Below are 54392 nucleotides of genomic sequence, written 5' to 3' on the forward strand. Positions count from 1 at the left end.
TGACCGAACATCCCGATATCAACTTCGGCGTGACCCTCATTCCCGGTGTCGACGGCAAGCCTTCGTCCTTTGCCGGCGGCGACAATTTCGTCATCACCAAGGGCACGAAGAAGATCGATGCGGTGAAGGAGTTCCTCGAATACGTCTATTCGATGGACGGCCAGAAGATCATGGCGAAATATGGCAGCCTGCCGACGCGCGGTGATATCGCCGACAAGGTGCTGGAGGGTCTCGACCCGCGCATGCAGGTTGGCCTGAAGGCGATCGCCGTCGCCAAGACGCCCTATACGCTGCAGTTCAACGATCTGATCAACAGCGCCAACGGGCCTTGGGCAAGCTTCACCAACGCCGCGATCTTCGGCGAGGACGTCGACGGCGCGTTTTCGAGCGCCCAGTCGGAAATGCAATCGATCATCGATAGCGGCCAATAACTCTCCCTCGGCCGCGGCCGGGGAGCGGTGGCAGCTTCCCGGCCAATTTCAATTGACAGATGCGGAGCGTTTGATGACCGGTTTCGGTTCGGAGATCCTGTTGCCTCGACGCAGACGACGGCGCAAATCGAACTGGCGCGGCCTCGTCTACATCGCGCCTGCTATGGCGCTGGTCATCGTCTTCTTCATCATGCCGGTTCTCTTCACTGGATGGATGAGCCTTCACAACTGGCCGCTGATGGGGGCGTCGCGCTGGATCGGCTTCAACAATTACGTTCGCATGGCCAACGACAGCCGCTTCATGACGGCGCTGAATTTCACGGCCTATTATACGGTGATCGTCACTGTCGCGATCTTCGCGATCGCCTTTCCGCTGGCGATCTTCGTCGAAAAGGAACGGCAGTTCGTCAGCGCCTACCGCACGATCATCTTCCTGCCCGTCGTGGTCGGCCTTGCCACGGCCTCGCTGCTTTGGGTCTGGCTTGCCAATGTCGATAGCGGCTTCATCGGTCCCGCCTTGAAGGCGCTCGGTCTTCTGGAAAAGAGCCCCAATCTTCTCGCGACCTTCGACACCGCCTTTCTGACGATCGTGGTGATGGTCGTCTGGAAGATCGCGGGCTTCACCATGATCATTCTTCTAACCGGGCTCCAGGCCATTCCGTCCGAGCTGACGGAGGCCGCCCGCATCGACGGCGCCGGCCGCTGGCAGCGGTTCAGGCATCTGACCTTGCCGCTGATGCGCAGGACGATCGCGCTGGCGCTGATCGTCTCCGTCACCGGTTCGATCCTCGCCTTCGACCAGTTCTACATCATGACCGCAGGCGGACCGCAGAACAAGATGATCTCGGTGGTCTACTACATCTTCAATCAGTCCTTCGTGTCGTTCAATCTCGGTTATGGCGCAGCACTCTCGATCGTGCTTCTCGCCATCCTGGTGGCGATCAGCATCGTGCAGCTCTGGCTGCTTCGCGTCGGGGAGGAGCGTCCATGACCACCTCAAAAGAGCGCCGCACGCGCAAGGCGATCCGGACGAAATCGGTCTATCACCTGACCGGCATCGCCATATCGATCTTCTTTCTCGCCCCTTTCGCGATCACGCTCTTGTCGTCCTTCCGACATGGCACGGAGGCCAGCCTGCCGCCCTTGCCGCCGTGGCCGACCTCCGGCGTCAGCATCGATTCCTATGCGCTGCTCGATACGTTCGGCGCCGGCATATGGCGGCACATGATCAATTCGCTGTTCGTTTCGGTCGCCACCGTGGTGCTCACCGTCGCCGTCAGCCTGCTCGCCGGCTACGGCTTCTCGCGCTACCGGTTCCCGATGAAGAATGCGCTCTTCGTGTTGATCATCGCGACGCTGATGATCCCGTTCCAATCGATCTTGACGCCGCTCTTCATCATCCTGGCAAAGCTCGGCCTCAACAATTCGCTGCTTGGGCTGACGCTCGTCTATGTGACGCTGCAACTGCCCTTCTCGGTCTTCATGATGCGCAACGCCTTCGACGCCGTGCCGAAGGAGATCGAAGAGGCGGCGCGCATCGACGGCGCGCGCGACCTCAGGCTCTTGGTCCGGGTTCTTCTGCCGCTGGTGCTTCCCGGTGTGGCGACGGTCGCGATCTTTGCTTTCCTCAACGCCTGGAACGAGTTTCTCGCGGCGCTCGTGCTGCTCTCCAGCAATGAGAAATACACCCTGCCGGTGCTGATGACGGCGGTTCGCGCCGGACGGCTCGGCGCCATCAACTGGGGAGCGGTCCAAGCCGGTGTCGTCGTCATGACGATCCCCTGCCTGATCGTCTTCCTGCTTTTGCAACGCTACTACATGCGCGGGCTGATGGCCGGCGCGGTGAAATGATTTGAGAGAAAGTGGAGCCATGACCAAAGCAAGCAACGATCGCCAGTTTCGTCCCGTCGCCGTTCCCGATGTCGAGCTCGGCGGCTTCTGGGGCAAATGGCAGGACGCCGTCTGCAATTCCACCGCCGAGACCCTGCTCGACCGCTGCGTCGAGGCCGGCATGCTCAAGGCGATCGATGTCAGCCAGCCGAGCCCCGGGGTCGTCATTCCCATTCAGCCTTGGGGCGGGACGACGCAGATGTTCTGGGATTCCGACCTCGGCAAGTCGATCGAGACCATCGCCTATTCGCTTTATCGCCGACCGAACCCGAAGCTCGAGGCGCGCGCCGACGAAATCATCGACATGTATGAGAAACTGCAGGACGAGGACGGTTATCTGAACGCCTGGTTCCAGCGCGTCGAACCGAACCGCCGCTGGACCAATCTGCGCGACCATCATGAGCTCTATTGCGCCGGCCATCTCATGGAAGCCGCGGTCGCCTATTACCAGGCGACCGGCAAACGCAAGCTGCTCGACATCATGTGCCGCTATGCCGATTACATGATCAAGATTTTTGGCCACGGCGAAGGCCAGATATCAGGCTATTGCGGCCATGAGGAAGTCGAGCTGGCACTGGTTAAGCTCGCCCGCGTGACCGGCGAGAAGAAATATCTCGACCTGTCGAAATATTTCATCGACGAACGCGGCACCGAGCCGCATTTCTTCACCGCCGAGGCAAGCCGCGACGGCCGCAATGTCTCCGAATACCACCAGAAGACCTATGAATATGCGCAGGCGCACCAGCCGGTGCGTGCGCAGACGAAGGTCGTCGGCCATGCGGTGCGCGCCATGTACCTCTATTCGGGCATGGCCGACATCGCCACCGAATACAAGGACGACAGCCTGACGGCGGCGCTGGAAACGCTCTGGGACGATCTGACCACCAAGCAGATGTACATTACCGGCGGCATCGGCCCGGCAGCCTCCAACGAAGGCTTCACCGACTATTACGACCTGCCCAATGCCACCGCCTATGCCGAGACCTGCGCTTCGGTCGGCCTGGTGTTCTGGGCAAGCCGAATGCTCGGCCGCGGTCCGGATCGGCGCTATGCCGATATCATGGAGCAGGCGCTTTACAACGGCGCGCTGCCGGGGCTTTCGACCGACGGCAAGACGTTCTTCTATGACAATCCGCTCGAAAGTGCCGGCAAGCACCACCGCTGGAAGTGGCACCATTGCCCCTGCTGCCCGCCCAACATTGCCCGGCTGGTGACCTCGATCGGCTCCTATATGTACGCCGTTGCCGACAACGAGATCGCCGTGCATCTCTATGGCGAGAGCACCGCGCGGCTGAAGCTTGCCAACGGCGCCAACGTGGAGCTCGAGCAGGTGACCAACTACCCGTGGGAGGGCGCGGTCGCCTTTACCACCCGGCTGGAGAGGCCGGCGCGCTTCGCGCTGTCGCTGCGCATCCCGGACTGGGCGGAGGGCGCCACCCTCAGCATCAACGGAACGATGCTCGATCTCAACGCCAATATGCAGGACGGATATATCAGGATCGATCGTGAATGGGCCGACGGCGATCGTGTCGCCCTCTACCTGCCGCTTTCGCTTCGCCCGCAATATGCCAATCCGAAGGTGCGTCAGGATGCCGGCCGGGTCGCATTGATGCGCGGCCCGCTCGTCTATTGCGTCGAAACCACAGACAATGGCGAAGACCTCAACGCCATCGTCCTGCCCCGCGAGCTTCCGGCCGCCGAAACCGTGGTGCTGAAGGATCTCAACGATGCCGTCGCCCTCGATCTCCAGGTAGAGCGCGAGGAAACATCGAATTGGGGAACGCCGCTCTACCGCAAAGCGCCGGCCGAAAGGCAGGTCGCCACCGCGCGTTTCGTGCCCTATCATCTTTGGGACAACCGCGCGCCCGGAGAGATGCTCGTCTGGGTCCAGTCGGACAAATAGGCCGTTTGGGGATGACGAAGGATATGGGTAACAAGAGCGTCGTGCTCCAGGACGTGCGAAAAAGCTATGGCAGTCTGCAGGTGGTTCACGGCATCGACCTGACGATCGCCGAGGGCGAATTCGTCGTCTTCGTCGGGCCGTCCGGCTGCGGAAAATCGACGCTTCTTCGCATGATCGCCGGCTTGGAAGACGTGACCGACGGGGAGGTCGAAATCAAGGGACGTGTTGTCACCGATCTCGATCCATCCGAGCGCGGCATCGCCATGGTCTTCCAGTCCTACGCGCTCTATCCGCATATGAGCGTGCGGGAGAATCTGGCCTTCGGCTTGAAGATGGCGCGCACGCAAGCCGCCGAGATAGAGACGCGTGTCAAGGCCGCGTCCGCGATCCTGAAGATCGATCATCTTCTCGACCGGCGGCCGGGACAGCTTTCCGGCGGTCAGCGGCAGCGCGTGGCGATCGGCCGTGCGATCGTGCGCAAGCCCGATGTCTTCCTGTTCGACGAACCGCTGTCCAATCTCGATGCGGAACTGCGCGTTTCGATGCGCATCGAGATCGCCCGCCTTCACCGCGAACTCGGCAACACGATGATCTATGTCACGCACGACCAGACCGAGGCGATGACGCTCGCCGACAAGATCGTCGTGCTGCGTGACGGCCGTGTCGAACAGGCCGGGACGCCCCGGGAAATCTACGAAAATCCCTCGAATACCTTCGTCGCGGGCTTCATCGGCTCGCCTCGAATGAACCTTTTGAACGCCCGCTGGGGTGAGGGCGGTCTGGTCGAAGTCGCAGGCCGGCGCATCGGCAGCGGCTTGCCGCCGGCAGACAGGCCGGTTGGCGCCGCGGTGACGCTCGGCCTGCGGCCGGAGCATCTGAAGGTGGCATCCGACCTTTCGGGCAGCCTGACGGCCAGGGTCGATTTTTCGGAGTATCTCGGCGGAACGCAATATCTCTATTGCCAGCTTGCCGATGGCCAGTCGCTCACCGTCGAGCATCGGTCACCGGTCAGCATCGCGGCGGGTGAGCAGGTGAGCCTGCTGTTCGAACCGTCGGATTGCAGATTGTTCGACGAGGGCGGCAACCGGTTGCGGTAATGGCGGCCGCCAGGGATAAGCGGGCGGCCTCTCGGCGAACGGCCCGTGGGCATTTCACACGGCGATCGCCGGTGTCATGAGCTCCGCCGCTCTCTGCCGGGCCTGCCTGTCGGCGGCGAAGACATCGTCCATGCCGGCAGCCGGCGGCAGGCCGGCGAGATCGTCCATGACCCTCTCGGTGATCTCGGCCATGGCAAGGAAGGGCAGCCGCCCCTCGATGAAGGCTTCAAGCGCCACTTCCTTGGCGCCGTTCAGCACCGCACCCTGAACGCCGCCGCGCGTCATCGCCAGGCGCGCCAGCCGCAACGCGGGAAACCGCACCTCATCCGGCGCCTCGAAATCCAGCCTGGCGAGCTTGGCGAAATCCAGCCGCTCGATCGGCAGGTTCGGCCGGCGCGGAAAGGACAGGGCATAACCGATGGCGGTGCGCATATCCGGTGCGCCGAGCTGCGCCAGCACCGACCCGTCCGTATAGCCGACCATGGAATGGATGATCGATTGCGGATGGAGGATGACTTCGATCTGTTCGGGCCTGAGACCGAAAAGGTGCCGGGCTTCGATCATCTCCAGCGCCTTGTTGAACATCGAGGCGCTGTCGATCGAGATCTTCAACCCCATCGACCAGTTCGGGTGGGCGCGCGCGCTTTCCACCGTCACATCGGCCATCTGCCGCAGCGAGGCGGTGCGGAAGGGACCACCCGACGCCGTCAGGATGACGCGCTCGACGGCGTGGCGCTGGGTTTCCTCCAGCACCTGGAAGATGGCATTGTGCTCGCTGTCGACAGGAAGCAGCCTGCCGCCGCCCTGGCGAACGGCTGCGATAAAGAGATCGCCCGCCGATACCAGGCATTCCTTGTTGGCAAGGGCGATATCGGCGCCGCGGCGCGCAGCCGCAAGCGTCGGCGCCAGGCCTGCGGTGCCGACGATTGCCGCCATCACCCAGTCGGCTTCGCGCTCAGCCGCTTCCATCAGGCCGGATCTTCCCGAGGCGACGGCGATGCCGCTGCCGGAAAGTTCGCTTTTCAGTGATTCGTAGTGCCGGTCGTTCGCCGTTACCGCCAGCCGCGCGCCGGATGATTTCGCCTGCCGGGCCAGCAATTCTATATTGCCGTTGCCGGTCAGCACGGAGATTTCGAAATTCTCCCGTCCGCCCAGGTGCTCGACGACATTGAGTGTATTCTGGCCGATCGAACCCGTCGAACCGAAGATGCTGAGGCGCCGCGGCGCGCTTTTGCCGGTCATCATGTGAAATTTCGCGAAAATTTCTCTCGTAGGCTCAGGCTCTACTAGGGTTTGGAAGGGGCGGCAAGTGTGCGGTGCAGCAGATTTCAGCCCGTAAGGGGTTTACAGAGCCGCAGGTAGATGTGATCCTTCTAACATTGCTGGCGGAATCGCGATTCCGCTGCGGCCGGTCACGGTCGCATGGCAATTCGGGGCGCTGCGGCGTCCATCGAAGAACTGGCACGCGTGCCGCCGGCCTTTTCGGCCAACATTAAATCGAGGATGAAACCGGGATGGACGGCTTGCCGTGATCCCCCATCGCGTTCGGCTGCGAGCGCTTCATGTCCGCTGTTGGGTCGGTTTCGGCACGGCGGCCCTGTGTTAGGTCAAAACGTTCTTAACTTGATGACGACATTCAAAATAGCATGCATTCTTTTCGCCATCCTGCTCTCGCTCACCGTTGCAGCGAGAGCTGATGATCTGGTGATCTGGTCGCCGGCCAAGCTTTCGGACCGGTCCTACAAGGCGACCTTGGGTTTTCGCCTGCCGGCGGAATGGGAAACGAGCGCCGGCGCCGACATAGCCCTTGCCTCGACCAAAGGCGGGGCGCCGCTGCCCGATTCCGAACAGGCAATGCTCTGGGGCAGGATCGTAAAGACGGCCGTCACGCCAGCGGGCCAATCGCAGCAGGGCGCGAAGGTCAGTGTCGATACGCTGCGCGGCAGCGGTGCGCTGACGCTGAGCCGCTCGCGCAGCTGGATCCTGTCCGATTCGCTCGATATGCAATCGAGCCGTTCCATCAGCGTTCAATTTGATGCGGTCGATATCAGGCAGGCCTCGGTGACGGCATCGCAGGCGCTGAAACTGATCCATCCCTGGACGGGAACGTCGCTTTCGGCGGGCACAGGCGTCAGCAATGCCAGCGGCGACTTCTCGAGCACGGTGGCGGTCAACCAGGCCATCCTGCCGAACCTCAATCTCGATGCCTCGGTGAGCAACCCGTTTTCGGGAGGTGAGACCGGCAGCATCAATCTCCGCTATCGCGTGCAGTGGTAGCGGCGCTGAAACCAACTCCGTCGAACGGCGTTTGCTAAGCAGGTTTCACGGAGGAATGGATCATGGTTTTCAAGGAGCAGACATTTCACGGGCTCGAGCCCGAGATGGAAGCGGAAATCGCCAATCGTGCATCTGTTGAGGCGGATGTCGCCAATGCGCTGGCGATTGCCGGCGGGATCGATGCGTCTGATGTCGAGGTGACGATGGAAAACGACCACATCGTGCTCACCGGCACTGTCGGCACGGTCGGCGAGATCGAACGGGCAACCGTGGTCGCCAAGGCGGTCGAGGGCGTGCATTCGGTGCAGAACCGAATCCTGCTTGGCGGCCCGCTTGGTGGATTGTCACTTGACGGCACGCATTAAACCGAAAGCTCGCTCCGGGGCCAAACATCCCGGACGAGGACTATCTCCACGTCGTCACCGGTAGGGCCGCGCTCAGCTGGTCAACCGGCGAAGCGTTCGACGAGGAAGGACGAGCCGGCCAGACGATCCGTCTTCTGCATGGCGCCCGACCCCTGCGGCTGGTAGGCGATGGCCAGCAGCACGGCGCTGACGGCGACATAGGCGATGGCCAAAAGAATCATCTTGATACGCATGATGAACACTCCCGTTTCGCAATAAACGCGGCTGATATTGCGAAAGTTCCTCATCTGCGAGATCGAGGCGAGATCAGATGAAAAGCCCGGCTGGGAAGATCAGCCGGGCTTTCCTGCAGGAACTTGCCTTATCGGCAGATTCGGGTTTCCTTGACGACCGTGTGGCCGTGACGGCGGATTTTTTCCGTCTTGGTGAAGCAATCCTGGGAGACGTGGCGCGGCCTCATGTGATGGCGGTAATAGGGCCGTTCCGCATCGCGGTAAGTGGGACGCGCGTCGTCCGTGGTGATGGTTACACTTGCCGCCTGGGACGGCATTGCGGAAAAGATAGATGCTGCGGCGAGCGTGCAGGCAAGGATAATCTGTTTCATGACAAGTCTCTCTTTCTGAGTTGGTCATTCTGGGTTGGTCAGGGCATCAACTCGCCGGAAGCGCCGTCGGTTCAATCACATAGCGTTACCGATTGTGTCGAAGGCAGAAACCTTTACGGCCGCTGATCGTTAGCGCAGGGGACAGCCGGAGGCATCGATCATGGGTCCGATTGCAAGAATCATCGCTATTGTCGCCGGGCTTGCCGGCGGCACGGTGTTTTCGCAGGCGCCGGAATTTGCGCAGCAATACCGCCAGCGGATCGGCGGAGCGATCGACGAATTGCGCGTCATCGTCGAGGATTTCAATGCCCAGGCGGCCGAACACCATCTCGATCGCCAGCAAGCGCTGAACGCCTATGCGCAATCGTCCGATGATTTCCTGCGCGACCGCGGCGTCTCGATGCGCAGCACGATCACGCGCTACGAAACGCTGCTGTCGCAGCAGCTCCACCTCGGTACCGCCGCACCCGTCGCCAAGCCCTTCGTGCTGCTGGGCAATGCCGATGACGTCGTCTTCGCCAATACCTGGCGTGATTTCGTGCCCGGCGTGCCGGTCAGTTTTGCCGGGCTTGTCTGGGGCGCGATCGGTTTTATCGGTGGCTGGATCGTGGCGGCGCTGCTGGGATTAGGCGCGCGGCAGGCGGTGAGGACGCGGCGGGTCCATCGTGAGGTGCGGTAACCAACGACGGCGAAGCGGCTTGGCGCGAGCTTGTCTCGAGGAGGAAATTAAGAATTTTGCGAGCGGGCTGGGCTTTGCGCTCGAATTCCCCCGCCAAACGTCGGCGGGGGATCGTTGATATCGATCGGAACAGGTTCGTCCAATTGCCGGCTTGATGATCGGGCCGGAGAACCTTGTTACGCGGAAGCGGCCGCTTCCTTGGCGACGCCGCCGGACAGCAAGCGCCAGATACCGAACGCCACCACGCCCATGGCAAGGAAGATCAAAAAGATCAGGAAGTTGTAGTAGATCATCGCCGCCAGCGCGACGAGCGCAAGCCCAAGGGCAATGGCCGGGACAACGGGATAGCCCCATGCCTTGAACGGTCGGGCAAGCTCCGGCTCGGTCCGACGAAGTTTGAACAGCGATGCCATGGAGACGATGTACATGATGATCGCGCCAAACACCGACATCGTGACGATATTGGCAGTCAGCGGCAAGCCGCCGATCTGGATCAGGTTGTCGGAGAAGATCGCCGCAATGCCGACAACGCCGCCTGCGAGGATAGCAAGGTAGGGCGTGCGGAATTTCGGATGGATCTTGGCGAGAACTTCCGGCAGGTAGCCGGCGCGACCCAGCGCGAAAATCTGCCTGGAATAGCCCATGATGATGCCATGGAACGATGCGATCAGGCCGAACAGGCCGATCCAGACGAGCATGTGCAGCCAGCCGGAGGATTCGCCGACGACAGCCTTCATCGCTTGCGGCAACGGATCGTTGATGTTGGACAGCATACGCCAGTCGCCAACGCCTCCCGCGAAGATCATCGTGCCGAAAGCAAGGAATACGAGGGTGAGAATCCCTGCGATATAGGCGATCGGCACGGTGCGGGTGGGGTTCTTGGTTTCCTCGGCAGCCATGGCCGCGCCTTCGATCGCCAGGAAGAACCAGATGGCGAACGGAATGGCGGCAAAGATGCCTCCAATGGCACCGACCGAGAATTCAGGAGCGCCAGCCCAGCCATTGGCCGCAAAGTTGGCGACGGAGAAGCCGGGCAGAACGACGCCCATAAACACCAGGAGTTCGATAATGGCGAGGATGGTAATGAAGAGCTCGAATGTCGCGGCGATGGTGACGCCGACGATATTGAGCGCCATGAAGATGATATAGGCGCCGACGGCCGCAAGTTTCGGATCGAGCCCCGGGAACTGCACATTGAGATAGGCGCCGATCGCAAGCGCGATGGCCGGAGGGGCGAAGACGAATTCCACCAGTGTTGCAAAACCCGCAACGAAGCCGCCGAGCGGGCCGAAGGCCCTGAGCGCATAGGCAAACGGCCCACCGGCATGCGGAATAGCCGTCGTCAACTCCGTGAAGGAGAAAATGAAGGTGGTGTACATGACGGCGATCAGAATCGTGGTGATCAAGAAGCCGAGTGTACCGGCCGCCGCCCAGCCATAGCTCCAGCCGAAATATTCGCCGGAGATGACGAGGCCGACTGCAAGTCCCCATAAGTGCAGCCCGGTCAGGCTCTTGGCGAGCGTCGGTTGAGAATTTGACATGATTGTTCCCCTGTTTTGTAGATTGAACTTTATGCTTCTTGGTGTGGCAGCGCTTCTATGGCGCCTTCGGCATTTTCCTTGAGATCGACACCGGTCAGTTGCAGTCGCAGCGCCTCCCGGACGATCCAAACGATCTTGTCGGCCGCGACCTCGTAGCTGAGCCCGTCGGCATGGATATTGGAAATACAGTTGCGCTCGCTGTCACGCCGTCCCGATTGCGGTCGGAACGTGATGTAGGCGCCGAGGCTATCAGGCACGCTTAGTCCCGGCCTCTCGCCGATCAGCACGATGGCAACTTCCGCGCCAAACGCCGCCGCTGCCTCATCGCCAAATGCCACCCGGGCCTGCTCGCCCAATATCACCGGGGCGACGCTGAAGGCCCCGAGACGCTTCATGCATGCGTTAAACAGCGGCACCGCGTGGTGCTCGACCGCCGAGGCCGAAAGTCCGTCGGCAATGATGAAGGCGATCTCATAACGATCGCCTGGGCTCGGGAGATCGGCTGCGTTGGTCTGACGGCCGAGATCCGGGCGTGCCAGATAGATCGTCCGGTCTTTGGCGCGAGACCGAATCCGGATCGTCGGCACGGGAGCAAGCTGCTTGGCAAGGGCGACAAAATCCACTTGCCCATGCACGGCATCCCGCGCCCGGGCATGGGCAAGCTGGAAGTCGAGAATTGCCGATGTCGGCAAGGCGTCGCCTGCTCTTCCAAGCCCAATGCGGGCGCGTGTGGCGTTGCGGAACCGCGCAAACGGATCTCGTTCGAAGGGAGTCATGCGGATGCCCTGTAGCTCAAGAGATTGCGGGAGAAGGCGCCCGAGGCGCTGGCAGGCGCAAGACGACCCGTGTGATCAAGCATGCCCATGCGATGAAGCCAGGCTTCGAACTCCGGAGCCGGCGGACGATTGAACTGGTGCCTGAGGCCGACAATATCGTGGTAGGAAAGGCTCTGATAATTGAGCATGACGTCGTCGGCGCCGGGCACGGCGATCAGAAAGCTGACACCCGCGACAGTCAGCAACACCATCAGATTGTCCATATCGTCCTGGTCGGCTTCCGCATGGTTCGTGTAGCAAACGTCGACCCCCATCGGCACGCCAAGCAGTTTGCCGCAGAAATGGTCTTCGAGCCCGGCGCGGATAATTTGCTTGGCGTCGAAAAGATATTCGGGGCCAATGAAGCCGACCACGGTATTGACGAGCAACGGATCGAGCTCACGTGCAACGGCATAGGCCCGCGCCTCCACCGTCTGTTCGTCCACGCCATGATGGGCGTCGGCCGAGAGGGCGCTGCCCTGGCCGGTCTCCAGATACATGACATTGTTGCCGACCGTGCCGCGCTTCATGGAAAGTGCCGCCTGCTGGCCTTCCCTCAGGAGGGCGAGGTCGATGCCGAAACCCTTATTGGCGGCTTCCGAGCCGGCGATTGACTGGAACACCAGATCGAGCGGCGCTCCAGCCTCGATCGCCTTGATTGACGTGGTGACATGGGTCAACACGCAGGATTGGGTCGGGATATCGAACTGTTCGCGCAGCCGGTCGAAAAGAACCATCAATCTTGTGCATGCCTCGAGATTGTCGGTAGCCGGGTTGATGCCGATCACCGCATCGCCGATCCCATAAAGAAGTCCGTCGAGCGTCGAGCCGGCGACACCTTCAGGATCATCGGTGGGATGATTGGGCTGAAGACGGCTCGACAGCCGGCCGGGCAGACCGATCGTGGAACGAAAGGCCGTGACCACCCTGCATTTGCCGGCGACGGTGATCAGATCATGGTTGCGCATGATCTTGGAGACCGCCGCGACCATCTCGGGGGTGAGGCCCGGTGCAATGGCAAGCAGTCTTTCGGCGGTCGCGTCATAGGAGAGAAGCCAATCGCGAAACTCGCCGACCGTCATATGAGATATCGGCGCGAATGCCGTCCAATCATGGCGGTCGACGATCAGTCGGCTGACCTCGTCGATCTCGTATGGGATGACGAGATCCTCCAGGAAGGTTTTGAGAGGCATATCCGCAAGCAGATAGCGGGCGGCCACCCGCCGCTCGTTGCTTGACGCGGCGATCCCGGCCAGCACGTCACCTGATTTCAATGGCGAAGCGCAAGCCAATACCGATTTCAGATCCTGAAAGACATGGCGTTCGCGTCCTAGAACGATCGAATATGTTGTCATCTGCTCCTGGCCGTCGATCAGCCTATTCTCGATGTCCGGGAACTCGTCCACCTTCCGATTGTGGGCATTCGCGGGCTTCCGCCGAGTATGCTCGGCACTACGCCAAACAACGCAAGAAGCGTGCCATTCTTTACGGGCTGGGATGCCAAGGCAGCCGTGCCAAGGACTTCGCATGGCTGACCATCAGGGCCGACGCTGCGCGCGGTTATTGCAGAGACTGTTTTCAGTTTAGGACGGCTAATTCGCTAGCGTGGTTGTATCCACTTTGCGATAGCATGCTCCGATGTGCGCAGATTTGCGACCGGCTCAACACTGATTGCGAATATATTCGTTGATCGTCCTGATCCAGCGGTTCTAGCCGGAGTGTTTTTTCGATGGGGCAGTCTGTAATGAGACGCGATCGTGCATTTTGAGCTGACTGACCGTAGATCGACGCCGATGTTGAAAAACTAGCCAGTTGAACGAATCCAATCGATCGCCAATTTCTGCATCCGAAGAGTTCGGTCGTGCGGCCTCAACGCGACACTTGGCCTGGCTATTACCGATCAAAGGCCGGTTTCTCATGACATCATTATTGCGTTCTTGCATGTCCGCAGGAACGTGCGTTCTTTCAAGGGAGATAAGCACCTGATTGACTGGTGATCCCGGCGCGATTCGAACGCGCGACCCCCAGATTAGGAATCTGGTGCTCTATCCTGCTGAGCTACGGGACCACTTGCACGCCATGCATACAAAAGGCTTGGCGGGAAGCCAAGCCTTAATTGTTGCTAGGCGCCGAGGCGTTGTTCGGCGAGGCGGACCCAATAGGAGATGCCGTGGGCGATGGCTTCGTCGTTGAAGTCGTAGGCCGGGTTGTGGAGGCCGGCGCTGTCGCCATTGCCGATGAAGATGAAGGCGCCGGGGCGGGCGTTCAGCATATAGGAGAAATCCTCGCCGCCCATCATCGGATCGATCTCGGCGTTGACATTGCCTTCACCGGCGATGGCACTGGCGGTGGCGACCGCATGCTCGGTCTCGTCGGGATGATTGACAGTAACCGGATAATTGCGGTGGAAGCTGATGTCGGCCTCGGCGCCGTGGGCTGCGACCAGGCCCTCGACGATCTGCCGGAACCGTGTCTCGGCGAGTGTGCGCACCTCGGGGTCGAGGGTGCGGACCGTCCCGGCGAAGGTGGCATCGTTCGGAATGACGTTATGGGCAAAACCGGCGTTGAACTTGGTCACCGAGACGACCACCGAGCGCAGCGGATCGGCGCTGCGTGAGGCGATCATCTGCAGGTTGGCGACGATCTGGGCGCCGATGGCGATCGGGTCGATCGTCCGGTGCGGCTGGGCGGCGTGGCCGCCGCGGCCCTTGATGGTGACGGTGAATTCGTCGGTCGCCGCCATGATCGCGCCCTTGCGGATGGCGAACTGGCCGACCGGCAGGCCCGGCAGATTGTGCATGCCATAGACCTCCTCAATCGCGAAGCGCTCCATCATGCCGTCCTTGACCATCAGATTGCCGCCGCCGCCGCCTTCTTCGGCGGGCTGAAAGATGACGGCGACATTACCGTTGAAGTTGCGGGTCTCGGCCAGGTATTTCGCAGCGCCGAGCAGCATGGCGGTGTGGCCGTCATGGCCGCAGGCATGCATCTTGCCCGGCGTCTTCGAGGCCCAGGGTTTTCCGGTGATCTCGGTCAGCGGCAAGGCGTCCATGTCGGCGCGCAGGCCGACCGTGCGGCGGCCTTCACCCTTGCCCTTGATCAGGCCGACGACGCCGGTGCGGCCGATGCCGGTGACGATCTCGTCGACGCCGAATTCCTTGAGCTTTTCGGCGACGAAGGCGGCCGTGTTTTCCACCGCGAAGAGGAGTTCGGGCCGGGCGTGGATGTGGCGGCGCCATTCGGCGACTTCGTCCTGCAACTCCGCGGCTCTGTTCAAAATCGGCATATTCGCGTTCCTGTTATGAAATCCCGACAATCTTTCACCGCATCACAACGGTGTGAAGCTGGGGTGTGAGGCTTTTGGAAATTACTTAGTCAATGACCTTTGCCATGTCATAGCCATATAGGCTAAATAGGGGAAGGTTTCGAGATTTTCCTGATATCCGAAGGACGAACTGTGTCGACGAGCCACTTCCGTTTGTTTGCAGCGCTGCGACCGTTGAGCTTCATCGTCGCTGCGACAACTAGTTTTCTTGCCTTCGTTCCGCTTGCCCAGGCCAATCCGCATATTCTCGTCGACGTGCAGACCGGCCGCGTGCTCGAGCATGAAGAAGCCTTCCGCAAGTGGTATCCGGCCTCGTTGACCAAGCTGATGACCGTCTATACCGTGTTCGACGCGATCCGTGCCGGTCAGATCAGCCTCGATACGCCGATCGTCATGAGCAAGCGCGCCGCCGCGCAGCCGGCTGCCAAGATGTATTTCAAGCCGGGCCAGAAGCTGACGCTCGACAGCGCGCTGAAGATCCTGATGGTGAAATCGGCCAACGACATCGCCGTCGCGGTCGCGGAAGCCATCGGCGGTACGCAGGAAGGCTTCGTGACGCGGATGAACGGCGAGGCGCTGAAGCTCGGCATGACGGATTCGCATTTCGTCAATCCGAACGGCCTGCCCGGCAAGGGCCAATATACGACGGCGCGCGACCTCGCGGTGCTGACCGTGGCGTTGCGCCGCGATTTTCCGCAATATGCCGGTTATTTCTCGCTGGAGGGCTTCACCACCGGCCAGCAGAATGTACCGAGCCTCAACATGCTGATCGGCCGCTTCGCCGGCGCCGATGGCATGAAGACCGGCTTCATCTGCGCCTCGGGCTTCAACCAGATCGGTTCGGCGACGCGTAACGGCCGCACTCTCGTCTCCGTCGTGCTCGGCACCGACAGTCTTGCGGCGCGCGCCGATGCGACGGCGAACCTTTTGCAGAAGGGATTCACCGCGCAGTTTCCCGGCAATGACACGCTGGGTTCGCTGCGGCCCTACGGCCCGGGACAGGATCAGGTAACCGACATCACAGCCGATATCTGCAGCGCCAAGGGCGCCAAGGTGCGCAGCGAAACGCGCGACGAGGTCGGCCGGATGAGGGTGCAGTCGCCCTATATCCTGGAAATGGACCACGATCCGCGATTCGTCTTCGCCGGCCTCATTCCGGGCCAGGACCCTCAGCCGGCCGCGCAGCCGGAAAAGATGGCGCGGGGCGATACCGCAAGCGCGATCGCCAACGTGCCGGTGCCGATGCCGCGCCCGACATCCTTTTAAGCTTCAAGGTAAAATGACATGAGCGCGCTCAACGACAGGATTCCGGTCACCATCCTGACCGGCTTTCTCGGCGCCGGCAAATCGACGCTGCTCAACCGTATCCTCAAAGACCCGGTGATGAAGGATGCGGCCGTCATCATCAACGAATTCGGCGATGTCGGTATCGACCATCTCCTGGTCGAAAGCTCCGGCGATTCGATCATCGAACTGTCCGATGGCTGCCTGTGCTGCACCGTGCGCGGCGAGCTGGTGGATACGCTGGCGAACCTGATGGATGCCGTGCAGACGGGCCGCGTCAAGCCGGTGAAACGCGTCGTCATCGAGACGACGGGCCTTGCCGATCCCGCACCCGTCATGCAGGCGATCATGGGAAATCCGGTCATCGCTACAAATTTCGAACTCGATGGCGTCGTCACCGTCGTGGATGCCGTGAATGGCCCGCAGACGCTCGACAATCATGAGGAAGCGCGCAAGCAGGCAGCGGTCGCCGACCGGCTGATCGTCTCGAAAAAGGCGATGGCCGAGGCAACCGCCGGGCTGGAAAAGCGCCTGCGGGCGCTCAATCCTCGGGCGGCGATGATGGATGCCGACAGTGCCGAGGCGGGCAGTGCCGCAGTGCTGGTGAACGGGCTTTACGATCCGGCGACGAAGATCGCCGATGTCGGCCGCTGGCTGCAGGACGAGGATGCGCATGAGGCGCATCATCATCACAATCACGATGACAATCGTGATCGCGATCAGGATCATGATGGCGATCACCATGGGCACCACCACCATCATCATCACGGGCATGCGGATCAGGACCCGCACGACGTCAATCGTCACGATGCCTCGATCCGCTCTTTCTCGATCATCGAGGAGAAGCCGATCGATCCGATGGCGCTCGACATGTTCATCGATCTCCTGCGTTCGGCCCATGGCGAGAAGCTTTTGAGGATGAAGGCGATCGTGTCGGTCTCCGACCGGCCGGATCGGCCGCTGGTGCTGCATGGGGTGCAGAGCATCTTCCATCCGCCGGTGCGGCTGCCTGCCTGGCCGGGAGAAGACCGGCGCACGCGCATGGTGCTGATCACCCGGGATCTGCCGGAAGCCTTCGTGAAGGACCTCTTCGACGCCTTCCTCGGCAAGCCGCGCATCGACATGCCCGACCGCGCGGCGCTGTCCGACAATCCGCTCGCTATCCCCGGCATGCGAATTTAGAGCATGTCGCGAAAAACTCGGCAGCGGTGTTGCGATAACGACGCGTTTTAGCGCTTGCGGATCAGGAAGCGATGGCCGGTTTCGGTTTTTTCGGTCTCGACCAGCTCGTGGCCGTCCTCATTGCAGAAATGCGGCATGTCGATCACAGCCAGCGGATCTGTCGTGTCGACGCGAATGAGTGCACCGCTTGCCATGGCGGCAAGCTTCTTGCGTGTCTTGATCACGGGGAATGGGCATTTCAGGCCGCGAAGATCGTAGAGAACGGGGTTCAAGCCGTTCAGTTCCTCGCCCAGAATTTCCAGAACGGCTTCTTTGCCGCGGCGTCTGCCGTTTCTTGCGGTTCGGGCGCGGTAAAGGCCAACGGATTCTGCATCGGCACCGGCACGACCGCCGGTGTGGCGGCAGCGACGGCCGTTTCCTGCGGCTGGGCGGAGATTGCCTGCGGCCCGGCAGGCGCTGCCGGCGTGGCGCCCGGCGCGCTCTTGGCGGCAAGGCCCTGCGCGGTGCGCTTGGCCATCAGGTCTTCGAGTTCGGCCACCTTGACCATGCGGCCGGCTTCCAGCGAGGTGCCGGTCGGGGCGTAAGCGAGTTCGCGGCCCTTACGCAGCTTGGCGACCACGGCCTTGCGCTCGGCTTCCGTGGGATCGTACCAGGCCATGCCGTCATATTTGCTCATCGCCTTGGCATAGTCGGCATCATAGGTCTTGCCGTAGGAGGCAAGGGCCGCCGTCAGCGCCGGCGGTGTCGACATAGCAGGGCACTTGCCGGCGGCATTGAAGGCGCTGCCGTCGGTTGCCTGCTGATTGAAGACGTATTTCTTCTCGCAGACGTTCACCTCAGGCGGGCGCTTGGTGACTTCGAAATTGTCGTAGCCGACCTTCAGCATCTTCCAGAAGTCGTAATTGCTGTCGAGGCGATGCTTGACCATGTTTTCCGCGGTCATGCGGAAGGGGAAGGCCTGCAGTTGCACCGTTGCCTGGCCGCCCTTGAAGGCGTCGCGGGCGAAGGCGTAGATCTCCAGCACCTGCTGGTCGGTCATCGAATAGCAGCCGGAGGACGAGCAGGCGCCGTGGATCATCAGATCGGAGCCGCTGCGGCCGTTCGCCGCGTCGTAGCGGTTCGGGAAGCCGGTGTTGATCGCCAGATAATATTTCGAATTGGGGTTCAGGTTGGCGCGCGTCAGCTCGTAGAAACCTTCCGGCGCCTGCCGGTCGCCGGTCTTTACCTTCGGGCCGAGACGGCCGGACCAGGCGCAGATCTTGTAATCGGCGACCTTGTCGAAACGGTTGTCGGTCTTCGCCTTCCAGATCTCCATGGCACCTTCTTCCTTGAAGATGCGGATCATGATCGGCGAATTGCGGTCCATGCCCTTGGCGGCCATGGCGGTGAGGATATGTGGGGGAAGCGGCTGCTCCACCTTGTTCTTGACCTTGGAAAGATCGACCTGCGCGGTTTCCAACGCGTCATTGCAGCCGGACAGAGCCAGCGCCATGAGGGAAATATAGGCAAAATGACGTATGCGCATCCAAACTAGCCCATAAAGATAGTGCGATCCGGTCCCGCCTATGGAGTCCGGGCATTGGAAGGAATCATAGGCGGCTTATACTTTATAAATCCCTACCAGCCTATGACTTGCCACGAACATCCCCGCAAGCGCGAAAGTTACAGATAACATCAATGTGGCCAAGATTTGGCCCCAATCGGTGAAGAGCCGAAGTTGAGTTAGAGATTGCGGCCCATGGCGAGGAATTTCTGGCGACGATCGTTGCGCAACTGCTCGCCGGAGCGCGACGCCATTTCGGCCAGAGCATTGGCGATCACATCGCCGGTCGCGGCAATGACGCTGTCGGGATCACGATGCGCGCCGCCGAGCGGCTCGGAAATGATGCCGTCGATGACGCCGAGCGATTTCAGGTCTTCGGCGGTGATCTTCATGTTGGTCGCCGCTTCCCGGGCGCGGGTGGAATCGCGCCAGAGGATCGAGGCGGCGCCTTCCGGCGAGATGACGCTGTAGATCGAATGCTCGAGCATATAGACGCGGTTGCCGGTGGCGATGGCAATCGCGCCGCCCGAGCCGCCTTCGCCGATGACGACGGAAACGAGCGGAACCTTGACGCCGAGGCACATTTCCGTCGAGCGGGCGATCGCCTCGGCCTGGCCGCGTTCTTCGGCGCCGACGCCGGGATAGGCGCCTGCCGTATCCACCAGCGAAATCACCGGCAGGCCGAAACGATCGGCCATTTCAAGGATGCGGATCGCCTTGCGGTAGCCTTCCGGACGGGGGCTGCCGAAATTGTGCTTGATGCGGCTCTTGGTGTCGTTGCCCTTTTCCTGGCCGATGACGGCGACCGGCTGGCCGCGGAAACGGGCAAGGCCCGCCTGGATCGCGGCATCTTCGGAAAACTTGCGGTCGCCGGCAAGCGGTGTGAATTCCTGGAACAGCGTCTTGGCATAATCGACGAAATGCGGGCGCTGCGGATGGCGGGCAACCTGTGTCTTCTGCCAGGCGTTGAGCTTGGAGTAGATTTCGACGATCGCCTCACGGACGCGAACCTCCAGCCTGCCGATTTCATCGGTGGTGTCGATGCTCTCGTCTTCCGTTGCGAGCTTCTTCAGCTCGATGATCTTGCCTTCGAGGTCGGAGATCGGCTTTTCGAAGTCGAGATAATTGTGCATGAGGTGCGTTTCCGTTCCTTGTGCCCGGGGCGTTTTCCTGGCTCCGCCCCATGTCGCCGGTCCTATTCGTGCTTTTTCGCCTGTTTGGCAAGGGGGTGATGCGTCTGGACGAGCTGCTGCAGCCTCTCTTCCAGGACATGTGTGTAGATCTGCGTAGTCGAAATGTCCGAATGGCCGAGCAGTTCCTGCACGACGCGCAGATCGGCGCCGTTGGCCAGCAGGTGGCTGGCAAAGGCGTGGCGCATGACATGCGGCGAGATCAGCGACGGCGTCAGGCCGGCGCGGATCGCCAGGTTCTTGAGGTCGCGGGCGAAAACCTGGCGCGGCAGGTATCCCTCCTTCGAGGCGGCGGGAAACAGCCAGGCGCTTTCCTGCGGCTCGTTTGCCGCGGCGTTTTCGGTCGCCAGCAGGCGTCCATAGGATTTCAAGGCTGTGATTGCCGATTGCGACAGTGGCACCAGCCGCTCCTTGTTGCCCTTGCCGCGGATCATCAGGAACCGGCCTTCCTGATCGAGCACGCGGGCAGGAAGCGAAACGAGTTCGCTGACGCGCATGCCGGTGGCATAGAGAAGCTCCAGCAGCGCCAGCATGCGCAGGCGCTGCAGCTGGCCCGGAGCCGGATCTTCCGCCTCGGTCTCAGCTTGGGAAAGCAGCCTGCCGACCTCCTCGACGCCCATCGTCTTAGGCAGCGGACGGCCTTTCTTCGGCGCGTCGAGAATGCCGGTGGGGTCGTCGGTCCTCAGGCCCTCGGCATAGAGGAACTTGTAGAATTGCCGCATGGCGGCAAGCCGGCGCGCCTGGGAAGAGGGTTTGAAGCCCTTTTGGGCGAGCGAGGAGAGATAGGCGGCGAGATCGGCGGAGGCGGCTTCGGTCAGCCGCACGCTGCGGCCGTTCAGGAAGGAGCTGACGTCATCGAGGTCGCGCTCATAGGATTGCAGCGTATTGGCGGCGGCACCCCGCTCGGCGCTCATCATCTCCAGGAAGGATTCCACGTGGACGCGGCCGAAATCCACCATGTCGGTCACTTCCTGGTCGTGTCGATGGCGCCCGTGGCGGGCGGATTGACCCGCTCGGACGGAATGCGGATCGTCACGTCGCGCTGCTGCGGCTCCACGAAGGTCACAAGCGCCAGCATCGCTCCGTAGACCGTCCCGGCGAGGATCGCGCAGACGAACAGGAAACGGAACAGGGTCGGCATCCGGCAACTCCTTCATGCTCTGCTTCTGTTATAGGAAGCCTGTCTGCAAGTGCAAGAAGCGGTATTCAAGCCATGATTCCCTTGTCCGCGACTTGACGCTCCATCTGCATTTGTCGATACCGTTTGCAAACAAAGTGTGAATGGACCGATGAGTGAACCACTGCTGACCGTTGCTGACAGCCTGAAAGACAGAGCTCGCGCCGCGCTCGGTTCACGTAATCTGATCCTTGTCGGGCTGATGGGCGCTGGCAAATCCGCCGTCGGGCGCATCGTCGCCAGCCAGCTGGCCATTCCCTTCGTCGACAGCGACCTCGAGATCGAGCGTGTGTCGCGGATGACGATCCCCGAACTTTTCGCCGCCTATGGCGAGGAAGAGTTCCGGGCGCTGGAAACGCGGGTGATGAAGCGGCTGCTGAAAAGCGGGCCGCGTGTCGTCTCTACCGGCGGCGGCGCCTTCATCAACGAGCGGACGCGCAAACATATCAAGAAGGGCGGCCTATCGGTCTGGCTGAAGGCGGATCTCGACGTGTTGTGGGAGCGGGTCAACAAACGCGACACGCGGCCGCTGCTGAAGACCGAAAATCCCAAGCAGACGCTCGAAAACCTGATGAACGCGCGTTATCCGATCTACGCGCAGGCAGATATCACCGTGCTTTCGCGCGACGTGCGCAAGGAAATCATGGCCGACGAGGTGCTGAAGGCCATGATCGAAGCTCAGAAGGAAAGTGCAGCGTCATGAATGCGATACCCTCCGCCTCCACGATCCGAACGGTGCATGTGCCGCTCGGCGAGCGCGCCTACGACATCCTGATCGGGCCGGGGCTGATTGCACGGGCAGGCGCCGAGATCGCCTCTCGCCTCAAGGGCCGCAAGGCGGCTGTCGTCACTGACGAAAATGTCGCTCCGCTCTATCTCGAGGCTCTCGTCGCAAGCCTGAATCAAGCGGGCATCGTGTCGGCTGAGGTCGTCCTGCCAGCGGGCGAGAAGACCAAGAGCTTCGAACATCTCATCACGGCCTGCGACAAGGTGCTGGAGGCTCGCGTCGAACGTAATGATTGCGTCATCGCGCTCGGCGGAGGCGTCATCGGCGATCTCTCGGGATTTGCCGCCGGCATCGTCCGGCGCGGCGTGCGTTTCGTCCAGGTGCCGACCTCGCTGCTGTCGCAGGTCGATTCCTCGGTCGGCGGCAAGACCGGCATCAATTCCCGCCATGGCAAAAATCTGATCGGGGTCTTCCACCAGCCGGATCTGGTGCTGGCCGATACCGATGTGCTGGATACGCTGAGCGAGCGCGAATTCCGCGCAGGTTACGCCGAAGTGGCGAAATACGGGCTGATCGACAAGCCGGATTTCTTCGCCTGGCTGGAAGCGAACTGGACGTCGGTTTTTACAGGCGGCCCCGCGCGTATCGAGGCGATTGCCAAGAGCTGCCAGGCGAAGGCCGATGTCGTCGTTGCCGACGAGCGCGAGAACGGTCAACGGGCGCTGCTCAATCTCGGCCATACTTTCGGCCATGCGCTCGAAGCGGCGACCGCCTATGACAGCTCGCGCCTCGTGCACGGCGAGGGTGTTTCGATCGGCATGGTGCTGGCGCACGAATTCTCCGCACGCATGAACCTTGCAAGCCCGGACGACGCCCGGCGCGTCGAACGGCATCTGAAGGAGGTCGGCTTGCCGACCCGCATGTCCGATATTCCGGGCGACCTGCCGCCGGCGGAATCGCTGATGGATGCGATTGCGCAGGACAAGAAAGTCAAAAGCGGCAAGCTCACCTTCATCCTGACACGGGGCATCGGCCAGTCCTTCGTCGCCGACGATGTTCCGGCGTCCGAAGTGATCAGCTTTCTCCGGGAAAAGCATCCCTGATGTCGGTCGAAGGCGCTCTGGCATTTCTCGCGACATATTGGCCGGAGATCCTTTCGATCACGGCGCTCGTGCTCATGTCCGCCTTCTTTTCCGGCTCGGAGACCGCGCTGACCGCCGTTTCGCGCAGCCGTATCCATACGCTTGAAGTCAATGGCGACGAACGCGCCGGCCTTGTCCGGCAGCTGATCGAGCGGCGCGACCGGCTGATCGGGGCGCTGCTCATCGGCAACAATCTCGCCAACATCCTGTCATCCTCGATCGCCACCAGCCTCTTTCTCGGGCTGTTCGGCAGTTCCGGCGTGGCGCTGGCGACGCTGGCGATGACCGTTATCCTGGTCATCTTCGCCGAAGTGCTGCCGAAGAGCTGGGCGATTTCGACGCCCGACCGCTTCGCACTCGCCATCGCTATCCCGGCCAGGCTCTTCGTCATCGTCGTCGGCCCGGCTTCCTCCTTCGTCAATGCGATCGTTCGCCGGATTCTTTCGCTGTTCGGTATCAATCTGTCACGAGAGACCTCGATGCTGACGGCCCATGAGGAACTGCGCGGCGCCGTCGACCTGTTGCACCGCGAGGGATCGGTGGTGAAGGCCGACCGTGACCGCCTCGGTGGCGTGCTCGATCTCAGCGAGCTCGAACTGTCCGACATCATGGTCCACCGCACGGCGATGCGGGCGATCAATGCCGACGATCCGCCGGAAGCGGTGGTGCGCGCCATTCTCGAAAGCCCCTATACGCGCATGCCGTTGTGGCGCGGCACGATCGACAACATCATCGGTGTCGTGCACGCCAAGGATCTGCTGCGGGCGCTTGCCGAGCCGAATATGGAGCCGCAGAACCTCGATATCGTGAAAATCGCGCAGAAGCCGTGGTTCGTGCCCGACAGCACCAACCTCGAGGATCAGCTCAACGCTTTCCTGCGCCGCAAGCAGCATTTCGCCGTCGTCGTCGACGAATATGGCGAGGTGCAGGGCATCGTCACGCTGGAGGATATTCTCGAGGAAATCGTCGGCGACATTTCCGATGAGCACGATATCGAAATACAGGGCGTGCGTCAGGAGGCCGACGGTTCCGTCGTCGTCGACGGCGGCGTACCGATTCGCGACTTGAACCGCGCGCTCGACTGGAACCTGCCCGACGAGGAGGCAACGACGATCGCCGGCCTCGTCATCCACGAATCGATGACCATCCCGGAAGAGCGCCAGGCCTTCACCTTTCATGGCAAGCGTTTCATCGTCATGAAGCGGGAGAAGAACCGCATCACCAAGCTGCGTATCCGCCCGGCCGGGGAAGACGGCGCAAAGCCAGCCTGATCCATTCAAATTGCTACAGTATCCCTTGCGCATCTGAAAAGATGCGCGGCGCTGTAGGATTGCCGGCCGCCAATGCCTATATAAGCTTTGCTGCCGCTACCAGCGGGTCGGTTCGTCAGGTGCTGCCGGTTCTACGGCCAGCGCGTGCAGTCCGGCATCCAGCTCCGGTTTCAACAGGTCGGTGATTGCCCGGTGGCGCGCCAGCCGCGACATGCCGGTAAATTTGGCCGAAACGATTCTCACCCGCATATGGGTTTCGCCGGTGCCCGTGATATCAGGCTGATGGCCGGCATGCAGATGGCTTTCGTCGATGACGCTCAGGCGTTCGGGCGCGAAGGCTTCGACTAGTTTTTCTTCAATGCGGGTTCGCAGGGTCATCATCCGGTCTTGCAGCTTCGCGAAAAGGGTTCCCACCAAGCCAGTAACATTCCCATTTGTCAATTCTTGTTGTCGCTTCGCGGCAGGACCATAATTAGCGCCGTCATGAGACTTGATTCCAAATATTTCGATCGCATCCGAACACGCCGCAAACGGGAGCCGGAGCCAGAGCAGGCACCGCCTACCTGTCAGTGGGACGGCTGCGACAAGAAAGGCACGCATCGCGCTCCTGTCGGACGCAATGCGGAAGGCCAGTTCTTTTTGTTCTGCTTCGAGCACGTCAAGGACTACAACAAAGGCTACAATTATTTCTCCGGTCTTTCCGACGGTGAGATCGCGCGATATCAGAAAGAGGCGATCACCGGCCACCGGCCGACATGGACCGTCGGCGTCAACAAGGCGGCGAAGGACAGTCCGCTGCATTCGGAGGTCCGCTCCGGCGCCTATACCCGTGTTCGCGATCCCTTTGGCTTCGTCAAGGAAGGCGGCGGCAAGGGCAGCGGACCGCGTTTTCCCCAGGCCCGCAAACTGAAATCGCTGGAAAGCAAAGCCTTCGAAACGATGGGCCTCGACGCCAATGCGACGTCGGCGGAGATCAAGAGCCGCTACAAGGAACTGGTCAAGAAACACCATCCGGATGCCAATGGCGGCGACCGCGGCTCGGAGGAGCGTTTCCGCGCCGTCATCCAGGCCTATCAATTGTTGAAGCAGAACGGTTTTTGTTAATTCCCATCCTTGCTCTTGGGCTTCAATCGGGTATGGTCCAAATCGGCTGAGGCCGCAGGCAAACGCGGCTCATATTTGTGCGTTTTCCCGACATCGCCTCCGCCGACCTTCCGGACGCGGCGTTTCTTGTCCGGGACTCTTTCAAGAATGCTCGCACGCGGTCATCATCCCGCCGAGGTTTCGTTTCAGTCCCGGAGAAGTATCGCCGACGTTCCGACCTGGACGGGCGTGGAATAAAATCGCGGCGTCCGGGTTGCGACATGGCCTGAGACAGTATGGCCGGGTGGCATCACCCGCCTTGGAGACATGATGAGCAAGATCGACCTGGATATATCAGAACTGCCCGATACCACCGTTTCGGTCCGCGAGGCCTACGGTATCGATTCCGACATCCGCGTTCCCGCCTACAGCAAGGGCGACGCCTATGTGCCGGACCTCGACCCCGACTACCTGTTCGACCGCGACACGACGCTCGCCATTCTCGCAGGCTTCGCGCATAACCGCCGCGTGATGATCTCCGGCTATCACGGCACGGGCAAGTCCTCGCATATCGAGCAGGTGGCGGCGCGCCTCAACTGGCCCTGCGTGCGCATCAATCTCGACAGCCATGTCAGCCGTATCGATCTCGTCGGCAAGGATGCGATCGTCGTCAAGGACGGGCTGCAGGTCACCGAATTCAAGGACGGCATCCTGCCCTGGGCCTATCAGCACAATGTCGCACTCGTCTTCGACGAATATGATGCCGGCCGTCCCGACGTGATGTTCGTCATCCAGCGCGTGCTCGAATCCTCCGGCCGCCTGACGCTGCTCGACCAGAGCCGCGTCATTCGGCCGCACCCTGCCTTCCGCCTGTTTGCGACGGCGAACACGATCGGCCTTGGCGACACGACCGGCCTCTATCACGGCACGCAGCAGATCAACCAGGCGCAGATGGACCGCTGGTCGATCGTGACGACGCTGAACTACCTGCCGCATGATCACGAAGTGAATATCGTTGCGGCCAAGGTGAAGAGCTTCGGCAAGGACAAGAACGGCCGCGAGACGGTTTCGAAGATGGTTCGGGTTGCCGATCTGACGCGCGCCGCCTTCATGAACGGCGATCTCTCCACCGTCATGAGCCCGCGCACGGTCATCACCTGGGCTGAAAACGCCGAGATCTTCGGCGATCTCGCCTTCGCCTTCCGCGTCACCTTCCTCAACAAGTGCGACGAGCTGGAGCGGCCGCTGGTCGCCGAGCACTATCAGCGCGCCTTCGGCGTCGAGCTGAAGGAAAGTGCCGCCAATATCGTTCTCGGAGCTTGAGATCGACCGATCATGGCAGCTCGCGGTGACAATTCGAAAGCAAAACCCGGCGCGCCTGTCGACGTCGAGCCATTGCGCCGGGCGATAACCGGCTGCGTGCGCTCGATCGCCGGCGACGGCGATGTCGAGGTGACCTTCGCCAACGAACGGCCGGGGATGACCGGCGAGCGAATCCGGCTGCCGGAGCTTTCCAAGCGGCCGACGGCGCATGAGCTGGCGGTCACCCGCGGGCTCGGCGATTCCATGGCGCTGCGCCTCGCCTGCCATGACGAGAAGGTGCATGCGACGATGGCGCCGCAGGGCTCGGACGCCCGGGCGATCTTCGATGCGGTCGAGCAGGCGCGCGTCGAATCGATCGGCGCGCTGCGCATGGAGGGCGTGGCGTCGAACCTACGCTCGATGACCGAGGAGAAATATTCCAAGGCGAATTTTACCGGCATCGAGCGTCAGGAAGACGCACCGGTCGGCGAAGCCGTGGCGATGATGGTGCGCGAGAAGCTGACCGGCCAGCGCCCGCCGGCCTCTGCCGGCAAGGTGCTCGATCTCTGGCGCGGCTTCATCGAGGACAAGGCAGGGACCGAGCTCGACAACCTGTCGAACTCGATCAACGACCAGCAGGCCTTCGCCAAGGTCATCCGCAACATGCTGTCGGCCATGGAAATGGCCGAGGAGTATGGCGACGACGACAGCGAAGCCGACAATGACGACCAGTCGGAGCAGGAAGACCAGCCGAACGGCGACGAGCAGGATCAGGACGAGGTCGACGAGGATGCCGGCACCGATGCCGCCCCCGTCGAGGACAGCGAAGTCGCCGACGAGCAGATGGAGGACGGCGAGACCGAAGGCGCCGAGATTTCCGACGACGACATGATGGAAGAGGGCGAGGACGATTCGGAAACGCCGGGCGAAACCCGCCGTCCGAACACGCCTTTTGCCGATTTCAACGAGAAGGTCGATTATCACGTCTATACCGAAGAGTTCGACGAGATCATCACCGCCGAGGAGCTCTGCGATGCCGCCGAGCTGGAGCGCCTGCGCGCTTTCCTCGACAAGCAACTGGCGCATCTGCAGGGCGCGGTCGGGCGGCTTGCCAACCGGCTGCAGCGCCGGCTGATGGCGCAGCAGAACCGTTCCTGGGATTTCGATCTGGAAGAGGGCTATCTCGATCCGGCCCGGCTGCAGCGCATCATCATCGACCCGATGCAAGCGCTTTCCTTCAAGATGGAGCGCGACACGCAGTTCCGCGACACCGTCGTCACCCTGCTCATCGACAATTCAGGCTCGATGCGCGGCCGGCCGATCACGGTTGCCGCCACTTGCGCCGATATTCTTGCCCGCACGCTGGAGCGCTGCGGCGTCAAGGTCGAGATCCTGGGCTTTACGACGAAGGCCTGGAAGGGCGGGCAGGCGCGTGAAAGCTGGCTTGCCGGCGGCAAGCCGCAGACGCCGGGCCGCCTCAACGACCTGCGCCACATCATCTACAAGTCGGCCGACGCGCCGTGGCGGCGCGCCCGCGCCAATCTCGGGCTGATGATGCGCGAGGGTCTGCTCAAGGAAAATATCGACGGCGAGGCGCTGATCTGGGCACACAATCGCCTGCTCGCACGCCGCGAGCAGCGCCGCATCCTGATGATGATCTCGGACGGGGCGCCGGTGGACGATTCGACGCTGTCGGTCAATCCGGGCAATTATCTGGAGCGGCACCTGCGCGCCGTCATCGAACGGATCGAGACGCGCTCGCCTGTGGAATTGCTGGCGATCGGCATCGGTCACGACGTGACGCGCTACTATCGCCGCGCCGTGACGATCGTCGATGCGGACGAGCTTGCCGGTGCAATGACCGAGCAGCTTGCCTCGCTATTCGAAGATCAATCCGTCCAGCCGCGTGGCGGCCGGCTGCGCCGTGCCGGCTGATGTCGCTCAAAGGAAATACCCGGCATGACGATCAAGCGTCTCTGCGGTGCGGCGTCGATTGCCCTCTGTATCGCCACAGGCGCCTTCCCGTCCTGGGCTGCTGACGAGGTGCCGGTCATTAGCCGGCAAATATCGGACTTCAGGATCGGCTCTTCAGAGACGAAATTCGGATCGATGGAATTTCTCGGCGGGCTGGAGATGGTGTCCAGCCGAGCGCTGTTCGGTTCGCTCTCCTCCATCCGTTTCCGGCCGGACCAAAAACATTTCGTCGTCGTGCTCGATACCGGCCAATGGCTGACCGGCAGCATCGAGCGCGACGTCAAGGGCAGGCTTTCCGGCCTTTTGGATGTCGAGATCACGCCGATGAAGAACAGCGCCGGGCTGAGCTTCGAGGGCAAGGGATATATGGATGCCGAGGGCCTGGCGCTGGACGGTGACCGGATTCTGGTCTCCTTCGAGCAGCGCCATCGCGTCGATGTCTATCCCGACCCCGGCTTCGCCGATTCGAGCGCGATCGCCACTTTGCCGATCCTTATCCCGCGGAAGATGTTGAGCGACAATCGCGGCATCGAGACCATCACGGTGGCGCCGGCATCGAGCCCGCTGAAGGGCGGCGTGGTCATCGTCTCCGAGCGCGGTCTCGACAGCGACGGCAACCGGCTGGCGGCCATTCTCAGCGGGCCGCTGAAAGGGCGTTTCTCGGTCGAGCGGGATGGCAGCTTCGACGTCACCGACGGCGCCTTCCTGCCGAACGGCGACCTGCTGCTGCTGGAACGCCGCTTCAACATGGCCGAAGGCATCGGCATGCGCCTTCGGCGCATCAAGGGCGCCGATATCAAGCCCGGCGCCGTCGTCAGCGGCGACTTGCTGCTGGAAGGCAATTTCAACTCGCAGATCGACAATATGGAAGGGCTCGATGCCTTTCAGGCGGCCGACGGCACGACCCATATCATCCTGGTGTCGGACGACAATCATTCGATCCTGCAGCGCAACCTGATGCTGGAATTCCGGCTTTCGGAAGAAGCCGCGTGGGTAGCGCCGAGTTCCCAGAAGCGGAATTGATCCTAGCCACCGGCCCGAAATCGGAATCGATTTTCGGAAAGCGCGATGCGAGGATTGAAAATGCTAGAGCGTCAGACTGATGTCATATGCCTCGGCTATCCCGCGCAATCGGGAATCCGTCTTCGGAGGGAGATTCATGGTGCATATTCATGTCATGGGCGCGTCCGGTTCCGGTACGACATCGCTCGGCCGTGCGCTTGCCGAAAGGCTCGATATCGCCCATCTCGACACCGACGATTTCTTCTGGATGCCGACCGATCCGCCGTTCACGACGCCGAGGAATGCCGACGAGTGTAGCCGGCTGCTCCTTGATGAAACCGCACGGCATGACGGCTGGGTTCTCTCCGGATCGGCGCTGAAATGGGGCGGGCCACTGGAGCCGCTTTACGAGCTGATCGTATTTCTCAGGATCGAGCCGGAACTGCGGATAGCGCGAATCCATGCGCGGGAGATTGCCCGGTATGGAAACAGGATCGGGCCCGGTGGCGACATGGAAGTTAAAAGCGGGGAATTCCTGCAGTGGGCGGCGAGTTACGACACAGCCGGTCCGGAACGCCGCAGTCTTGCAGCGCATGAGCAATGGCTGGAAACGCAGACAGCGCCGGTGTTGCGGCTCGATTCGTCACGAGATATCGACGATCTGGTTGCAGAGGCTCTGCTGCATCCGGCGATCGCCGCCGGTGCGGTCCGGCGGCGGCGTTGACACGGTCGTCGGTTTAGCTGGCGCGGGCGGCCTGCATCGGCCGCAGCACGTTCATCAGCGCGCCATAGGGCAGCAGCATGACGAGGCCGACGATCATCTTCACGGCGAAATCGCCGATCGCCCAGGAAATCCAGCGTGGAGCCTCCGTGGCGAAGACGCCCAGGACGGGAGCTGCTTCCAGCGCGAAAGGATCGTTCGGGCCGAGGAGGACGAAGAACGCGGCGAAGGACAGCGAGAAGAACATCACCGTATCGAGCGCCGAGCCGATCAGCGAGCCGACCAGCGGCGCGCGCCACCAGGCCTGGCGGCGAAGGCGGTTGAAGACGGCGATATCGAGCAACTGGCCGGCGAGATAGGCCGAGCCGGAGGCGATGGCGATGCGCGGAACCGAGGTGAAGAAGGAGAGTGTCACGCCAACGACGAAGCCGGCAAAGACGACCTTGCGGGCGGCCTGTGGGCCGAACTGGCGGTTGGTCAGATCGGTGATCAGGAAGGCGATCGGATAGGAGAAGGCGCCCCAGGTCAGGATGTCGGCAAGGTTGATGCCGGCGACTTCGGCGTTCAGCGGAAACTGGACGAGGAAGTTGGAGGCGACGACGACGAGCGTCATCAGCGCGACATAGGCGATGGTATAGCGGGTCTTCAGCATTTTTTTATCCTGGGTGATGCCACCAGTTGGAGGAGTAAACCGACAAAGCAAAAGGCTTGTCCGGTATTATCCGTTCAAGCCTTTTGAAGCCGTATGAAAGAAAGGCAGAAGCTTACGCAGCAGCGGCTTCGGCGGTCTTCTTGACGATCTGACGGCGCAGCAGGCGCGCGCGCATCGAGAGTTCGTTTTCGCCGGCCTTCAGCAGGAAGGCATCGAGGCCGCCACGATGCTCGACGGAGCGAAGAGCAGCAGCCGAAACGCGAAGACGATAACGCTGGTTGAGAGCGTCGGATATCAGCGTGACCTGGCACAGGTTCGGCAGGAACCGGCGCTTGGTCTTGTTGTTGGCATGGCTGACATTGTTACCAGTCAGGACGGCCTTGCCGGTCAATTCGCACACGCGGGACATGGAACACCTATTCTTGTTTTTGTCGGGCCATCGAATTGACATTCCCGGCAAAACCAGGCGCGCAATCCAACAGGCATGATTGGAAAGTTGCGGTTCTATAGTCAGACAGGCTGCTTGCGTCAAGCCAAACCTTGGCCTTTCCCGCAATTCTGTCAAAAAGCTGCTGTTTTCTTCCCTTCACGGCAGGAGTATAGAGCGCTTAACAAGGGCTGCCAGCGCGCGCCAAGACAAGGCTTGATTCATGGCTCATTCGGGCAGACGGATTTTCATTTCGGCCATCGCCGCGCTGCTTGCCATACCGGCATCGGCGGCCGAAATCCAACATCGGACGGAATACCGGGTGACGCTCGCCGGCTTGCCGATCGCGCGCGCCGCCTTCCTGACGCAGATCGAGGACGATCACAGCTACAAGATCGCCGGCAGCATCAATTCCGCCGGCCTTGCCGATCTCGTCACGACGATTTCGGCCAAGACCAGCGTGAGCGGTGTCGTGCGCAATGATAGATTGCAGGCGCAGAAATATTCGCTCTACTACAAGAGCGGCAAGAAGGCCCGCGTCTACGAGGTCAGTTACCGCGACGGCAACATCGTCTCGGCGACGACAACACCGGCGCCGAAGCGTCCGAAGAACTGGATCGATGTCACACCACGCGACATGCGATCGGTGCTCGATCCGATCTCCGGCCTGGTCTTCACCGGCGATACCAAGGTCTGCTCGCAGACGCTGCCGATCTTCGACGGCGAGACGCGCATGGATCTGGTGCTTTCGCAGAAGGGCGACGAGGATTTTTCGACCAACGGCTTCAAGGGCAAGGCGGTTGTCTGCGGCGTGCGCTTCGTGCCGCGCTCCGGCTACAAGAAGGGCCGCAAGGACATCGACTATCTCAGCAAGAGCAACCGCATGGAAATCTGGTTTGCCAAGTCGGACGCGGCAAATGTATACGCTCCCGTCTATGTGCGTATTCCAACCGAATATGGAATGGTGACGATCACTGCCGTCAAATACGGCAGCGACAGCTGACGGAGCTTCAGTCTCCGTGAAGGGGGACGGGTGAGGCTTCGCGCGACGTTGATCGGTTTTACGGCCATCCTGATGTGGTCGTTCCTGGCGTTGTTCACGGCCGCCTCCGGCAAGATGCCGCCGTTCCAGCTTGCGGCCATCTGCTTTGCGATCGGCAGCATCCCTGGCCTCGTGGTGCTTGTCCTCAACCCCGCGCGGCTGGCGCTGCTGAAGCAGCCGGCCAAGGTCTGGATAACGGGTATTGCAGGGCTGTTCGGTTATCATTTCCTCTATTTCACCGCGCTCCGCAACGCGCCGGCGGTGGAGGCGGGGCTGGTCGCCTATCTCTGGCCGCTGTTGATCGTCGTCGGTTCGGCGCTGCTGCCGGGCGAACGGCTGCGCTGGTATCATCTGGCGGGTGCGCTTGCCGGGCTTTGCGGCACCTTCCTGATCGTCGGCCGCAACGGCATCGATTTCGACGGCGCCTATGCCGTCGGCTACGGGGCCGCCTTTCTCTGCGCCTTCACATGGTCCGGCTATTCGCTGCTGACGCGGCGTTTCGATGCCGTCTCCACGGATGTCGTCACCGGCTTTTGCCTTGCGACATCCATCCTGTCGTTCTTCTGCCATCTCGGCCTGGAGACGACCGTCTGGCCGGCAACGGGTTTCGAATGGGTCGCCGTCGCCGGGCTCGGGCTCTTTCCGGTCGGTGCTGCCTTCTATGCATGGGATCACGGCGTCAAGAACGGCGACATCCAGATCCTCGGCGCAGCAAGTTATGCCGCGCCTCTGCTTTCGACGTTGATCCTGGTGCTGTTCGGATTTGCCGAGCCAAGCTGGCGCATTGCTCTTGCCTGCCTGCTCGTTACCGGCGGGGCGGTGCTGGCCGCCCAGGACATGTTCCGCCGCAAGGTTCCGGCGCAGTCTGCGGCAGAGTAGGCCTTAAAACAGGATCCAGATTTTACGCCCGGTTGGCCTAAAATCTGAATCCTGTTCTAAATTATATCGTTAGAGCATGATGTCGTTCGAAAACCGCTCACACGTTTCGGCATCATGCTCTAGCGCCGGGCTTCCAATCGGGTGGCGCTATCTCGAAGCTCGAAAATTCGAAGCCGGGCGAGACGGTGCAGCCGACCAGGGTGAAATCGCCGAGGGTTTCGGCCGATTGCCAGCAATTGCCGGGAACGATCGCCTGCGGCCGCTCGCCGGCGGACAGGTTCGTTCCGAGCGTCAGGGTCTCGCTTTCAGTTCCGTCTTCTGAACGATGCAGGAAGAGCGGCGCGCCGGCGTAATAATGCCAGACCTCAACCGCGTCATGGACGCGATGCCAGTGCGAGCGCTGTCCCCTGGTCAGCAGGTAATAGATCGCCGTCGAGTGGCCGCGTTCTCCGCCCGCCGTATCGCGGAACGTCTGCACATACCAGCCACCCTCGGGATGCGGCTGCATGCCGAGTTCGCGGATGATGTCCTGAGGCGACATCAGAAATTGTCCTTGCGCTTGCGGATCTCGGCAAAGACCTCCTCGTTGGTCTTGCCTTCCATGATCAGATTGCGGCGGATCGCCGGATCGGCGGCGCGCAGGAACGGGTTGGTCTCTTTTTCCAGTCCCAGCGTCGTCGGAATGGTGAATTTGTCGTCGGCACGAAGGGCCTCGACCTCGGCGGCGCGGCTCTTCAGGCGCTCGTTGTCCGGATCGACCGTCAGCGCGAAGCGGGCATTGGACAAGGTGTATTCATGGCCGAAATAGACGGCGGTCTCATCGGGCAGCACGGCGAGCTTCTGCAGGGAATGCCACATGTCGGCGGCCGGGCGTTCGAACAGCCGGCCGCAGCCGAGCGCAAACAACGTGTCGGCGGCAAAGAGCAGCTTGTCGTCGACGAAGTGATAGCAGATATGGCCGGCGGTGTGGCCGGGAGTCTCGATGACCTTGACCGTGTGATCGCCGAAAAGGAAGCTGTCGCCATCGGCCATCGTCCGGTCGAGGCCGGGAATGGCGACGGCCTCGTTGATCGGGCCGATGATCTCGCAGCCGAACTGCTCCTTCAGCGCCAGGTTGGCACTAACATGGTCGGTGTGGTGGTGGGTGGTGAAGATATGGCTGATTTTCCAGCCGCGGCGAGTCGCCGCTTCCAGGATCGGCGCCTCCTCCGGCGCATCGATCGCCGCGGTCAAGCCTGTCTCCGGATCGTGCACGAGAACGCCGAAATTGTCGGTGCGGCAGAGAAAAACGTCTAATTCCAAAGGTTTCATCGTTCAATAATCCCTTGTCTCAGGAGTCTCGCGGGAATGTAGAGGTTCCGGCCTTGAAGTCCAACCGCCCGCTGATAACATTTGTCGCAATGCACGCCGATATCGTCGACCTACGCCAGTTCTATCATTCCGAGCTCGGACGTCTTGCCGAGCAGTCGATCGCCATGGCGCTATCCTCGCTCTGGGTGCGGCTGCCGCAGGAGCGTCTGGTCGGTCTCGGCTATGCCGTGCCCTTCCTCGACCGTTTCCAGGCCGATACCGAGCGCACCTTCGCCTTCATGCCGGCCGGGCAGGGCGCGGTGAACTGGCCGATGGGCTCGCTCTCGTCGACGACGCTTGTCTTCGACGAGGAGTTGCCGCTGCCGGATTCCTCGATCGACCGGGTGCTGATGGTGCATTCGCTGGAATTCGCCGAAAGTCCGCGCGAGACGCTGAAGGAGCTCTGGCGGGTGCTGGCGCCAGGCGGACGGCTTGTTATCGTCGTGCCGAACCGGCGCGGCGTCTGGGCGCGCATGGAGCACACACCCTTCGGTTCGGGCCGGCCCTATTCGCGCGGCCAGCTGACGCATCTGCTGCGCGAGACGAATTTCACGCCGGGCGCGACGGCCGAAGCGCTGTTCTTCCCGCCTTCGAAGCTCAGGACCATTCTGCGCCTTCGCCGTGCCTTCGAGCGGATCGGCCGAACGCTGTGGCCGGCTTTCTCGGGCGTCATCATCGTCGAGGCGCAGAAGCGGCTTTATCAGGGGCTGCCGGTTGCAGCGCGGGCTTCCCGCCGCGTCTTCGTGCCGGTTCTCGCACCGCATGGCGTGCCGACCACACGCAACCGCTGACGCCGCTCTCAGCCTTCTCAGGCTGCTTGCGTCACGCCCATACCTCTCGACAACAATCGCATTCCGCTTTAATGCCACTTGGTGTTTTTCAGCCCGGATTTCCGGCAATTCCAAGGTCGACCCATGAGCGTTGAGATGAGCAAGCCCGTTCCGCGTCCCGGTATTCTCGATATCGCAGCCTATGTGCCGGGTAAGGAACATGCGCCGGGCGTTGCCCGCGTCTACAAGCTTTCGTCCAACGAAACGCCGCTCGGCGCCAGCCCGAAGGCAATCGAGGCGTTCAAGGCGGCCGCCGACACTCTGGCGCGTTATCCCGACGGGCAGGCGGTCGAGCTGCGCGAGGCGATCGCCGCCGTGCATGGTCTCAATCCGGCAAACATCCTTTGCGGCAACGGTTCGGACGAATTGCTCGGCCTGCTCTGCCATGTCTATCTCGGCGCCGGCGACGAGGGCATCATCACCGAGCACGGGTTCCTCGTCTACAAGATTCAGATCCTGGGCGCGGGTGCCGTGCCTGTCGTCGTCAGGGAAAAGGACTGTGCCGTCGATGTCGATGCGATCCTTGCCGCGGTGACGGAGAAGACGAAGATCGTCTTCATCGCCAATCCCGGCAATCCCACAGGCACCTATGTTCCCGTCAGCGAGATCCGCCGCCTGCAGGCCGGGCTGCCGAAACATGTCGTCCTCGTGCTCGATGCTGCCTATGCCGAATATGTGCGCCGCAACGATTATGAAGCCGGCATCGAGGTCGTGTCCTCCAATGCCAACGTGGTGATGACCCGCACCTTCTCGAAGGCCTATGGTCTTGCGGCGCTGCGTGTCGGCTGGATGTATGCGCCCGCCGAGATCGTCGACGCGCTGAACCGCGTGCGCGGGCCGTTCAATTTGAACGCGCCGGCAATCGCCGCCGGCGCTGCGGCCATCCGCGACCAAGCCTTCGTCCAGCAGGCCGTCTCCTTCAATCAGATGTGGGTGGAGACGCTCACCCGGGCGCTCGAAGCGATCGGGCTGAAGGTGACGCCGTCGGTCGCCAATTTCGTCCTCATCCATTTCCCCGAGATCGACGGCAAGCGCGCCGCCGATGCCGACGAGTTCCTGACGAGCCGCGGCTACATCCTGCGTGCCGTCCGCGGCTATGGCTTCGCCAATGCGTTGCGCATGAGCATCGGTCCCGAAGAGGCCAACCGCGGCGTCATTGCCGCGCTCAGCGAATTTATGGGACATCAGTCATGAGCGTGCAGTTCGATCGGATCGCGCTGATCGGCATCGGCCTGATCGGCTCTTCGCTTGCCTACGATATCAGACGGCTCGGCCTTGCAAGGGAGATCGTCGTCGCCACCCGCAGCGCCGATACGCTGAAGCGTGCGGAAGAACTCGGCCTTGGCGACCGCTACACGACGTCGTCGCAGGATGCCGTCAAGGATGCCGATCTGGTGATCGTCTCGGTGCCGGTCGGCGCTTCGGAAAGCGTGGCGAAGGAGATCGCGGGAAGCCTGAAGCCCGGGGCTGTCGTCACCGATGTCGGCTCCACCAAGGCCTCGGTCATCGCACAGATGCTGCCGCATATGCCTGATAATGTGCATTTCATCCCCGGCCATCCGCTGGCCGGTACCGAAAAATCCGGCCCGGATGCCGGCTTTCCCGGCCTCTTCGAAGGCCGCTGGTGCATCTTCACGCCGGTCGCCGGTACCGACGAGGTGGCGCTGAAGCGGCTGCGCAGCTTCTGGGAAGCGCTGGGCTCGAAGGTCGATGAGATGGATGCCGAGCATCACGACAAGGTGCTCGCCATCGTTTCGCACCTGCCGCATATCATCGCCTATAATATCGTCGGCACTGCCGACGATCTGGAGACGGTGACGGAGTCCGAGGTCATCAAATATTCCGCCTCGGGTTTTCGTGATTTCACCCGCCTTGCCGCCTCCGATCCGACCATGTGGCGCGACGTCTGCCTGCACAATCGCGATGCGATCCTCGAAATGCTGGCGCGTTTCTCGGAGGATCTCGCCTATTTGCAGCGCGCCATCCGCTGGGGCGAGGGCGACAAGATTTTCGAACTCTTCACCCGCACGCGCGCCATCCGCCGCTCGATCGTCCAGGCCGGCCAGGATGTCGACGCGCCTGATTTCGGCCGCCCCCACGCGCTTGATAAGAAGTAGCCCCGCGATGGTGGAAGTGGCGAACGCGAGCCACGCGGATACCGATTGGCTGGTTCGCGAAGATGCCAGTTCCGGTGAAGCATGGGTATCGCGCTGCGTGACGCTCGGCGAATACCTCGTTGCCAAGGAGGGCAGCGAGATCGTCGGCTTTCTGCGCTTCTCCCGCTTCTGGGGCAGGGTTCCCTATATGGAAATGATCCGCGTCCTGCCCGGCCATCGCCGGTCGGGCGTCGGCACCGCGCTGTTTCTCGCCTGGGAAGAGGCGATGCGTGGCGAAGGCGCCCGTCTGCTGATGACGTCGAGCGAATGCGATGAAAGCAGGCCCCAGGACTGGCATCGCCGCAACGGATTTACTGAAACCGGTGCGATCGAGATGCCAGGCCTGCAATCGGTGCCGGAGGTCTTCTTCATCAAGCCGATAGCCTGAAAGGCGAGATAGGTCAGATCGGCGGAATCCGGCCGAGCGGGATGAAGCCGCTGACCGTGGCGTTGCCACGATCGACGACGAGATCGACCGAGACCTTGTCGCTGCCGGCGGCAAGCGCCTTCAAGAGCTTCGTCGCCGTGTTGACGGTCGAGGCGAGGTCGGGAAAGGCCTGCTTCAGGCTGTCGCTCCAGGGACCGAGCTGTTCGATCTCCAGCTTGAATTTTCCCGAAAGGAAGCCCTGCTCGTCGAAGGAGAAGGGGCCGGTGAGCGTCATCACCTTGCCGTCGCCGATGTCGGCGACGATGCGGCGCAGTTCACCGGTGGCGCCATTGAGGCCATTCGGGTCGCTGCCGTCGATCAGTCCGGCCTTGCCGGCGACGGTCAGGTCAATGCTGGCCGACAGTTTCGGGAAGATCTGCGGCCAATCCTTGATCGCCGTGTTCGCATCCTGCACGGAGATCGCGCCGTCGAGATCGGCGCCGTTCTGACGCAGATGGATTTCGGTGCGGGCCGCATCAAAGCTGATGGTCTGGCCGGTGAAAGAGGAGACCGCCATCGCCTTCAGCCCCTCGATGACGGTCGAGCTGCGGTCGATGCCCCTGAGCCTGGTCGCAAGGCTCGATTGCAGGTTCGTCCATTGGGCCGAGATCGAAAGGCCGTTGCCGGTGCGGATCTCGGCCGGCGAATCGAGCTCCCACACGATATTGCCGGGCGCATAGACCTGGGCTGCCGAGCGCAGCGCGCCGAAGGTGGCGGAGACACCGTTGACGTTGTCGTCGACGTCGATCCTGGAGCAGAACAGGCCGATGCGGAAGGGATAACCGCGGAATTCGATATCGGAGCATTCGCCGCTGACGCCAGCCTCTCCGCGCGGCGCGATCGCCTTCAACACCGTGGTCTTCAGCGCCGACGCTGCATAGAACCAGCCGCCGGTATAAAGCGCGATCGCCAGGAGGACGCCTCCACCCAGCAACCAGAATTTCTTGCCGCTGCCGGATTGGCTGCTGCCGGATCGGCTTGACGCTGCCATGATGTTCTCCAATGGTGAATCGCGAATGTGATTCCCGGTCTTGGCGTGCGATATGGACGAATTTTGGGTATTTGGCTACGGTTCACTGATGTGGAATCCGGGCTTCGAGTTCATGGAGCGGGCAGAGGCTCTGGTCTATGGCTACAGGCGTTCACTCTGTGTCCGTTCCTTTGTCCATCGCGGCACACGCGACAATCCTGGCTTGGTTCTCGGCCTCGACAGGGGTGGCGCCTGCCGCGGCATGGCTTTCCGCATTTCCGCGGAAAAATGGGATGAGGTGATCGATTATCTCCGCGCCCGCGAGCTGGTCACCAATGTCTACCTGGAGCGCCGGGTGCGGCTGCAGCTTGCCGGCCGGCGCCGGGTGGAAGCGGTCGCCTACATCATCGACCGCGACCATGAGCAATATGCCGGCGCCCTCGATGCGCGTGCCGCGGCACGGGTGGTGAACGAAGCAAAAGGCCAGTCCGGTCCGAATGATGCCTATGTCTTCAACACGCTGACGCATCTGAAGCAGATGGGCATTCGCGACCATTGGCTGGAGCAGGTCGTCCACGAGGTGGAACGGCTGCGCGCCGCCTGATCTTAATCTAGACGGTCGCGGCGTTCAGTTTGCGCAGCTCCGCCAGCCTCTCGATCGCCGTCGGCGGCAGCGGCAGATGCGGGTTTCGTTCGACGGTTTCGAGCAGAAGCTCGTCGCTTGCCCGCTCCGACACCTCGATCAGCTGGGCGAAAAAGGCGTCCGGGTCCATTCCCGGCATGATCGGCGGCAGGATCCTCACCTTGAAATGGCCGGGATAACGGCGAATGCTGCGCCGCGGCCAGAAGAGACCAGGGTGCATGGCGACCGGAACGACCGGGATGCCGAGATCGCGGTACATGCGGGCAATGCCATATTTGTAGACCGGCTCGGCGCCCGGCGGGCGGCGAGTGCCCTCGGGATAGATGATCAGCTGCCGGCCGGTGGAAAGCTCGTCCTTGGTGCGTTTCAGCACTTCCACCATCACCTTGCCGCGGGCGCCGCGATCGACCGGGATCATGCGCTGTTTCTTCGCATACCAGCCGAAGAGCGGAATCCACATCAGTTCGCGCTTCAGGATATAGACCGGGTCCTTGAGCCAGGGCAGCAGCGCGTAGGTATCCCAGAAGGACTGGTGCTTCGGCGCCAGGATGTAACTGTCACCCGGCAGGTTCTCCAGCCCCTCGATCTCGAAGGTCGTGCCGACGATCACCCGCATCAGCCAGTGGTTGGAGCGGGCCCAGTTCTTCGGGATCGCATAGGCGATCTTGCGCGGCACCACGAAATAATATGGCGAGAGCACGATCATCCGGATGATGAGGTTGGCGTAGAAGATCGTATTGAAGAGAACGGAACGCAGGGCGATCATGAAACTTTCCCGAGGCATGCTCACGCGACCGGCCTACACGATATTGTCCGTCATAAAAAGCGTTTGATGACGCCCTGACGCAAAAGGCTCGTGCATGTCGCCCAAAACTGCGCAGCGGTTTTGGGACAACGACTTGCATAAAACAAGGCTTAAAGCGCGTCGCGCGAATTCGGCTCGACGCGCGGCGCGTCTATTGCGGGCCGGACGCATTTGCCGAGCGCAGCCCGGTGTGACGGCCGAAGCCGGTGATGTTGCGGGCGCCGGTCAGCAGCACTTTCACATATTCGGCAAGCATGACGCGCATCGCATTCGGGTCGGTGAACCAGTTGCGGCTCTTCAAATCCGAATTGACCACGGGATAAGCGATGAAGTCGATGTCGGGATCGACATAGGAGAGCTCCGCGAGGCTTCGCGGCATGTGGTAGTTGTTGGTGACGATCAAAACGCTCCGGTATCCCTTGGCATGGATCCAGTTCGAAGCTTCCTCGGCATTGCCGATCGTGTCGATCGCATCATAGCCGATATCGACGCAGCAGGAGAAGAGATCGGCCGAGCCCTGGGTCATCCTGCGGATCTGCGCCGGCGTCGTCGTCGGGTGAACGCCGGAAATGAGCAAGCGCTTGCCGGCACCCTTCTGCAGCAGTTCCACGGCCTGGTCGATACGCTGGTAGCCACCGGTCAGGACGACGATCGCATCCGCCTTCGGCTCGGCCGGCGGCTTCAGCGTCGTCACGGAATCGGCAAAACGCAGGAAACCGCCGAACACCAGGGCCATTGCCAGCACGCAGGCAAAGCCGCCCCAGCGCAGCAGGCGGCGGATCGGCCCGCGCCGCGGCGGCACACCCGCCGGGCGGTCAAGCTCCGGGTCCTGCTGAGTCGGGTTGGGTGTCGTATGTCCCATGGTCATGAATCGTGATTATACGCTGATTGCGGCGCAGAACAGACGCTTTCGTGGTAAAACGGCATGGTCACGATCAACTTGCGATGCCGTCGGTGCGTGTCGGGTCCGAGCGCAGTGTATCGATTTCGTAGATCGTCCGCATGACGGTCAGGCGAGCGGTGAAGGTGGTCAGGAGCGCGATGACGATCATCGTCGCGAAGATGCCGGCATAACCAAGCACACCGACCGAGAAGGTGCCGAAGAGCGCGGTCGCCTGGTCGGTTTCGGGGGTGGCGAGGGTGCGGCTCTGCCAGAACCCGGCGCTGGCAAAGAACAGCGCGGCAAGCGCGCTGCCGATTGCCGAGCCCTTGAGGCTGATCTTCAGGAAATGCTTCTGGAATTCAGTGGCGACGAAGGAGCTTTCGGCGCCGACGAAATGCAGCACTTCGACGACGTGACGGTTACCCGACAGCGCGCCACGCGTGGCGAAGACGACGGTGAGCACCATCGCCGTGAAGACCAGGAGCAGGATACCGGTGCCGATCATGACAGTTGTGTGGGCCATGGACACCAGCCGGTCGACCCAGGTGCGGTGGTCGTCGAGGGTGGCCTGCGGGATACTGTCCTTCAGCAGCGACCGCATCGAATCGAAATCCGGTGGATTGCTCTCGTCGATGGTGATGATGACGAGGCGAGGGACGGGCAGATCCTTGAGATCGAGGCCGGGGCCGAGCCAGGGCTCGAGCAGGCGGGCGGTCGCCGCCTCGTCGACGATCTGGCCGCTCTTGGTGCCGACGAAAGTCAGCGCCAGGTCGCGCGCCTGGGTCAGCGCCTTTTCCATGTCGAGATTGTCGTCCGGCTTGATCTGGATGGTGATCTCGCGGGAGATCTGGCTCTCCCAGCTTGCCGCCGTCGAGCGCACCATGCTGACGCCGCCGAGCGTCAGGCAGGCGAGAAAGGCCATGATCGATATCACCACCATCAACGCGCTGCCCTGGATGTTGGATGGCGGCAGGATCGGCGCGGTCGGGCGCACGCGCATTTCCGGTCGCTTCTGCTCCGCCTTACCAGGCGCCTTGTCTCGGTTTCCGGATGGGGGCTCAGTCATAGATATCGAGATGCCCCCCCGAGAGGATCATGCGGCGGGCCTCCACCTGCTCCATCAGCGCCAGGTCATGGGTGGCTATAACGACCGCGGTGCCGAGGCGGTTCAGCTCGAGGAAAAGATTGAGCAGGCGCTTGGCCATGGGCGGGTCGACATTGCCGGTGGGTTCGTCGGCAAGCAGCACCTCCGGCCGGTCCATCAGCGCCCGGGCGATGGCGGCGCGCTGCTTCTCGCCGCCGGAGAGCACGGGCGGCAGCACGTTGATGCGTTCGCCAAGACCGACCCATTTCAACAGTTCCAGGACGTCGGTCTTGTAGGAGCTCTCATCCTTGCCGCGCACCCGTAAGGGCAAAGCGACATTCTCATAGGTGGTGAGATGATCGAGGAGGCGGAAATCCTGGAAGACGATGCCGACGCGACGGCGCAACAACGGCAGCTCGGGCCGGGGGATTTCGGAAATGTCGCGCCCGAACATGCGGATCAGGCCGCGTGTCGGCTGCAGCGACATGAAGAGCAGCCGCAGCAGCGAGGTCTTGCCGGCGCCCGATGGCCCCGTCAGAAACTGGAAGGATTTCTTCGGAATGTCGAAGGTCAGGTCCCGGAGGATTTCCGGGCCCATGCCATAGCGCAAACCGACATTCTCGAAGTGGATCAACGGGCAGCTCAGTCTGTTGTGGGTTTCACCGCGTGACTTGTTAACCAACACCGTTAACAGCCGGTAAATTTTGCCGGAAAGACGCCCGTTTGATGGCAATCTTTGCGAAGCATTAACCATTAAAATTTACGACTGAGCGGGATTCGTTTCAATGCCAAGATTTCCCCTGGCATCGAAACCATGTGGACATCTGCGAGGCAGCCACCATGGAAGCATCCTCCTTCAGCCGCCGGACACCGAGCCAGGCCTATGATTTCCTGCCGCCCGAACCCGCCAGCCGCCAGTACCGCTCGGCGCGTGCTGCCGATATCTCCGACGCCGAATTCGTCACCCTCGGCAAAGTGCGGCCTCGGGAATACACTGCCAGGACCCCTAACGACAACCGCAAACGCATGGCTGCGGCACAGGCCGCACAGCCGCCGCTCCTGCCGGCGATGGCCGCTTCCATTCTGCAGACAGTGGAATCCTGGCTGCAGCGCGCGTCGATGCGCAGCTTCGCAGCACTGGTGCTGGGGCTCATCGTGCTCGTCTTCGGGCTCGCGGGCGGTTTTTCCGGCCTTTCCGGCGAGCGAGCCTATTCCGGCGTGCCGCTGCATTTCAGCCATGTCACGGTGACGCCGCGTGATGCGAACGGCATGCGGGTGCTCGTCATCAACGGCATCATCGAAAACGACAGCGGCACGACGCAGACGGTGCAGCCGATCCGTGCCGACCTCGTGACCGACGAGCGGCTGACCGCAAGCGTTGTCATCAACCCGCCGGCCGATGTCATCTATAGCGGCCAAAGCCGGGGCTTCTCGGCGCGCGTCCAGCATGCCGGCGGAAAGATGCCGGAGGTCCGGCTGTCCTTCCTGCCATAGAGCGCGCCGGGCATGGAATGGCCGGTTTTCTTGCCACGGGTCGCGCCAATCCCGTTAATTTCATGGCTGGCGAGGCTGTTTCAGGCTCGCATATGTGCTAACGGCTTACCCTTCTTTTCATGGAGCAAGCCCTTATGCCTGTCGTGCGCGGAAAAAACATCGAGCCGCTTTTCACCGCCGAGCAGATCGCCGAGCGCAATCATTCGATGGCGCGCGAGATCGCCGACGGCCCGACCAAGGACCTGCTGGTCATCGCCGTGCTCAAGGGGTCCTTCATCTTTGCCGCCGACCTGATCCGCGCCCTGCATGACACCGGGCTTGCCCCGGAGGTCGAGTTCATCACGCTGTCGAGTTACGGCATCGGTACGGTTTCGCAGGGCGTGCGCATCGTCAAGGATATCGACAGCGACGTGCATGGCCGCGATGTCCTGCTGATCGACGATATCCTCGAATCCGGCCGGACGTTGCTCTTTGCCAAGGAATTGCTCTTCGAGCGCGGGGCGCGCAACGTCACCATCGCCGTGCTGCTCGACAAGCGCGTGAAGCGCAAGGAAAAGCTGGAGGCCGATTATGTCGGCTTCGAATGCCCTGACTATTTTGTCGTCGGCTATGGCATGGATGTCGCCTATGCCTTTCGCGAACTGCCCTTCGTCGGCGTGGTCACCGGGGACGCCTGAGCGACAGCTAGAGCCTTTCCGAGTTAGATTGCAGCATTCTGTTGGCTCAAGCGGAGTCGGATGGCCGGTCGATCAGCCGGCCCGCTTCAGCCAACCCGAAGGGCCGGGCATCTTTGCGCCAGGATCAGAGGCGATCGGCTCGGACGTACCTTGGGGTATGCCCGTCGCCAATCGCCTCTGCCCTGACAAAAACCTGCTCCGGCAGAATGCTGCAAGCTAACCCGGAAAGGCTCTAAATGTTGCAGCGCTTTTGCGCGCCCCGTGGTGCTATCTTACTGTTCGAGACGGGTTGTTAACCATCTCGTCCATCGCTTCGTCATCTTTACCGATCGAAAAGGAAAGTCTGGTGATTTCCGTCGCGGGGCTGACACGGAGCGATGCACATATGGCAAGAATTCTGATCACGGAAGACGAGGATTCCCTGCGGTCTTTTGTAGCCCGGGCCCTGCGGCTTGATGGCCACGAGACCGATGAGGCGGCCGACGGGGCCGAGGGCCTGGAAAAGCTCAAGGATGGGGTCTACGATCTGCTGCTTTCAGATATCCGCATGCCTGTGATGGACGGTATTGAACTCGCCCATCAGGCGAAAGACGCTTTTCCCAGCCTGAAGATCCTGCTGATGACCGGTTATGCCGAACAGCGCGAACGGGCCGACGATCTTGCCGAAAAGATCATCGATGTCGTCGCCAAACCGTTCGCGCTTCCCGATATCCGCAAGGCGGTCGCCCGGGCGCTCGTCGCGTAGAGGACGATGCTGGAAGGCGTGAGCGGTTTTCGAACGGTATCCCGCTCTATTTGTTGATAGATCCGGATTCAGATTTTAGGCCGGTCCGGCCTAAAATCATCCTATCCAAGATCCGGTGGCGTCAGGCCTACTGGATATCCAGCAGCCGTTCGAGGTACCGCCGTTCCATTTCCTGCGGCGGATTGTTGCCAAGCTTTTCGCGAATTGCGTCGAGGATTTCTCGCGCCCGCTGAACGTCGATTTCGTCGGGCACCTTCACGCTGTTATCGCCGAATTCCGGTCCCTGGGGCCGGCGCGGCCGGCCGAGCGGGTCGCGGCCATTCTGATCGCCCTGGCCCACCTGGCCATTCGGACCCTGACCCTGCTGGCCCTGCTGCGCCTGCATCATCTGGTTCATCATGTCGCGGGCGCCCTGGCGAAGCGCTTCCAGCGCGCGGCCCTGGCCCTCGATGGCCGGCTGGCCGCGGCCCTGGCCGAGTTCACGGCCGGCGCCTTCCATTTCGCGCTGCGCCTGGCCGAAGCCGGGGCCGGGCTTCATGCCCATCTCGCCGAGTCTTTTCTGCAATTCGCCGAGCTGCCTGCCCAGTGCATCCTGGTGGGCGCGCAGCTGCTTCAGCGCCTCGCGTAGCTGTTCGGCCGTCATCTGGTCGGAGGGCTGCTGGCCTTCCTTACCTTGCTGGCCCTGCTGCTGATCCTGCGGCTCGCCGTTGTCTCCGGGGTTCATCTCGTCGAGCAGCGGATCGCTCTCGCCCATGTCAGGCTCGCCGCGCTGCATGCGGTCCCTGAGCTGCTGGTCGAGCCGGAAGGTCTGTTCCATCAGCTTCTGCTGGTCGCGCAGGATCTCGCCGAGCTTGTCGATCTGCTTGCGGGCTTCGCTGTTTTCCTGGCTCTGCTGGCCGCGCTGCGGTCGGCCCGCCTGCAGGTTGTTCATCATCCGCTGCAATTCCGACAGCATCTGCTGGGCAGCGTCACGATTGCCGGAGCGGGCGAGATTCTCGATCTGATCCATCATCCGTTCCAGATCCTGCTGGCGCAGGATGTTCTGCGTATTCTGGTTCGGCTGCATCGGCGCGTTCTGCATGCGTTGGGCGAGCTCACTCATATAGTCCTGCATCGCCTTGCGCAGCTCGTCCATCAGCTTCTTGATCTCGGCATCCGGGGCGTTGCGGTCCAACGCGTCGGCGAGGTTCTGCTGGGCTTCGCGCAGCTTGCGCTCGGCAAGCGAAAGATCGCCGTCCTCCATGCCCAGCGCAATCTCCCAGAGATATTGGGCGGTATCCTTCAGCGCATCCTCGCCCTTTGCGAGCTTCATGCGCGTCAAGGCGGATTCGAGCAGCAGGTAGTTGGTAAGCTTGGGGATGGTCTCCTCGGGACGGATGGTCAGCGCCTCGTTCAGCGCGATCGCCTGCGGCATCTTGCGGGTGTCGAGGGCGAAAACCTGCCGTTCTTCGGCGACGGCGGCGGCGAGCGGCTCGTTAAAGCGCCGCGACGGCATTATCATCTCATGCGGCGGGCTGCGGCCGGTCTGGCCGGCGGCATCCTTGGCGACGAGCGTGATGCGCACGCGTTTGCCGGCAAGCGGATGTTCGCTCAGGTTCCGGCTGGTCACGCCCTTGGCGTCGCGGGCGTTGCGGCGGGGGATATCCAGCCGGTATTCCGGCAGCGGATAGAGCGGCGTCGCCGTCGGATCGGTGTCGACGGGAACGATTTCCGCATGCGCTTCCTGGACGCCGTAATCGTCCTTGACGGTGAAACCGATTTCAAGCGCGCCATTGACGCTGGGCTTCGGCAAGCCGTCGAAGGCGATTTCCGGGGCCTTGTCGGGAAGCACGTCGAAGCTCCAGCGGCGGCCGTTGACTTCGAGTGCGCCATTCTCCTCGAGCTTCATCACATGCGTCTGCGCGACGAGTGCCTGGCTGGCTGGGGCCTGGCTGGCGGGTGCGGCATTCGGCTGCTCGCCGCCTGCTGCCGCCGCTTGCTGCGGCTTGCTATCCGCCTGCACTGATATATCCCGCGCCTCGCCGTTCGCCTTGCGGAACACCACTTTTTCGGCCGTCTTTCCGCCGCTGACGCGGACGGTGAGGCCTGAAAACTGCGGAATGCCGATCGGCGCCTGCTCGCTGCCATCGGCCGTCAGATAGATCGGCGCACGGCCGGTATAAGACGGCGGCGTCACCCAGGCGTCGATGCGCACCGCCGGATCGCTGACCACCTGCTCGGGTGCCGCCTGCAATGCGTCGCTGATCGAGCCGCCGTTGATCGACAGCGAATAACCGAAGGCAGTGACCAGCAGCAGCGCCGGGATGGCGCGCAGGGCGAAACGGTCATGCGCGGCGATATCAGGTCGCGGCAGGCCGGCATCGAGCGCTGCGATCTTTTCGGCCATGCGCGTCTGGTGCTCGCGCCAGAGCGCCCGGGCGAAGGGCGTATCGAAGGCGGGCTCGTCTTCCTGGACGGTGACCGGCTGGTGCGGCAGGCCGTTGCGTTCCTCCAGCAGGCGATCGGCTTCGGCGACCTTCGGCCAGCGCAGGCTGCGGAAGGGGATGAGCGAGGCGAGAAAGGCGGCGGCAAAGGCAATCAGCAGCAGGATGCGCAGCCAGTCCGGCACGCTGCGGAAAACGCCGAACCAGGAGGCGCAGAGATAAAAGGCAACGACCGCCAGGACCGGCATCAAAGGCGGCAGCAACTGCTCGAAAAACAGCACCACGCGCGCCAGCAGACGTTTGGTCGTCACCAGTCGGGCAAGCGAAGGACGGAGCGCAAACGCACCTTTCTTCTGCCTTGAGGGGCTTGTCATCGGTCCGGTCTCCGCGATCTGGCGTTCTGAAACAGAGGGCGCTTCCGGCGATTGCGGGGCAATACGCTCATGAACGAAAGGATAACACTCTTTGTGGCGAAGGCGAGGGCGAACGGCCGGTAATACCGGCTTTTCACGTTTATTCGCCAAAAAGTGATGGCTGCTTAAAGCGCGTCGCGATCTTTCAGATCGCTCCTGGCGCTTTAAGTCTTTGTTTCACGCATGTCGTGATCGCAAACCGCTGCGCACTTTTGCGCGACATGCTTTAGAGCGCCGTGCGTCCTTTCGGACGCACAAAGGACGCTCTAGCATTTTGAATCTACGCTTCGTGCTTTCCGAAAATCGATTCCGATTTTCGGGCCGATGCGTTAATCCAGCCAGGCCGGGACGGAGTCGAGGCCGATCAGCTCGGCGTAGGTTCGGCGCGGGCGAATCGTATGGAAATCGCTGCCCTTGACCAGAACTTCGGGCACCAGCAGGCGGCTGTTATAGGTGCCGGCCTGGACTGCGCCATAGGCGCCGGCAGTGCTGACGGCCATCAGGTCGCCGGGCTTCGGCATCGCCATTTCGCGGTCGAGCGCCAGATAGTCGCCGGTCTCGCAGACCGGACCGACGACGTCGGCGCGAATGCGCGGAGCGTTGGCTGCCGAAATCGTCACCGGGCGGATCTCGTGATAGGCTTCGTAGAGTGTCGGGCGGATGAGATCGTTCATGGCGCCGTCGACGATGACGAAGGTCTTCTCGCCGCCATCCTTCACATAGAGGACTTCGGTCACCAGGATACCGGCATTGCCGACGATCAGCCGGCCGGGTTCGGTGATGATCTTGCAGTCCAGGCCGCGCAGCTGGTTCTTGACGATTGCCGCATAGGCATCCGGCAGCGGCGGCGGATTGTTGTCGTCCTTATACGGGATGCCGAGACCGCCGCCGATATCGACGTGGTGGATCGTGTGGCCGTCGGCGCGCAGCGTCGCGACAAGGTCGTGCAGCAGCTTGAAGGCGTCGTCGAAGGGCTGGAGCTCGGTGATCTGGCTGCCGATATGCATGTCGATGCCGGTGACCTCGATGCCCGGCAGCCTGGCGGCATGGGCATAGATGGCGCGGGCGCGCTCCCAGGAGATGCCGAACTTGTTTTCCTTCTTGCCGGTCGAGATCTTGGAATGCGTCTTCGCATCGACATCCGGGTTGATGCGGAAGGAAACCGGCGCTTTCTTGCCTGCGCTGACGGCGCGCTGGTTGAGGATTTCGAGCTCAGGCTCGGATTCGACGTTGAAGCAGTAGATGCCGGCCTCAAGCGCGAAATCCATCTCGGACGGAGTCTTGCCGACCCCTGAGAACATGATGCGGTTTGCCGGAATGTCGGCGGCAAGCGCGCGGCGCAGCTCGCCCTCGGAGACGACGTCGATGCCGGCGCCGAGACGGCCCAGCGTCTTCAGCACCGCCTGGTTCGAATTCGCCTTCATCGCATAACAGACCATGGAGTCCATGTCGGCGAAGGCTTCCGAAAAGACGCGGTAATGGCGCTCGAGCGTCGCGGTGGAATAGATGTAAAACGGCGTGCCGACCGCCTTGGCGATCTCGGGAACGGAGACATTCTCGGCATGAAGGACGCCGTCACGGTATTCGAAATGGTTCACGAGCTTATGCCTTAAAGAAGGGGGTCGAGAAGGAAGGGCTTATCAACGGTTCCCGGCTTTTTCGTCGGCTTGGAAACGTCGCCTTCCTTGGTTGCCGCAGCGCTCGGCGGATCGAGGTCGCCCTTGCGCCCGCATCCGGCAACGGCAAGGCCGATGACGGCGAGAACCACCGTCAGGCGGACGAGGTGCGGCAAGCTCTTCTGCATGGATATCCTCTTCTGCGGCATGTGCTGGCGTCATTCATCTCGAATGATGGACATCTTCATAGCGAAGTTTATCCGCCTTGTGCACCCTGATTGTTGGAGGTCTTTCCGCGCCTGAAGGAGGGGCGTGGCGGCTTTTCGGCCCGCCCTTTGCTCTTCAGTTGCGGGCGCGCCAGAAGGCGATCTGCCTGCGCACTTCAGACGGCGCAGTGCCGCCGAAGCTCTTGCGGCTGGCGACCGAGGCCTCGACGGTCAGCACGTCATAGACCTTGTCGGTGATCGCGGAATGGATCGCCTGCAGATCGGCGAGCGGCAGTTCGGCAAGATCGCAGCCCTTGCTTTCGGCAAGCGCCACGGCGCGGCCGGTGACATGATGGGCGTCGCGGAAGGGCAGGCCCGCTTCTCGCACCAGCCAGTCGGCAAGATCGGTCGCCGTCGAATAGCCGGAGCCGGCCGCTGCCTTCATGCGCGCAGTGTTGACGGTCAGGTCGCGCACCATGCCGGTCATGGCCGCGATTGCCAGTTCCAGGCTCTCGGCTGCGTCGAAGACCTGTTCCTTGTCTTCCTGCATGTCCTTGGAATAGGCGAGCGGCAGGCCCTTCATGATCGTCAGCAGCGCCACCAGCGAGCCGTTGATGCGGCCGGTCTTGGCGCGCACCAGTTCGGCTGCATCGGGGTTCTTTTTCTGCGGCATGATCGACGAGCCGGTCGAAAACGCGTCGGAGAGACGGACAAAACCGAATTGCGGGGTCGACCAGATGACGATCTCCTCCGCCAGACGCGACAGGTGCATGCCTGTTATCGCTGCGATCGACAGGAATTCGATGGCGAAATCGCGGTCGGAGACCGTATCGATGGAGTTGCGGGTCGGCTCGCGGAAACCGAGCGCCCGGGCCGTCATGTGGCGGTCGATCGGATAGCCGGTGCCGGCAAGGGCGGCAGCACCGATCGGGCTTTCGTCCAGATGCTCGATGGCGTGGCGCACGCGGGAGCGATCGCGGCCGAACATTTCGACATAGGCCATGCAGTGATGGCCGAAGGTAACGGGCTGGGCGGTCTGCAAGTGGGTGAAGCCGGGCATGACGCTTTCGGCATGCTCTTCGGCGCGGTCGAGGAAGGCGGCGATCAGGCCGGTCAACATCTTCTCGGTCTTCTCAAGCTCTTCCTTCACCCAGAGACGGAAGTCGAGCGCCACCTGATCGTTGCGCGAGCGGGCGGTGTGCAGCCGGCCGGCCGCCGGTCCGATCAGCGTCGCCAGGCGTGCCTCGACATTCATATGGATGTCTTCGAGCTGGCGCGAGAATTCGAAATTGCCGCTTTCGATTTCTGACAGGATCGTGTTTAGCCCGTGAACGATCTTGTCCTTATCGTCTGATGAAATAATCCCCTGATGGGCGAGCATCGTCGCGTGGGCGATCGAACCGCGGATATCCTGCGCGAATAGCTTCTTGTCGAAACCGATCGAGGCATTTATCTCCTCCATGATCGCGTCCGGGCCGGAGGCGAAGCGACCGCCCCACATCTGGTTGGAGGATTTGGTGTCCGTGGTGTCGTCGGCCATGAGGTGTCCGCCTTGAGGATGCATGTCCAGGAGAATGAAATGACGACAAGAAAACCCCTCGGGCTGCCATCCCTGAAATGGATCGCGATGGCCGCCGTTGCGGGTGTCGTTGCCGGTGCGGCAGCGGTATACGTGAAGGAGACGGGGATTGGCAATGGCGGTGGTGAAACCGCTTCTGCGGAATGCAAGTCTGCCAGGGAACGCGCAGCCAGCCTCACACCGCTGATGAAGGGGCAGGTGGCCGCCATGGTTGCCGCCACCGAGCCGCGCAAGCTGACGGCGGTTTCCTTCAACGGGCCGGATGGCAAGCCGCTGACGCTCGATCATTTCGCCGGCAAGACCGTGCTTCTCAATCTCTGGGCCACCTGGTGCGTGCCCTGCCGCGAGGAAATGCCGGCGCTGAACGCACTCGAAAAGGAGATGGGCAGCGACAAATTCCAAGTCGTGCCGGTCAATATCGACACCGGCGACGATGAGAAGCCGAAGACCTTCCTGACTGAAACCGGCGTCGATGCGCTGCAGCTCTACCGCGACAATACGATCGGCGTCTTCAACAGCCTGAAGAAGGAAGGGCTTGCCTTCGGCCTTCCGGTGACGCTGCTGCTCAACGACAAGGGCTGCCTGATCTCCGCCATGAACGGCCCGGCCGCGTGGGATAGCGAAGACGCGAAGGCGCTAATCAAGGGTGCGATCGGGTCGTAACGACGTTGATCAGGAGTCCCCATCTCCTCTCATGAGAAAGACGCCGGCGATTCCGATAAGTACGCAGCATTGCAGCAGGAACATGGGTGTTTCGGTCGACATGGCGTTTCCTCCCGTTCCCGGCAAGGAAAGCATTTAGCGGGCGCTCGGTCTATTCGCCCTTTCTGGTGATGGCCGCTTAACGCGTCGGGACCGGCACTTCGCCGCGATAGTCATAGAAGCCGCGGCCGGATTTGCGTCCGAGCCAGCCGGCCTCGACATATTTCACCAGCAACGGGCAGGGACGATATTTCGAGTCCGCCAGACCGTCATGCAGCACCTGCATGATCGACAGGCAGGTGTCGAGACCGATGAAATCGGCAAGCTGCAGCGGCCCCATCGGATGGTTGGCGCCGAGCTTCATCGCCGTATCGATGGCGTCGACCGTACCGACGCCTTCATAGAGCGTGTAGATCGCCTCGTTGATCATCGGCAGCAGGATGCGGTTGACGATGAAGGCCGGAAAATCCTCGGCAACGGTGATGGTCTTTTCCAGCGTGCCGACGAATTCCTTGGCGGCGGAGAAGGTCTTTTCATCGGTTGCGATGCCGCGCACCAGTTCGACCAGCTTCATCACCGGCACCGGGTTCATGAAATGTATGCCCATGAAGCGTTCGGGCCGGTCGGTGGCGGCGGCAAGCCGGGTGATGGAAAGGGAAGAGGTGTTGGTGGCAAGCAGCGCTTCCGGCTTCAGGACCGGACAGACCTGCGCATAGATCTTGCGCTTGACGGTTTCATCCTCGGTGGCGGCTTCGATGACGAGATCGGACGGGGCGAGATCATTGACGTCGGACGAGCCGGATATCAACGACAAGGTCGACTTGCGTTCCTCTTCGGTCATCTTGCCGTTGGTCACCAGGCGGGCGAGGTTGCCGTTAATGGTGGCGAGGCCGGATTCGATGCGGTCCTGGGAGAGGTCGTAGATGTGAACCCTGTAACCTGCGGCGGCCGAAACATGCGCGATGCCACAGCCCATCTGGCCGGCACCGATGATACCAATATTCTTCAACACCGCATTCATCTCCAAACCCCCGCACGGCATCCGCCCCCGCGCTGCCGCATTTTTCTAGCAATACTGCCGGACGAAGGATCGCCCGGCAGCAGTAGTAGACCGATAAAAGATAATTTTCCAGTCATTCGCACGTGCGAAAGAAAAGCATTTGACGCGCTCAGAGCGCCTTTTGCAATTCCGGCAGGACGTCGAAGAGATCGGCGACCAGTCCGTAGTCGGCGACCTGGAAGATCGGCGCCTCCTCGTCCTTGTTGATGGCGACGATCACCTTACTATCCTTCATCCCGGCCAGATGCTGGATGGCGCCCGATATACCGCAGGCGATATAGAGCTGCGGCGCCACCACCTTGCCGGTCTGGCCGACCTGCCAGTCGTTCGGCGCATAACCGGCATCGACGGCCGCGCGGCTTGCCCCGACGGCAGCCCCGAGCTTGTCGGCAAGCGGCAGGATGACCTCCCGGAATTTTTCCGCCGAACCGAGCGCCCGGCCGCCGGAGATGATGATCTTCGCCGAGGTCAGTTCCGGACGGTCGGAGGCCGACAGCGCATCGGCGACGAAGCGCGACAGAGCGGGATCGGAAACCGCTGCAACCGTCTCGATCGGCGCGGAGCCGCCTTCGGCTGCAGAGGCGAAGGAGGCGGTGCGTACGGTGATGACCTTCTTGGCATCGGTTGCCTGCACCGTCTGGATGGCATTGCCGGCATAGATCGGCCGTTTGAAGGTATCGGCAGAGATCACCTCGATGATCTCGGAGAGCTGGGCGACATCGAGCAGGGCAGCGACGCGCGGCAGCACATTCTTGCCGACCGACGTCGCAGCCGAGAGGATCGTGTCATAGCTGCCGGCCAGCG

57 protein-coding genes and 1 tRNA gene (1 of these 58 running past the window's edge) are annotated in these 54392 nt (G+C 61.9%); 29 read left to right on the plus strand and 29 right to left on the minus strand.

What is annotated here, in order from left to right; translation table 11 throughout:
- The 5 genes from FHT75_RS25845 to FHT75_RS25865 form a co-directional block, all read left to right on the plus strand.
- Window positions 1-431, plus strand: partial view of an ABC transporter substrate-binding protein gene (locus FHT75_RS25845; protein WP_063476271.1) — the 3' portion only. 808 nt of this gene lie to the left of the window's left edge; only the last 431 of its 1239 coding nucleotides appear in the window; its start codon lies beyond the left edge, outside the window; its stop codon occupies window positions 429-431.
- A 73-nt stretch (window positions 432-504) separates the two neighbouring features.
- On the plus strand, window positions 505-1422 hold the full coding sequence (locus FHT75_RS25850; protein WP_063476272.1) for a carbohydrate ABC transporter permease: 918 nt from the start codon (window positions 505-507) through the stop codon (window positions 1420-1422).
- Window positions 1419-2282 carry a carbohydrate ABC transporter permease gene (locus FHT75_RS25855; RefSeq protein ID WP_063476273.1) on the plus strand — a complete coding sequence of 288 codons (864 nt, stop codon included), beginning with the start codon at window positions 1419-1421 and terminating at the stop codon, window positions 2280-2282. The genes FHT75_RS25850 and FHT75_RS25855 overlap by 4 nt, the downstream gene beginning before the upstream one ends.
- Window positions 2283-2301: 19 nt before the next feature.
- Window positions 2302-4224: a glycoside hydrolase family 127 protein gene (locus FHT75_RS25860; RefSeq protein WP_047615509.1), complete on the plus strand. Its 1923-nt coding sequence runs from the start codon at window positions 2302-2304 to the stop codon at window positions 4222-4224.
- A 23-nt stretch (window positions 4225-4247) separates the two neighbouring features.
- Window positions 4248-5321 carry an ABC transporter ATP-binding protein gene (locus FHT75_RS25865; RefSeq protein ID WP_174824527.1) on the plus strand — a complete coding sequence of 358 codons (1074 nt, stop codon included), beginning with the start codon at window positions 4248-4250 and terminating at the stop codon, window positions 5319-5321.
- A gap of 54 nt (window positions 5322-5375) precedes the next feature.
- On the opposite strand, the gene dxr is transcribed toward FHT75_RS25865, so the two are convergent.
- Window positions 5376-6566 carry a 1-deoxy-D-xylulose-5-phosphate reductoisomerase gene (gene dxr, locus FHT75_RS25870; protein ID WP_063476274.1) on the minus strand — a complete coding sequence of 397 codons (1191 nt, stop codon included), beginning with the start codon at window positions 6564-6566 and terminating at the stop codon, window positions 5376-5378.
- A gap of 381 nt (window positions 6567-6947) precedes the next feature.
- Between dxr and FHT75_RS25875 the strand changes: the two genes are divergently transcribed.
- Window positions 6948-7598: a hypothetical protein gene (locus tag FHT75_RS25875; RefSeq protein WP_063476275.1), complete on the plus strand. Its 651-nt coding sequence runs from the start codon at window positions 6948-6950 to the stop codon at window positions 7596-7598.
- 62 nt (window positions 7599-7660) lie between these two features.
- The gene (locus tag FHT75_RS25880; protein ID WP_028756459.1) at window positions 7661-7963 is read left to right on the plus strand and encodes a BON domain-containing protein; all 303 of its coding nucleotides are present in this window, start codon (window positions 7661-7663) and stop codon (window positions 7961-7963) included.
- An 80-nt stretch (window positions 7964-8043) separates the two neighbouring features.
- Here FHT75_RS25880 and FHT75_RS25885 read toward each other — a convergent pair whose 3' ends face one another.
- On the minus strand, window positions 8044-8196 hold the full coding sequence (locus tag FHT75_RS25885; protein WP_164736003.1) for a hypothetical protein: 153 nt from the start codon (window positions 8194-8196) through the stop codon (window positions 8044-8046).
- A gap of 128 nt (window positions 8197-8324) precedes the next feature.
- Window positions 8325-8567, minus strand: a complete 243-nt coding sequence (locus FHT75_RS25890; RefSeq protein ID WP_063476276.1) for a hypothetical protein — start codon at window positions 8565-8567, stop codon at window positions 8325-8327.
- Window positions 8568-8727: 160 nt separating this feature from the next.
- Between FHT75_RS25890 and FHT75_RS25895 the strand changes: the two genes are divergently transcribed.
- The gene (locus FHT75_RS25895; protein ID WP_063476277.1) at window positions 8728-9246 is read left to right on the plus strand and encodes a DUF2937 family protein; all 519 of its coding nucleotides are present in this window, start codon (window positions 8728-8730) and stop codon (window positions 9244-9246) included.
- A 176-nt stretch (window positions 9247-9422) separates the two neighbouring features.
- Here the strand turns inward: FHT75_RS25895 and eat are convergent, their stop codons facing one another.
- From eat to FHT75_RS25920, 5 genes are all read right to left on the minus strand, one after another.
- Window positions 9423-10787 carry an ethanolamine permease gene (gene eat, locus FHT75_RS25900; RefSeq protein WP_063476278.1) on the minus strand — a complete coding sequence of 455 codons (1365 nt, stop codon included), beginning with the start codon at window positions 10785-10787 and terminating at the stop codon, window positions 9423-9425.
- Window positions 10788-10816: 29 nt separating this feature from the next.
- On the minus strand, window positions 10817-11563 hold the full coding sequence (gene eutC / locus FHT75_RS25905) for an ethanolamine ammonia-lyase subunit EutC (protein WP_063476279.1): 747 nt from the start codon (window positions 11561-11563) through the stop codon (window positions 10817-10819).
- A complete protein-coding gene (locus FHT75_RS25910; RefSeq protein WP_063476280.1) occupies window positions 11560-13008 on the minus strand; it encodes an ethanolamine ammonia-lyase subunit EutB in 1449 nt (482 codons plus the stop codon). Before FHT75_RS25910 ends, eutC begins: the two co-directional genes overlap by 4 nt.
- A 585-nt stretch (window positions 13009-13593) precedes the next feature.
- Window positions 13594-13670 (minus strand) — tRNA-Arg (locus FHT75_RS25915).
- Window positions 13671-13724: 54 nt separating this feature from the next.
- Complete coding sequence (locus FHT75_RS25920) at window positions 13725-14888, minus strand: M20 aminoacylase family protein (protein ID WP_028756454.1); 1164 nt, start codon at window positions 14886-14888, stop codon at window positions 13725-13727.
- A gap of 171 nt (window positions 14889-15059) precedes the next feature.
- On the opposite strand from FHT75_RS25920, the gene FHT75_RS25925 reads away from it, so the two are divergent.
- Entirely contained in the window at window positions 15060-16193 is a 1134-nt protein-coding gene (locus FHT75_RS25925; RefSeq protein ID WP_028756453.1) for a D-alanyl-D-alanine carboxypeptidase family protein, read from the plus strand.
- Window positions 16194-16211: 18 nt separating this feature from the next.
- Window positions 16212-17393 carry a CobW family GTP-binding protein gene (locus FHT75_RS25930; protein WP_063476281.1) on the plus strand — a complete coding sequence of 394 codons (1182 nt, stop codon included), beginning with the start codon at window positions 16212-16214 and terminating at the stop codon, window positions 17391-17393.
- Between the two features lie 47 nt (window positions 17394-17440).
- On the opposite strand, the gene FHT75_RS25935 is transcribed toward FHT75_RS25930, so the two are convergent.
- The 5 genes from FHT75_RS25935 to FHT75_RS25955 all read right to left on the minus strand — a co-directional run bounded on the left by FHT75_RS25935 (window position 17441) and on the right by FHT75_RS25955 (window position 21267).
- The gene (locus tag FHT75_RS25935; protein WP_183845238.1) at window positions 17441-17665 is read right to left on the minus strand and encodes a sulfurtransferase TusA family protein; all 225 of its coding nucleotides are present in this window, start codon (window positions 17663-17665) and stop codon (window positions 17441-17443) included.
- Between the two features lie 5 nt (window positions 17666-17670).
- Entirely contained in the window at window positions 17671-18918 is a 1248-nt protein-coding gene (locus FHT75_RS25940) for a murein L,D-transpeptidase family protein (protein ID WP_097596288.1), read from the minus strand.
- Between the two features lie 197 nt (window positions 18919-19115).
- Window positions 19116-20069, minus strand: coding sequence for an acetyl-CoA carboxylase carboxyltransferase subunit alpha (locus tag FHT75_RS25945; RefSeq protein WP_028756449.1), 954 nt, complete (start codon window positions 20067-20069; stop codon window positions 19116-19118).
- Window positions 20070-20131: 62 nt separating this feature from the next.
- A complete protein-coding gene (gene xerD, locus FHT75_RS25950; RefSeq protein ID WP_127431854.1) occupies window positions 20132-21085 on the minus strand; it encodes a site-specific tyrosine recombinase XerD in 954 nt (317 codons plus the stop codon).
- Between the two features lie 5 nt (window positions 21086-21090).
- Window positions 21091-21267, minus strand: coding sequence for a hypothetical protein (locus FHT75_RS25955; RefSeq protein ID WP_012759201.1), 177 nt, complete (start codon window positions 21265-21267; stop codon window positions 21091-21093).
- Window positions 21268-21415: 148 nt separating this feature from the next.
- Here FHT75_RS25955 and FHT75_RS25960 point away from each other — a divergent pair, with 148 nt between their 5' ends.
- The 3 genes from FHT75_RS25960 to FHT75_RS25970 are packed head-to-tail and all read left to right on the plus strand — an operon-like array spanning window position 21416 to window position 24443.
- On the plus strand, window positions 21416-22006 hold the full coding sequence (locus FHT75_RS25960; protein WP_028756446.1) for a shikimate kinase: 591 nt from the start codon (window positions 21416-21418) through the stop codon (window positions 22004-22006).
- Window positions 22003-23133: a 3-dehydroquinate synthase gene (gene aroB, locus FHT75_RS25965; RefSeq protein WP_183845239.1), complete on the plus strand. Its 1131-nt coding sequence runs from the start codon at window positions 22003-22005 to the stop codon at window positions 23131-23133. The genes FHT75_RS25960 and aroB overlap by 4 nt, the downstream gene beginning before the upstream one ends.
- The gene (locus tag FHT75_RS25970) at window positions 23133-24443 is read left to right on the plus strand and encodes an HlyC/CorC family transporter (protein WP_028756444.1); all 1311 of its coding nucleotides are present in this window, start codon (window positions 23133-23135) and stop codon (window positions 24441-24443) included. Before aroB ends, FHT75_RS25970 begins: the two co-directional genes overlap by 1 nt.
- A gap of 96 nt (window positions 24444-24539) precedes the next feature.
- Here FHT75_RS25970 and FHT75_RS25975 read toward each other — a convergent pair whose 3' ends face one another.
- Complete coding sequence (locus FHT75_RS25975) at window positions 24540-24824, minus strand: BolA family protein (RefSeq protein WP_028756443.1); 285 nt, start codon at window positions 24822-24824, stop codon at window positions 24540-24542.
- A 102-nt stretch (window positions 24825-24926) separates the two neighbouring features.
- Here FHT75_RS25975 and FHT75_RS25980 point away from each other — a divergent pair, with 102 nt between their 5' ends.
- From FHT75_RS25980 to FHT75_RS26000, 5 genes are all read left to right on the plus strand, one after another.
- Window positions 24927-25547: a J domain-containing protein gene (locus FHT75_RS25980; RefSeq protein ID WP_028756442.1), complete on the plus strand. Its 621-nt coding sequence runs from the start codon at window positions 24927-24929 to the stop codon at window positions 25545-25547.
- A 309-nt stretch (window positions 25548-25856) separates the two neighbouring features.
- On the plus strand, window positions 25857-26849 hold the full coding sequence (gene cobS, locus FHT75_RS25985; RefSeq protein ID WP_047615895.1) for a cobaltochelatase subunit CobS: 993 nt from the start codon (window positions 25857-25859) through the stop codon (window positions 26847-26849).
- Between the two features lie 12 nt (window positions 26850-26861).
- Complete coding sequence (gene cobT, locus FHT75_RS25990) at window positions 26862-28763, plus strand: cobaltochelatase subunit CobT (RefSeq protein ID WP_047615893.1); 1902 nt, start codon at window positions 26862-26864, stop codon at window positions 28761-28763.
- A 24-nt stretch (window positions 28764-28787) separates the two neighbouring features.
- Window positions 28788-29825 carry an esterase-like activity of phytase family protein gene (locus FHT75_RS25995; protein WP_028756439.1) on the plus strand — a complete coding sequence of 346 codons (1038 nt, stop codon included), beginning with the start codon at window positions 28788-28790 and terminating at the stop codon, window positions 29823-29825.
- A 136-nt stretch (window positions 29826-29961) separates the two neighbouring features.
- Window positions 29962-30528 (plus strand): adenylate kinase, encoded by a 567-nt coding sequence (locus tag FHT75_RS26000; protein ID WP_183845240.1) that lies wholly within the window; start codon window positions 29962-29964, stop codon window positions 30526-30528.
- 13 nt (window positions 30529-30541) lie between these two features.
- On the opposite strand, the gene FHT75_RS26005 is transcribed toward FHT75_RS26000, so the two are convergent.
- Together FHT75_RS26005 and rpmB are read right to left on the minus strand one after the other, a co-directional pair.
- Entirely contained in the window at window positions 30542-31177 is a 636-nt protein-coding gene (locus FHT75_RS26005) for a VUT family protein (RefSeq protein ID WP_028756437.1), read from the minus strand.
- Window positions 31178-31289: 112 nt separating this feature from the next.
- Window positions 31290-31586 carry a 50S ribosomal protein L28 gene (gene rpmB, locus FHT75_RS26010; protein ID WP_028756436.1) on the minus strand — a complete coding sequence of 99 codons (297 nt, stop codon included), beginning with the start codon at window positions 31584-31586 and terminating at the stop codon, window positions 31290-31292.
- A 241-nt stretch (window positions 31587-31827) separates the two neighbouring features.
- Between rpmB and FHT75_RS26015 the strand changes: the two genes are divergently transcribed.
- Both FHT75_RS26015 and FHT75_RS26020 read left to right on the plus strand, forming a co-directional pair.
- Window positions 31828-32607 (plus strand): DUF3108 domain-containing protein, encoded by a 780-nt coding sequence (locus tag FHT75_RS26015; RefSeq protein WP_183845241.1) that lies wholly within the window; start codon window positions 31828-31830, stop codon window positions 32605-32607.
- Window positions 32608-32637: 30 nt separating this feature from the next.
- Complete coding sequence (locus tag FHT75_RS26020) at window positions 32638-33525, plus strand: DMT family transporter (RefSeq protein ID WP_028756434.1); 888 nt, start codon at window positions 32638-32640, stop codon at window positions 33523-33525.
- Window positions 33526-33637: 112 nt separating this feature from the next.
- Here the strand turns inward: FHT75_RS26020 and FHT75_RS26025 are convergent, their stop codons facing one another.
- Window positions 33638-34066 carry a cupin domain-containing protein gene (locus FHT75_RS26025; protein ID WP_028756433.1) on the minus strand — a complete coding sequence of 143 codons (429 nt, stop codon included), beginning with the start codon at window positions 34064-34066 and terminating at the stop codon, window positions 33638-33640.
- Window positions 34066-34836, minus strand: a complete 771-nt coding sequence (gloB, locus tag FHT75_RS26030; RefSeq protein WP_183845242.1) for a hydroxyacylglutathione hydrolase — start codon at window positions 34834-34836, stop codon at window positions 34066-34068. Before gloB ends, FHT75_RS26025 begins: the two co-directional genes overlap by 1 nt.
- Before the next feature lie 53 nt (window positions 34837-34889).
- On the opposite strand from gloB, the gene FHT75_RS26035 reads away from it, so the two are divergent.
- The 4 genes from FHT75_RS26035 (at window position 34890) to FHT75_RS26050 (ending at window position 38249) form a co-directional block, all read left to right on the plus strand.
- Complete coding sequence (locus FHT75_RS26035; protein ID WP_028756431.1) at window positions 34890-35666, plus strand: class I SAM-dependent methyltransferase; 777 nt, start codon at window positions 34890-34892, stop codon at window positions 35664-35666.
- 135 nt (window positions 35667-35801) lie between these two features.
- Window positions 35802-36899, plus strand: a complete 1098-nt coding sequence (gene hisC / locus FHT75_RS26040; protein WP_183845243.1) for a histidinol-phosphate transaminase — start codon at window positions 35802-35804, stop codon at window positions 36897-36899.
- Window positions 36896-37822: a prephenate/arogenate dehydrogenase family protein gene (locus tag FHT75_RS26045; protein WP_028756429.1), complete on the plus strand. Its 927-nt coding sequence runs from the start codon at window positions 36896-36898 to the stop codon at window positions 37820-37822. Before hisC ends, FHT75_RS26045 begins: the two co-directional genes overlap by 4 nt.
- Window positions 37823-37829: 7 nt before the next feature.
- Window positions 37830-38249: a GNAT family N-acetyltransferase gene (locus tag FHT75_RS26050; protein ID WP_132574239.1), complete on the plus strand. Its 420-nt coding sequence runs from the start codon at window positions 37830-37832 to the stop codon at window positions 38247-38249.
- Between the two features lie 13 nt (window positions 38250-38262).
- Here the strand turns inward: FHT75_RS26050 and FHT75_RS26055 are convergent, their stop codons facing one another.
- Window positions 38263-39279, minus strand: coding sequence for a DUF2125 domain-containing protein (locus FHT75_RS26055; protein ID WP_028756427.1), 1017 nt, complete (start codon window positions 39277-39279; stop codon window positions 38263-38265).
- Between the two features lie 52 nt (window positions 39280-39331).
- On the opposite strand from FHT75_RS26055, the gene FHT75_RS26060 reads away from it, so the two are divergent.
- A complete protein-coding gene (locus tag FHT75_RS26060) occupies window positions 39332-39862 on the plus strand; it encodes a gamma-glutamylcyclotransferase (RefSeq protein ID WP_047615472.1) in 531 nt (176 codons plus the stop codon).
- A gap of 7 nt (window positions 39863-39869) precedes the next feature.
- Here the strand turns inward: FHT75_RS26060 and FHT75_RS26065 are convergent, their stop codons facing one another.
- The 4 genes from FHT75_RS26065 to ftsE form a co-directional block, all read right to left on the minus strand.
- Window positions 39870-40667 (minus strand): lysophospholipid acyltransferase family protein, encoded by a 798-nt coding sequence (locus FHT75_RS26065; RefSeq protein WP_047615877.1) that lies wholly within the window; start codon window positions 40665-40667, stop codon window positions 39870-39872.
- Between the two features lie 190 nt (window positions 40668-40857).
- Window positions 40858-41574: a YdcF family protein gene (locus tag FHT75_RS26070; protein ID WP_028756424.1), complete on the minus strand. Its 717-nt coding sequence runs from the start codon at window positions 41572-41574 to the stop codon at window positions 40858-40860.
- Window positions 41575-41641: 67 nt separating this feature from the next.
- Window positions 41642-42655: a cell division protein FtsX gene (locus FHT75_RS26075; RefSeq protein ID WP_028756423.1), complete on the minus strand. Its 1014-nt coding sequence runs from the start codon at window positions 42653-42655 to the stop codon at window positions 41642-41644.
- A complete protein-coding gene (ftsE, locus tag FHT75_RS26080; protein WP_003567051.1) occupies window positions 42648-43307 on the minus strand; it encodes a cell division ATP-binding protein FtsE in 660 nt (219 codons plus the stop codon). Before ftsE ends, FHT75_RS26075 begins: the two co-directional genes overlap by 8 nt.
- Before the next feature lie 206 nt (window positions 43308-43513).
- On the opposite strand from ftsE, the gene FHT75_RS26085 reads away from it, so the two are divergent.
- From FHT75_RS26085 to FHT75_RS26095, 3 genes are all read left to right on the plus strand, one after another.
- The gene (locus tag FHT75_RS26085) at window positions 43514-44167 is read left to right on the plus strand and encodes a membrane protein (protein WP_047616119.1); all 654 of its coding nucleotides are present in this window, start codon (window positions 43514-43516) and stop codon (window positions 44165-44167) included.
- A gap of 134 nt (window positions 44168-44301) precedes the next feature.
- Complete coding sequence (gene hpt / locus FHT75_RS26090) at window positions 44302-44844, plus strand: hypoxanthine phosphoribosyltransferase (protein ID WP_028756421.1); 543 nt, start codon at window positions 44302-44304, stop codon at window positions 44842-44844.
- Between the two features lie 385 nt (window positions 44845-45229).
- Complete coding sequence (locus FHT75_RS26095) at window positions 45230-45589, plus strand: response regulator (RefSeq protein ID WP_018495840.1); 360 nt, start codon at window positions 45230-45232, stop codon at window positions 45587-45589.
- Window positions 45590-45716: 127 nt separating this feature from the next.
- Here the strand turns inward: FHT75_RS26095 and FHT75_RS26100 are convergent, their stop codons facing one another.
- The 4 genes from FHT75_RS26100 to argH all read right to left on the minus strand — a co-directional run bounded on the left by FHT75_RS26100 (window position 45717) and on the right by argH (window position 51787).
- The gene (locus tag FHT75_RS26100; RefSeq protein ID WP_183845244.1) at window positions 45717-48386 is read right to left on the minus strand and encodes a TIGR02302 family protein; all 2670 of its coding nucleotides are present in this window, start codon (window positions 48384-48386) and stop codon (window positions 45717-45719) included.
- A gap of 368 nt (window positions 48387-48754) precedes the next feature.
- Complete coding sequence (gene lysA, locus FHT75_RS26105) at window positions 48755-50023, minus strand: diaminopimelate decarboxylase (protein WP_028756419.1); 1269 nt, start codon at window positions 50021-50023, stop codon at window positions 48755-48757.
- Between the two features lie 11 nt (window positions 50024-50034).
- Entirely contained in the window at window positions 50035-50229 is a 195-nt protein-coding gene (lptM, locus tag FHT75_RS26110; RefSeq protein ID WP_028756418.1) for an LPS translocon maturation chaperone LptM, read from the minus strand.
- Between the two features lie 154 nt (window positions 50230-50383).
- Window positions 50384-51787 carry an argininosuccinate lyase gene (argH, locus tag FHT75_RS26115; protein ID WP_028756417.1) on the minus strand — a complete coding sequence of 468 codons (1404 nt, stop codon included), beginning with the start codon at window positions 51785-51787 and terminating at the stop codon, window positions 50384-50386.
- Between the two features lie 39 nt (window positions 51788-51826).
- Between argH and tlpA the strand changes: the two genes are divergently transcribed.
- Window positions 51827-52489: a thiol:disulfide interchange protein TlpA gene (tlpA, locus tag FHT75_RS26120; protein WP_063476296.1), complete on the plus strand. Its 663-nt coding sequence runs from the start codon at window positions 51827-51829 to the stop codon at window positions 52487-52489.
- Window positions 52490-52667: 178 nt separating this feature from the next.
- Here tlpA and FHT75_RS26125 read toward each other — a convergent pair whose 3' ends face one another.
- Window positions 52668-53549, minus strand: coding sequence for a 3-hydroxybutyryl-CoA dehydrogenase (locus FHT75_RS26125; protein WP_028756415.1), 882 nt, complete (start codon window positions 53547-53549; stop codon window positions 52668-52670).
- A gap of 148 nt (window positions 53550-53697) precedes the next feature.
- A partial coding sequence (locus FHT75_RS26130; RefSeq protein ID WP_183845245.1) for an electron transfer flavoprotein subunit alpha/FixB family protein occupies window positions 53698-54392 on the minus strand: 695 nt, incomplete at its 5' end.

The sequence above is a fragment of the Rhizobium sp. BK112 genome (genome assembly GCF_014193215.1).
GTDB lineage: Bacteria > Pseudomonadota > Alphaproteobacteria > Rhizobiales > Rhizobiaceae > Rhizobium > Rhizobium anhuiense.

Excerpts from the sequence above, each read along its gene's own strand:
- FHT75_RS25850 (WP_063476272.1), top strand. The coding sequence starts at position 505 with ATGACCGGTTTCGGTTCGGAGATCCTGTTGCCTCGACGCAGACGACGG.
- FHT75_RS25855 (WP_063476273.1), top strand. The coding sequence starts at position 1,419 with ATGACCACCTCAAAAGAGCGCCGCACGCGCAAGGCGATCCGGACGAAA.
- FHT75_RS25860 (WP_047615509.1), top strand. The coding sequence starts at position 2,302 with ATGACCAAAGCAAGCAACGATCGCCAGTTTCGTCCCGTCGCCGTTCCC.
- FHT75_RS25865 (WP_174824527.1), top strand. The coding sequence starts at position 4,248 with ATGGGTAACAAGAGCGTCGTGCTCCAGGACGTGCGAAAAAGCTATGGC.
- dxr (WP_063476274.1), bottom strand. The coding sequence starts at position 6,566 with ATGATGACCGGCAAAAGCGCGCCGCGGCGCCTCAGCATCTTCGGTTCG.
- FHT75_RS25875 (WP_063476275.1), top strand. The coding sequence starts at position 6,948 with ATGACGACATTCAAAATAGCATGCATTCTTTTCGCCATCCTGCTCTCG.
- FHT75_RS25880 (WP_028756459.1), top strand. The coding sequence starts at position 7,661 with ATGGTTTTCAAGGAGCAGACATTTCACGGGCTCGAGCCCGAGATGGAA.
- FHT75_RS25885 (WP_164736003.1), bottom strand. The coding sequence starts at position 8,196 with ATGCGTATCAAGATGATTCTTTTGGCCATCGCCTATGTCGCCGTCAGC.
- FHT75_RS25890 (WP_063476276.1), bottom strand. The coding sequence starts at position 8,567 with ATGAAACAGATTATCCTTGCCTGCACGCTCGCCGCAGCATCTATCTTT.
- FHT75_RS25895 (WP_063476277.1), top strand. The coding sequence starts at position 8,728 with ATGGGTCCGATTGCAAGAATCATCGCTATTGTCGCCGGGCTTGCCGGC.
- eat (WP_063476278.1), bottom strand. The coding sequence starts at position 10,787 with ATGTCAAATTCTCAACCGACGCTCGCCAAGAGCCTGACCGGGCTGCAC.
- eutC (WP_063476279.1), bottom strand. The coding sequence starts at position 11,563 with ATGACTCCCTTCGAACGAGATCCGTTTGCGCGGTTCCGCAACGCCACA.
- FHT75_RS25920 (WP_028756454.1), bottom strand. The coding sequence starts at position 14,888 with ATGCCGATTTTGAACAGAGCCGCGGAGTTGCAGGACGAAGTCGCCGAA.
- FHT75_RS25930 (WP_063476281.1), top strand. The coding sequence starts at position 16,212 with ATGAGCGCGCTCAACGACAGGATTCCGGTCACCATCCTGACCGGCTTT.
- FHT75_RS25940 (WP_097596288.1), bottom strand. The coding sequence starts at position 18,918 with ATGCGCATACGTCATTTTGCCTATATTTCCCTCATGGCGCTGGCTCTG.
- FHT75_RS25945 (WP_028756449.1), bottom strand. The coding sequence starts at position 20,069 with ATGCACAATTATCTCGACTTCGAAAAGCCGATCTCCGACCTCGAAGGC.
- xerD (WP_127431854.1), bottom strand. The coding sequence starts at position 21,085 with ATGGTGGATTTCGGCCGCGTCCACGTGGAATCCTTCCTGGAGATGATG.
- FHT75_RS25955 (WP_012759201.1), bottom strand. The coding sequence starts at position 21,267 with ATGCCGACCCTGTTCCGTTTCCTGTTCGTCTGCGCGATCCTCGCCGGG.
- FHT75_RS25960 (WP_028756446.1), top strand. The coding sequence starts at position 21,416 with ATGAGTGAACCACTGCTGACCGTTGCTGACAGCCTGAAAGACAGAGCT.
- aroB (WP_183845239.1), top strand. The coding sequence starts at position 22,003 with ATGAATGCGATACCCTCCGCCTCCACGATCCGAACGGTGCATGTGCCG.
- FHT75_RS25970 (WP_028756444.1), top strand. The coding sequence starts at position 23,133 with ATGTCGGTCGAAGGCGCTCTGGCATTTCTCGCGACATATTGGCCGGAG.
- FHT75_RS25975 (WP_028756443.1), bottom strand. The coding sequence starts at position 24,824 with ATGATGACCCTGCGAACCCGCATTGAAGAAAAACTAGTCGAAGCCTTC.
- FHT75_RS25980 (WP_028756442.1), top strand. The coding sequence starts at position 24,927 with ATGAGACTTGATTCCAAATATTTCGATCGCATCCGAACACGCCGCAAA.
- cobS (WP_047615895.1), top strand. The coding sequence starts at position 25,857 with ATGAGCAAGATCGACCTGGATATATCAGAACTGCCCGATACCACCGTT.
- cobT (WP_047615893.1), top strand. The coding sequence starts at position 26,862 with ATGGCAGCTCGCGGTGACAATTCGAAAGCAAAACCCGGCGCGCCTGTC.
- FHT75_RS25995 (WP_028756439.1), top strand. The coding sequence starts at position 28,788 with ATGACGATCAAGCGTCTCTGCGGTGCGGCGTCGATTGCCCTCTGTATC.
- FHT75_RS26000 (WP_183845240.1), top strand. The coding sequence starts at position 29,962 with ATGGTGCATATTCATGTCATGGGCGCGTCCGGTTCCGGTACGACATCG.
- FHT75_RS26005 (WP_028756437.1), bottom strand. The coding sequence starts at position 31,177 with ATGCTGAAGACCCGCTATACCATCGCCTATGTCGCGCTGATGACGCTC.
- rpmB (WP_028756436.1), bottom strand. The coding sequence starts at position 31,586 with ATGTCCCGCGTGTGCGAATTGACCGGCAAGGCCGTCCTGACTGGTAAC.
- FHT75_RS26015 (WP_183845241.1), top strand. The coding sequence starts at position 31,828 with ATGGCTCATTCGGGCAGACGGATTTTCATTTCGGCCATCGCCGCGCTG.
- FHT75_RS26025 (WP_028756433.1), bottom strand. The coding sequence starts at position 34,066 with ATGTCGCCTCAGGACATCATCCGCGAACTCGGCATGCAGCCGCATCCC.
- gloB (WP_183845242.1), bottom strand. The coding sequence starts at position 34,836 with ATGAAACCTTTGGAATTAGACGTTTTTCTCTGCCGCACCGACAATTTC.
- hisC (WP_183845243.1), top strand. The coding sequence starts at position 35,802 with ATGAGCAAGCCCGTTCCGCGTCCCGGTATTCTCGATATCGCAGCCTAT.
- FHT75_RS26045 (WP_028756429.1), top strand. The coding sequence starts at position 36,896 with ATGAGCGTGCAGTTCGATCGGATCGCGCTGATCGGCATCGGCCTGATC.
- FHT75_RS26050 (WP_132574239.1), top strand. The coding sequence starts at position 37,830 with ATGGTGGAAGTGGCGAACGCGAGCCACGCGGATACCGATTGGCTGGTT.
- FHT75_RS26055 (WP_028756427.1), bottom strand. The coding sequence starts at position 39,279 with ATGGCAGCGTCAAGCCGATCCGGCAGCAGCCAATCCGGCAGCGGCAAG.
- FHT75_RS26060 (WP_047615472.1), top strand. The coding sequence starts at position 39,332 with ATGGACGAATTTTGGGTATTTGGCTACGGTTCACTGATGTGGAATCCG.
- FHT75_RS26065 (WP_047615877.1), bottom strand. The coding sequence starts at position 40,667 with ATGATCGCCCTGCGTTCCGTTCTCTTCAATACGATCTTCTACGCCAAC.
- FHT75_RS26070 (WP_028756424.1), bottom strand. The coding sequence starts at position 41,574 with ATGACCATGGGACATACGACACCCAACCCGACTCAGCAGGACCCGGAG.
- FHT75_RS26075 (WP_028756423.1), bottom strand. The coding sequence starts at position 42,655 with ATGACTGAGCCCCCATCCGGAAACCGAGACAAGGCGCCTGGTAAGGCG.
- FHT75_RS26085 (WP_047616119.1), top strand. The coding sequence starts at position 43,514 with ATGGAAGCATCCTCCTTCAGCCGCCGGACACCGAGCCAGGCCTATGAT.
- hpt (WP_028756421.1), top strand. The coding sequence starts at position 44,302 with ATGCCTGTCGTGCGCGGAAAAAACATCGAGCCGCTTTTCACCGCCGAG.
- FHT75_RS26095 (WP_018495840.1), top strand. The coding sequence starts at position 45,230 with ATGGCAAGAATTCTGATCACGGAAGACGAGGATTCCCTGCGGTCTTTT.
- FHT75_RS26100 (WP_183845244.1), bottom strand. The coding sequence starts at position 48,386 with ATGACAAGCCCCTCAAGGCAGAAGAAAGGTGCGTTTGCGCTCCGTCCT.
- lptM (WP_028756418.1), bottom strand. The coding sequence starts at position 50,229 with ATGCAGAAGAGCTTGCCGCACCTCGTCCGCCTGACGGTGGTTCTCGCC.
- argH (WP_028756417.1), bottom strand. The coding sequence starts at position 51,787 with ATGGCCGACGACACCACGGACACCAAATCCTCCAACCAGATGTGGGGC.
- tlpA (WP_063476296.1), top strand. The coding sequence starts at position 51,827 with ATGACGACAAGAAAACCCCTCGGGCTGCCATCCCTGAAATGGATCGCG.
- FHT75_RS26125 (WP_028756415.1), bottom strand. The coding sequence starts at position 53,549 with ATGAATGCGGTGTTGAAGAATATTGGTATCATCGGTGCCGGCCAGATG.